Genomic DNA, 56337 nt, shown 5'->3' on the forward strand with positions numbered 1-56337 from the left:
CGCCGCGCCGCCAGCCGCCGAGCCCGTCGCCGTGACCCCGCCCGCGCCGGCTCCGCAACCGGCCCCCGAACAGGCTGCGCCGCGCGCCAGCGCCAAGCCCCAAGCCGCGCCGGCCGCCGCCGACAAGCCGGCCAGCGAGCCCGTCCGCGCGCAGCAGCCCGCCACGCCAAAGCCGCGTCGCGAGCGCAAGCCCAAACCCCAGGCCAGCCTGTGGAAGCCCGAAGACTTCGTGGTCGAGCCGCAAGAGGGCAAGACCCGCTTCCACGACTTCAAGCTCTCCAACGAGCTGATGCATGCCATCCACGACCTCGGGTTCCCGTATTGCACGCCGATCCAGGCCGGCGTGCTGGGCTACACCCTGCGTGGCCAGGACGCCATTGGCCGGGCCCAGACCGGCACCGGCAAGACCGCCGCGTTCCTGATCTCGATCATCTCGCAGCTGCAGCAGACCCCGCCGCCCAAGGAACGCTACATGGGCGAACCACGCGCGCTGATCATCGCCCCGACCCGCGAGCTGGTGGTGCAGATCGCCAAGGATGCCGTGGCCCTGACCAAGTACAGCGGCCTGAACGTGATGAGCTTCGTCGGCGGCATGGACTTCGACAAGCAGCTCAAGGCCCTCGAAGCCCGCCACTGCGACATCCTGGTGGCCACGCCGGGCCGCCTGCTGGACTTCCAGCAGCGCGGCGAGGTGCACCTGGACATGGTCGAGGTGATGGTCCTGGACGAAGCCGACCGCATGCTCGACATGGGCTTCATCCCCCAGGTGCGGCAGATCATCCGCCAGACCCCACCGAAGAGCGAGCGCCAGACCCTGCTGTTCTCCGCCACCTTCACCGACGACGTGATGAACCTGGCCAAGCAGTGGACCACCAACCCGGCCATCGTCGAGATCGAGCCGGAGAACGTCGCCAGCGAAACCGTCGAGCAGCACGTCTACGCCGTGGCCGGCAGCGACAAGTACAAGCTGCTGTACAACCTGGTAACGCAGAACAAGTGGGAACGGGTGATGGTGTTCGCCAACCGCAAGGACGAAGTGCGGCGCATCGAGGAAAAACTGGTGCGCGACGGCATCAACGCCGCCCAGCTTTCCGGCGATGTGCCGCAGCACAAGCGCATCCGCACCCTGGAAAACTTCCGCGAAGGGCGCATCACCGTGCTGGTGGCCACCGATGTGGCCGGCCGTGGCATCCACATCGACGGCATCAGCCATGTGATCAACTTCACCCTGCCGGAAGACCCGGACGACTACGTGCATCGCATTGGCCGTACCGGCCGCGCGGGTGCCGAGGGTGTGTCGATCAGCTTCGCTGGTGAGGACGACTCCTACCAGTTGCCGGCGATCGAGGAACTGCTGGGGCGCAAGATCAAGTGCGAGATGCCCCCGGACGAACTGCTCAAGCCGGTGCCGCGCAAAGGGCACTGAGGCACTGCCACACTTATTGGGGCTGTTCTGCAGCCCTTCGCGGGGCAAGCCCGCCCCCACAGGAATCACGCAATGCCGTACCTGTGGGAGCGGGCTTGCCCCGCGAAGGGCCGCAGGGCGGCCCCAATTGCTTTGCTTGACCTTGCCGTCTGTACCCGCGATATTGCTCCATAGAACAAAAAGTCCATAATGGACTAAAATGTTTATCTGGAGCCGTCCATGCCCACGCCCCTCGTCATCGATCAACAACACGCCCGCCACCTGCTCGGCAAGCTGGACGTGCCGCAGATCCTGCGCAAGCTGTTCCGCGACCTGGCCGCAGGCGAAGCGGTGCAGCCCCCTCAGCAACTGGTGGAGTTCCCCGCCGGGCGCGGCGACTTCATCAACTATGGCGGGGTGCTGGCCGAGGAACGCGTCTACGGAATCAAGACTTCGCCCTATATCGTCCGCGAACAGGGCCCACTGGTGACGGCCTGGACCCTGCTGATGTCGATGGACAGCGGCCAGCCGCTGCTGCTCTGCGACGCCGGCGAACTGACCACCGCGCGCACCGCCGCCACCACCGCCGTGGCCGTCGACGCCCTGGCCTCGCCCCAGGCCCGGCGCCTGACCGTGATCGGCAGCGGCGCCATTGCCCGTGCCCACCTGCACTATGTGCGTGGCCTGCGCCAATGGCAGGACATCCGCCTGTTCTCGCCGAGCCTCGTCCAGCAGAGCGCCGCGCAACGCCAGCAGCTGACCGACCTCGACCATCGCCTGCAACTGGCCGACAGCCTGGAGCAGGCGCTGATCGATGCCGACGTGATCATGCTGTGCACCTCCTCGGCAGGCCCGGTGATCGACCCCAGCCAACTGAGCAAGCCAGCCCTGATCACCTCGATCAGCACCAATGCCGTGCGCGCCCATGAAGTACCACCGGCCAGCCTGCAACACATGGATGTGTACTGCGATTACCGGGTAACCACCCCAGGCAGTGCCGGCGAAATGCTGATCGCCGCCGAGCAGACCGCCTGGCGGCCCGAGGCGATCATCGGCGACTTGGCGCAACTGCTCAGCGGCCAAGCGCCCGTGCCGAGCTACCAGCGCCACGCCTTCTTCCGCTCCATCGGCCTTGGCCTGGAAGACATCGCCTTGGCCAATGCCCTGTATCGCCTGCAGCAGGCCAGCTGAGGCCGGCCCGGATGACGCGCCGCCGTGATTGCGGCACACTCCCAGCGCCCTAGGCACAAGGGCGCTGATACCGCATGGAGCCTGCCACGATGCCTTCACCTTGCCCCGACCCGGCCCTGGACAACTACCGGGCCATCGCCGACGCGATCGCCACCCTGTTCTTCCCCCATGCCGAAGTGGTGCTGCACGACCTGCGCAGCCAGAAGGTCGACTACATCGCCAACAACCTGTCCAAACGCGAGATCGGCGACGATGCCGCCCTGGAAGACCTGCTTGAGCCCGGCACCGACGAAACCAACATCGGCCCCTACGAGAAGCTCAACTGGGACGGGCAGAAGATCCGTTCGCTGAGCACCGTGCTACGCGACGGTGCAGGCAAGCCCGTGGCGGTGCTGTGCATCAACCTGAACATCTCGCTGTTCGAAAACGCCCGGGCGGCGCTGGACCTGTTCCTCTCGCCGAGCCGGCTGATCCCCCAGCCCGATGCGCTGTTTCGCGACGACTGGCAGGAACGCATCAACACCTTCCTCAATGGCTGGCTGCGCGAGCACCAGCTGAGCCTGAGCGTGCTCAACCGCGACCACAAGCGCGAGCTGGTGCTGGCCCTGCATGCCGAGGGCGCGTTCAAAGGCAAGAGTGCGGCCAACTACGTGGCCAACGTGCTGGGGATGGGACGGGCGACGGTGTACAAGCACCTGAAGGAACTCAAGGCCTGAGCAGGCTCAGGCCTTGAGCGCGGGGCGGCTCAGTCGCCGTAGATGTCCGACTTGAAGTACTTGCCCTGGATCTTCTGGTATTCGCCACTGGCGCGCAGTGCGTCGATGGCGCCATTAAGCTGGCTGACCAACTCGCCGTTGCCCTTGCGCACGGCAATGCCGGCCCCTTCGCCGACGTATTTCGGGTCCTTCAGCTCCGGGCCGACGAAGGCGTAGTCGGCGCCGCGCGGCATTGACAGGAAGTCATCCAGCGGAATGGTGTCGGCGAAGATCGCATCCACACGCCCCGATGCCAGGTCCATGTAGATCTCTTCGTTGTTGCTGTAGCGCTTGACCTTGACGCCCTTGGGCTCGAGCACTTCGGTGGCGTAGCGGTCGGTGGTGGTGGCGCGCTGCACACCGATGGTCTTGCCGACCAGGCTCTGGTACTGGTCATCGACCGCCGCGCCCTTCTTCATCACCAGCCGTGACGAGGTGAAGTAGTACTTGTGGGTGAAATCCACGGACTTCTTGCGCTCGTCGGTGATGGTCATCGACGACAGGGCGGCGTCGATCTTCTTCACCTTCAGCGACGGGATCAACCCGTCGAACTCGACCTCGGTCCACACGCACTTGACCTTGAGCTGCGCGCACAAGGCATTGCCGATGTCATAGTCGAATCCGACGATTTCGCCCTTGTCGTTCTTCGAGGCAAACGGCGGGTAGGCCGCTTCGATGCCGATTCGCAGCTCGGAATTGGCGGCGAACAGGTTGCTGCTGGCCAACAGGCCCAGGGCCAGACCACTGATCAGGGTGATTTTCTTCATCGGAATCTCGCTCGCTCATTATTGGAGGTTGTGGTGCAAGACAGAGGTAAAGACAAAGGCCGCAAGGCCGTATGGAATCATTTTGTACTTATGATTCCATACTGGACTTTTGTGTCTTGAAACTCAACCACCTCCGAGACGAAATGCACGCCCCGAAAAAGCTGACTCACCAGCGCCGGGCAGCATCCTCATCGCTCTGCTTGCCCTCGACCCAGCGCGGGCCGTCGCCGGTCTGTTCTTTCTTCCAGAACGGCGCCCGGGTCTTGAGGTAATCCATGATGAAGTTGCAGGCGTCGAATGCCGCCTGGCGGTGTGCGCTGGCCACCCCGACGAACACGATAGGTTCGCCCGGCTCCAGGGCCCCGATGCGGTGCAACACCTCGACCTTGAGCAGCGGCCAGCGCCCCTCGGCCTCGACCACGATCTTGGCCAGGGCCTTCTCGGTCATGCCCGGGTAGTGTTCGAGGAACATCCCCGCCACGTCCTGGCCATCGTTGAAATCGCGCACGTAGCCGACAAAGCCGACCACCGCACCCACGCCGACGTTGGCGGCGTGCATGGCGTTGACCTCGAACCCCGGGTCGAACGCCGCCTCCTGCACACGTACGGCCATGCTCAGCCTCCGGTCACCGGCGGGAAGAACGCGACTTCGTCGCCCTCCTCCAGCGGCTCATCGAGCCTGCACAGTTCTTCGTTGCGCGCGCACATCAGGTTCTGTTCGGCCAGCACGGCGTACTGCCCACCCTTGGCCACCAAAGCCTGGCGCACATCGTCCAGCACCTTGAAGCTGCCCTCCACCCGCTCGGCATCGACGCCGAGCAATTCGCGATAGCGGGCGAAATACATGACCTTGACCTTCATCACCCCTCCACCTTGTAGTGGCCGCTCTTGCCGCCGAGCTTCTCCAGCAGGCGCACCTGCTCGATGACCATGCCTTTATCCACCGCCTTGCACATGTCGTAGATGGTCAGCGCGGCGACACTGGCCGCGGTCAGCGCTTCCATCTCGACCCCGGTCTGCCCGGCCAGCTTGCAGCGCGCGACGATGTGCACCACGTCCTCGCCCTCGGCGGCCAGCTCGACCTTGACGCTGGTGAGCATCAACGGGTGGCACAGCGGGATCAGGTCACTGGTCTTCTTCGCCGCCTGGATGCCGGCGATACGCGCCACGGCGAATACGTCACCCTTGGGGTGTTCGCCATCGACGATCATGCGCAAGGTGGCCGGCAACATGCGCACCCGCGCCTCGGCCAGCGCCTCGCGTGCGGTCACGGCTTTTTCAGTGACGTCGACCATGTTGGCGCGCCCCTGGGAATCAAGATGAGTCAGCACAGCTCTGCTCCTGTGAAGGGAAAGCAGAGTGTAAACCCGTGGGTCAGCTTTGAGCAGAGGGCATCGCGGGGCCGGCCCACTCCCACACATGAAAACCTGGGAGTGGGCCGGCCCCGCGAAGTGTTACAGATGCGACTCGGCGTACTCGGCCAGTACCGAGCGCGGCACACCTTGCAGGGTGATGTGCACGCCGTGGGGGAAGTCCTTGAAGCGTTCGGTCAGGTAGGTCAGCCCGGAACTGGTGGCCGACAGGTAGGGGGTGTCGATCTGCGCCAGGTTGCCCAGGCAGACCACCTTCGAACCTGCACCGGCACGGGTGATGATGGTTTTCATCTGGTGCGGGGTGAGGTTCTGGCACTCGTCGATCAGGATCAGGCTCTGCTGGAAGCTGCGCCCGCGGATGTAGTTCATCGACTTGAACTGCAGCGGGACCCTTTCGAGGATGTATTCGACGCTGCCGTGGGTGCTCTCGTCATCCATGTGCAAGGCTTCGAGGTTGTCGGTGATGGCGCCCAGCCACGGTTCCATCTTTTCCGCCTCGGTGCCCGGCAGGAAGCCGATCTCCTGGTCCAGCCCCTGCACGCTGCGGGTGGCGATGATGCGCCGGTAACGCTTGCTGACCATGGTCTGCTCGATGGCCGCGGCCAGTGCCAGGATGGTCTTGCCGGAGCCGGCGGCGCCGGTCAGGTTGACCAGGTGGATATCCGGGTCGAGCAAGGCGAACAGCGCCAGGCTCTGGTGGATGTCGCGCGGTTTCAGGCCCCAGGCCTCCTGGTGCAGCAGCGGCTCCTGGTGCAGGTCGAGCAGCAGCAGTTCGCTGTCGCGGATGCCCTTGACCCAACCGACGAAGCCCTGCTCATCGATGATGAACTCGTTGATGTGCACGGCCGGCAGGTTGTCGATCATCTGTACCCGATGCCAGGTGCGGCCACGCTCCTGACGGGTGTCGACCTTGCTGACCCGGTCCCAGAAGGAGCCGGTGACCGAGTGGTAGCCCTTGGACAGCAGGGACACGTCGTCGACCAACTGGTCGGTGCTGTAGTCCTCGGCGGCAATCCCGCAGGCGCGCGCCTTCAGGCGCATGTTGATGTCTTTGGTGACCAGCACCACGTCCAGGTCCGGGCGCTTGGCGCGCAGGTCCAGCAACTGGTTGATGATGATGTTGTCGGCAAGGTTTTCGGGGAGCAGGCGGTTCGGCTCGTTGCGCGTGCTCATGAGGATGGACAGGAAGCCCTTGGGCCCGCTCTTGCCGCGCTGGATCGGGACACCCTGCTCGACATCGCTGGGCGAGGCGTCGCCCAGGGTCTGGTCGATCAGGCGGATGGCCTGGCGACATTCGGCGGCGATGGTGTGTTTACCGGTCTTGAGCTTGTCGAGTTCCTCCAGCACCGTCATCGGCAGGGCGACGTGGTGCTCCTCGAAGTTGAGCAGGGCGTTAGGGTCGTGAATCAGGACGTTGGTATCGAGCACATACAGGATTGGCTGGTTGGAGGAAGGGTTGCGTCCTTGGTCATCCATACTCGGTCACCTTATGTGAAAGCCACACGGCGCATACGGCTGCGCCGCAAAGTGACTGCCGTTTTCCCCGTATCCGCGTTGTTACGGGCGGGGATTTCACCTGGCAAGGCTGGCGTGGATGACGCCACCTGTGCTGCAGGATTCGGCTGTCTGGTTCCTTGATACCGCAAAAACCATGACGGTAAAAAGTCTTTTTACGCACAGATGAAGTTTATTTTTCCGATTGACGAACAGGGCTTGGCGCGAGGGGTGGGTGGGACTACGCTCAGAGATCAGATGCGGTGTTTTTGCTGGTTTTTTGGTGATCAGTTCAGACATTGCAGCGCCCTACACATAGCCGCCAACACCCAATCAACAGCCAAACCTATTCCTTCACCCCATACTCCCGACACCCCTCCCAGCCAATCCCGCTCTGCGCCGTATGCTGCAACAACCACTCCAGCGCCGGCTGCGCCTTGGGCAGGTAGTCGCGGAACTGGATCACCCCCTTGCGCCACAACAGCATCAGGGTCATCACCCGCTGCGCCGAAGCCTCGGCGGTCAACGGCCCATCATCCTGTGCATCGATATCCCACAACGACACCCGCAACTGCTGGCCGGCCATGAACGCCTCGCCATCCCCGCGCCGCTGCCCGTAGGGCGGGCGGAACAATGGCACATATTGCGCTGGCAGGTCCGCCTGAACCCGCGCCTGGCTGCGCCGCAGCGAATCCTGCCAGCCCTGCCACTGGGCATGGGAGCGGTACTCCCAGCCCTGGATGCCCACGCACTGGCCTGCATACAGCCCGGCCAGCGCCCCGCTGTCACGACGCTGCTGCAGCCGATTGCCCAGCACGAAGAAGATGCCGTCGAGCTTCTGCCGACGCAGATAGTCGGCCAGGCCATCGGTGTTGCCGCCCACAGGGCCGGGGCCGCCGACGAAGCTCAGGAGGAACATGCGGTCGTTGAGTTCATCGCCGTTGCGCTCGCGCGCGGACAGCTTTTCCACCTCGCTGGAGGTCTGCGGGAACACCGCCGCCTTGCGCAGCAGCTCGTCCAGGTAGCGGGAGTGGAACTGGTGGCTGGGCTCGATCCAGGCAGCATAGAACTTGCCGACTTCTGCTGCGAACGTGGCCGACTTCATGCGCAAATCAGCCATCGACTCCAGCGGATAGCAAAACGACGCATCCTGCTCGCAACTCTGCTGCGCCTGCTGGTAATTGGTCCACAGCCGCTGCCACATGCGCGCCCGCAGCGCACGGATCACCGGCAAGTTGACCTGGCGCAGGCCCAGGCGCGCCGCCAGCGCCTGCTCATCGAGCATTTCGCTCTCGTGCAGTACCCGGGCAAACGAAAGAATCTCGGCGCGCGAGGCCACGTCGAACAACGCCGGGCTGTCGAGCTTTTCGGGCCACAGGCTGCGCTCGAAGCTGACGAAATCCGCAGGGGCAGCCTGTACGCCCAGGCTAAGCAGCCCGGCCAACAAGGCAAAAGCGATACGCACGATGAACGGTCTCCATGAAGGCATGCCGCGCACTATAGCGCGACGCCCGGCGAAACTCCGTGGCCATGTGCCCTGGCTATCGTCGCCATAGTTTGGCGTTGCCCCGTCGGCCCCGTAGAATCCGCCCATTGATTCCAGGAGCCGACCCGATGCTGACGGTGATTTCCCCCGCCAAGACCCTCGACTACGACACCCCGCCGGTAACCCAGCGCCACACCTTGCCCCAGTACCTGGACGACTCCCAGGAACTGATCGTGCAATTGCGCGAACTGTCGCCGGCACAGATCAGCGAACTGATGCACCTCTCCGACAAGCTCGCCGGCCTCAACGCCGCGCGCTTCGGCAGCTGGACCCCGGCCTTCAGCCCTGCCAACGCCAAGCAGGCGCTGCTGGCCTTCAAGGGTGACGTGTACACCGGCCTGGACGCCGAAAGCCTGACCGAAGACGACTTCAGCTATGCCCAGGACCACCTGCGCATGCTTTCCGGCCTGTACGGCCTGCTGCGCCCGCTGGACCTGATGCAGCCCTACCGCCTGGAAATGGGCACCAAGCTGGCCAATGCCCGCGGCAAGGACCTGTATGCCTTCTGGGGCACGCGCATCAGCGAGTGGCTGAACCAGGCCTTGGCCGAGCAGGGCGACGACGTGCTGCTCAACCTGGCCAGCAACGAGTACTTCAGCGCGGTGAAGAAGAGCGCCTTGAAGGCGCGGGTGATCAACGTCGACTTCAAGGACCTGAAGAACGGCCAGTACAAGATCATCAGCTTCTACGCCAAGAAGGCCCGCGGGATGATGAGCCGCTTCGTGATCGAGCAGCGCATCAACGACCCCGAGCAGCTCAAGCGCTTCGATGTGCAGGGCTACTACTACAGCGCCGAGCAGTCCAAGCCCGATCACCTGGTGTTCCTGCGCGATCACGCCGAAGGCTGATTGTTGTTCATCGCGGGGCAAGCCCGCTCCCACAAACCACGTGGGAGCGGGCTTGCCCCGCGATTGCATTGGCAGCCCTGCAACGGGGCACGCCCTGAAAAGCCATTTTTCAGACGCCAAAAAACCACCACTCCTACCTTTATCGCAAAACGCCATAAGACCGTTCGTAATTTTTTGACGAATTTTGAAAATATTTTTCGAATGCTGGCATATAACCATCCCGCTTCGTTTTCGCCCTTTATAACCGGGGGTGAAACTAGCGCGTGCCATCAAAGTGAAAGTATTTGCCACTGAAAAAATATTTAGAAATCTTTCATCCGCGCTGAACCCGGCCAGGAACTTCTACCGCGCCGCACGGCTCATAGCACCCGTAACAAGTTTCAAGCGCCGCAGCGTGAGAGATGACTTACAGATGACAAAGTGCCGCTATCGGGCACAACCAAACAAACTTCAAAGGCGGTACAGGAAGTGCCAAAAGCCATTATCCATGCAGGAGACAAGCGCCCCTAACATACGTCCTAGTGGTTGATTTCAAAGGATTTATCCACTTGAAAAAACAAGCACAGCAGTGCGCATACGGCGAACTGCAATAAAGACGGCTGCATTTCAGGGCACGCCTTATTAATACTGGCCTTAGCTTGCCAACGTTGAGTGCATAACTTTCTGCGCTCCGGATTTATTCATGCCTGCGCACGGTGAAGTGTCAATTCGCCAGGGAGCCGTGCGCCCGAAAACTGCTGGTCAATCAACCCGGCTGGCTCTTTCGAACAAGGGCCGGCGTGACAAACACACGAGGTGAATGCGATGCGTATCAGCATCTTTGGTTTGGGTTATGTGGGTGCAGTCTGTGCCGGTTGCCTGTCGGCACGCGGCCATGAAGTGATTGGTGTGGACGTGTCCAGCACCAAGATCGACCTGATCAACCGGGGCAAGTCGCCCATCGTCGAGCCGGGCCTGGAAGCACTGCTGCAACAGGGCGTGGCCAATGGCCGCCTGCGTGGCACCACCGATTTCGCCGAAGCCATCCGTGCCAGCGACGTGTCGATGATCTGCGTCGGTACCCCAAGCAAGAAAAACGGCGACCTGGGCCTGGAATACATCGAGTCGGTGTGCCGCGAAATCGGCTACGTACTGCGCGATACCAGCCGCCGCCACACCATCGTGGTACGCAGCACCGTGCTGCCGGGCACCGTCAAGAACGTGGTGATCCCGATCCTCGAAGACTGCTCGGGCAAGAAGGCCGGCGTCGACTTCGGCGTCGCGGTCAACCCCGAGTTCCTGCGTGAAAGCACCGCGATCAAGGACTACGACCAGCCACCGATGACCGTCATCGGCGAACTGGACAGCGCCAGCGGCGACGTGCTGCAGGCGCTGTACGAAGAACTCGACGCCCCGGTCATCCGCAAGCCGATCGAAGTGGCCGAGATGATCAAGTACACCTGCAACGTGTGGCACGCCACCAAGGTGACCTTCGCCAACGAGATCGGCAACATCGCCAAGGCCGTGGGCGTCGATGGCCGCGAGGTGATGGACGTGGTCTGCCAGGACAAGGTGCTCAACCTGTCCCAGTACTACATGCGTCCGGGCTTCGCCTTCGGCGGCTCGTGCCTGCCCAAGGACGTGCGCGCCCTCACCTACCGCGCCGCCAGCCTGGATGTGAAGGCACCGCTGCTCGACTCGCTGATGCGCAGCAACGAATCCCAGGTACAGAACGCCTTCGACATCATCGAAAGCCATGACAAGCGCAAGGTCGCCCTGCTCGGCCTGAGCTTCAAGGCCGGTACCGACGACCTGCGCGAAAGCCCGCTGGTGGAACTTGCCGAACGCCTGATCGGCAAGGGCTACCAGCTCGACATCTACGACCAGAACGTCGAGTACGCCCGGGTGCATGGCGCCAACAAGGAGTACATCGAGTCGAAGATCCCCCACGTTTCCTCGCTGCTCAACGCCAACTTCGAGCAGGTGGTCAACGACGCCGAGATCATCGTTTTGGGCAACCGTGACGAGCAGTTCCGCGCCCTCGCCCAGCAAGCGCCGGAAGGCAAGCAAGTGATCGACCTGGTCGGTTTCATGAGCAAGCCGACCTGCACCACCAGCCGTACCGAAGGTATCTGCTGGTAACCCCGGCCGGGCGGCGCGTCCCTCCCCAGCGCGCCGCCCGTCCACCCCCGAATTCTCGACGGATGCCGAACATGCAAAGGTTCCAGACAGTGCTGTTGCAGTGCGCCGGCTGGCTGCTCTACATGAGCCTGCTCATGCTGATCGCCCTGGCCCTGCCCAGCGATATCTTCGATTCGCAGTCGAAGCACTTCATCTTCCTGGTCGGTGCTGTCGGCATCTGGCGTTACTCCATGGGCGCCACCCATTTCATCCGCGGCATGATCTTCCTGTACATCGTCTACCCCTACCTGCGCCGCAAGGTGCAGAAGCTGGGCACGGCGGCCGACCCGTCGCACGTGTACCTGATGGTCACCAGCTTTCGCATCGACGCCCTGACCACCGCCCAGGTGTACAGCTCGGTGATCCGCGAGGCGATCGACTGCGGCTTCCCCACCACCGTGGTCTGCTCGCTGGTGGAAAAGTCCGACGAGCTGCTGGTGAAGAGCCTGTGGGCCAAGTACAACCCGCCCGACCACGTCACCCTGGACATCGTGCGCATCGCCGGTACCGGCAAGCGCGACGGCCTGGCCTACGGTTTTCGCGCCATCTCGCGGATGCTGCCCGACGACCACGCCGTGGTGGCGGTGATCGACGGCGACACCGTGCTCGGCGAGGGCGTGGTCCGCAAGACCGTGCCCTGGTTCAAGCTCTACCCCAACGTCGGCGGCCTGACCACCAACGAATTCTGTGAAGTGCGCGGCGGCTACATCATGAGCGAGTGGCACAAGCTGCGCTTCGCCCAGCGCCACATCAACATGTGCTCGATGGCCCTGAGCAAACGCGTGCTGACCATGACCGGGCGCATGTCGATGTTCCGCGCAAGCGTAGTGACCGACCCCGAGTTCATCGCCGATGTGGAAAGCGACTCGCTGATGCACTGGCGCCTGGGCCGCTTCAAGTTCCTCACCGGCGACGACAAGTCGAGCTGGTTCAGCCTGATGCGCCTGGGCTACGACACCTTCTACGTGCCGGACGCGGCGATCAACACGGTCGAACACCCGCCGGAGAAGAGCTTCGTCAAGGCCAGCCGCAAGCTGATGTACCGCTGGTACGGCAACAACCTGCGGCAGAACTCCCGCGCCCTGGGCCTGGGCCTCAAGCGCCTGGGGCTGTTCACCAGCATCGTGCTGTTCGACCAGCGCGTGTCGATGTGGACCAGCCTGCTGGGCCTGACCGTGGCGGTGATCGCCAGCTTCAAGTTCGGCCTGCAGTTCCTGCTGGTGTACCTGCTGTGGATCGGCATCACCCGCCTGATCCTCACCATCATGCTGCTGTGCTCGGGCCACAACGTCGGCCCCGCCTACCCGCTGATTCTCTATTACAACCAGATCGTCGGCGCGGTGATGAAGATCTACGTGTTCTTCCGCCTCGACAGGCAGTCCTGGACCCGCCAGCCCACTGCCCTCAAGCGCGACCTCGCCAGCTTTCAACAATGGTTCAACACCTGGTCCTCGCGGACCATGACCTTCTCGGCCGCGAGCATCTTCGTCGCCGTGCTGTTCATGGTCGTGTGAGCCCAACCCGGATCGGATAACAGGAACGAAATCGCCATGAATACCGCCGTGAACGTCAATGTCGTGCATGAGTCCGAAGCGCAGCGCCAGCACGCCCGGGTACGCATCCCCGCCAAGCTGCGCTACCTGGACGGCAACCGCGAGCCGCACGATGTGAAGGTGGACGATCTTTCCGCCGGGGGTCTGTCCTTCCACGCCAAGAAACCGCTCGCCGAAGGCGAAGTGCTGCGCGGGCGCCTGCAGTTCGTGGTCGACAACCTGGGGCTGTCGATGGACGTCGAGCTGCTGGTGCGCACCAGCAGCCGCGACACGGGCCGCACCGGCACCGAGTTCCAGAACCTGGAACCGCGCGACATCGCCACCCTGCGCCACATCATCACCAGCCACCTGTCCGGCGAGCTGATCAGCGTCGGCGACGTGCTCAGCACCCTGCAACGCGACAATTTCACCAAGGCGCGCAAGCAGAGTAACGCAGGCTCCGGCCTGTCCGCCTTCGGCCGCCTGAAGGCGGTCACCGTCACCGCCGGCGTGTTCGTGGTCGGCCTGGTGGCCTTCGGTTTCGTCGCCAAGTCGCTGTACGGCCTGTACTTCGTCAGCCATGCCGAAGCCGGCGTGGTCGCGGTGCCCACCACCACCGTCACCATGCCCCGTGACGGCAGCGTGCAGAGCCTGGTCGAAAACGGCACCCCGGTGGCCAAGGGCGCACCGCTGGCGACCTTCAACACCAGCATGCTCGATCTGCTCAAGGGCCACCTGGACGATTCGCAACTGGAGCCGGCCAAGGTCGAGGAGCTGTTCGGCAAGCAGCTTTCCGGCACCCTCACCAGCCCGTGCGACTGCGTGGTGTCGCGCCAGCTGGTGGATGACGGCCAGTACGCCAGCAAGGGCCAGCCGGTGTTCGCGCTGATCCCGCGGACCAGCAACCCGATGGTCGAAGCGCGCTTCAGCTACCGCCAGTTCGACGAAGTGAAGCCAGGCACCCGGGTCAACTTCCAGATCGCCGGCGAAGACGAGGTGCGCAGCGGCCGCATCGTCGGCAGCAGCAGCCTGGACACCGACAACCTGGCCTCCGATATCCGCGTGCAGATCAAGCCCGACGACGGCCTGCCGGCCGAGCTCGCCGGCCGCCCGGCCGCGGTCAACAGCGACCGTGGCCCGTCGCTGAACTGGCTGATCGACAAGGCCGTGGCCCGCGGGCTGTAAGAGGATCGGACGATGAAACCTTTGAATGGTTTTTCTCCTACAGGGACCGCGCCTCACCCCGTGGGAGCGGGCTTGCCCCGCGATCGAGCGCACAGCGCTCGCCCCTACACCTGGTGCACCCTGGCCCTGGCCATCACCCTGGCCGGCTGCGCCGGCCTGCCCGACCAGCGCCTGGCCAACGAAGCCCTCAAGCGCGGCGACACCGCCACCGCCGAGCGCAACTACAAGGCCCTGGCCGACCTCGGCTACAGCGACGCGCAAGTGGGCCTGGCCGATATCCAGGTGGCCACCCGCGAGCCGGCCAAGCTCAAGCAGGCCGAGGCCACCTACCGCGCCGCAGCCGCCACCTCGCCCCGCGCCCAGGCCCGCCTTGGCCGCCTGCTGGTAGCCAAGCCCGACAGCACCCAGGCCGAGCGCGAGGAGGCCGAGCGCCTGCTCAAGCAGGCCTCGCTGCAAGGCGAAGGCAACACCCTGATCCCGCTGGCGATGCTCTACCTGCAGTACCCGCAGAGCTTCCCCAAGGTCAACGCCCAGCAGCAGATCGACCAGTGGCGCGCCGCCGGCAACCCCGAAGCGGGCCTGGCCCAGGTGCTGCTGTACCGCACCCAGGGCAGCTACGACCAGCACCTGGGCGACGTGGAGAAAATCTGCAAGGCCGCGCTGACCAGCACCGACATCTGCTACGTCGAACTGGCCACCGTCTACCAGAAACGCGCCCAGCCCGACCAGCAGGCCGCCCTGCTCGACCAGCTCAAGGCCGCCTACGCCCGTGGCGCGGTGCCGGCCACCCGGGTCGACAGCGTCGCCCGCGTGCTGGCCGACCGCAGCCTGGGCCAGACCGACGAGAAGACCGCCAAGGCCCTGCTCGAGCAAGTCGCCCCGGCCAACCCGGCGTCCTGGGTGAGCCTGGCGCAACTGCTCTACGACTTCCCCGAACTGGGCGACACCGACCAACTGCTGGCCTACATCGACAAGGGCCGCGAAGCTGAACAGCCGCGCGCCGAACTGCTGCTGGGCCGCCTCTACTACGAAGGCAAGACCGTGCCGGCCGATGCCGCCAAGGCCGAGCAGCACCTGCAGGCCGCCGCCGACGCCGGTGAAGTCAGCGCCGACTACTACCTCGGCCAGCTCTACCGCCGTGGCTACCTGGGCACCGTCGAGCCGCAGAAAGCCGTCGACCACCTGCTCAGCGCCGCCCGTGGCGGGCAGAACAGCGCCGACTACGCCCTCGCCCAGCTGTTCAGCGAAGGCCATGGCATCCGCCCCGCGCCCACCAATGCCTGGGTGTTCGCCCAACTGTCGCAGGTCAACCCCACGCCGCAGTCGAGCGAGCTGTTGCAGCAGCTCGACCAGCAGCTCACGCCCGAACAGCGCAGCCAGGCCCAGCAACTGCTGGCGCAGGAAAAACAGGCGCGCAGCAGCCTGTTCCAGGGCGGTAACAGCACCCTGGCCATCGAGGCCCTGCAAGACGACGAAACAGCCGTAGACGCCGAGGATTCGCTATGACGCTCAACCCCTTCGTGAAAGCCGGCATCGGCCTGAGCTTCGCCCTGTTGTGGTCGATGCCGACCCTGGCCGCCGAAACCGCACAGAAGAACTTCGGCCTGGATGTGAAGATCACCGGCCAATCCGAGGACGACCGCGACCTGGGCACCCGCTCCGGCGGCGACGTCAACGGCCTGGGCCTTGACCTGCGCCCCTGGGTGTACGGCGAGCGTGGCAACTGGAGCGCCTTCGCCATGGGCCAGGCGGTCACCGCCACCGACATCATCGAAACCGACACCCTGCGCCAGAACGACGACGGCAGCACCACCGACAATGGCGATGACAGCCGCAAGCCGGACAAGAGCTACCTGGCCATGCGCGAATTCTGGGTCGGCTACAGCGGCCTCACCGCCTACCCCGGCGAGCAACTGCGCCTGGGCCGCCAGCGCCTGCGCAGCGACGACGGCATGTGGCGCGACACCAACATCGAAGCACTGAACTGGACCTTCGACACCACCCTGCTCAAAGCCGACCTGGGCGTGGCCCAGCGCTTCAGCGAATACCGCACCGACCTCACCGAGCTGGCCCCGCAAGACAAGGACCGCACGCACATCTTCGGCAACGTCGCCACCCAGTGGACGCCCGGCCATTGGGTCGGCGTGCGCGCCCACCACACCCACGACAGCGGCAGCCTGAAGAGCCCCGGCGAAAGCGTCGACGCCCTCGACAAGACCCGCACCGGCGATCTCACCTGGCTGGGCCTGGAAGCCAACAGCGACGCCTACAACTGGCGCAACGACCACACCGTCAACTACTGGGGCAGCGTCACCTGGCTGACCGGCGACCGCGACACCCTCAGCAGCCAGGCCGTGGGCAACGACCAGGTCGCCACCGGCAAGCAGAGCGGCGACGTCAACGCCTGGGCCACCGACCTTGGCATCCGCCTGCGCCTGGACCCCAACTGGCAGGTCGGCGCGGCCTACGCCCGAGGCAGCGGCGGTGGTGGCAGCGACGGTTCGAACAACTTCGAGCAGACCGGCCTTGAGAGCAACCGCTCCAACTTCACCGGCACCCGCTCGCGCGTGCACCGCTTCGGCGAAGCCTTCCGCGGCGAGCTGGGCAACCTGCAGGCGGCCACCCTGTTTACCTCCTGGCAGCTGCGCGACGACTACGACGCCAGCCTCATCTACCACAAGTTCTGGCGTGTCGACGGCAAGCAGAACATCGGCTCCAGCGGCATCAACGCGACAGTCGACGACGGCGGCGTGAACCGCCCGCTGGTCAACGGCGAGAAAGACCTCGGCCAGGAAATGGACGTGGTCGTGACCAAGTACTTCAAGCAAGGCCTGCTGCCGGCCTCGCTCAGCCAGTCGATCGACGAGCCTTCGGCGCTGGTGCGCCTGCGCGCCGGTGTGTTCAAGCCGGGCGACGCCTACGGCAAAGAGGCCGACTCGTACATGCACCGCGCCTTCGTCGACGTGATCTGGCGCTTCTGAGGCCGGGAGAGGATTTGACATGAACCTGCACCCGAACCTTCGCCATAGCCTGCTGGCCAGCGCCCTGCTGCTGGCCGCAGGCCTGGCCCAGGCCGCCGAGCCGGAAATGGCCAAGGGGCTGCAACAGGCCAAGACCTACACCGTCGCCAGCGCGCCGATCGAGCCGCTGCTGATGGACCCGCCCAAGCTGCCCGACCTGTCCGGCTACACCGCCGCCGCCGTGCAGAAGAAGATCGACCGCGCGCACAAGGGCAAGGTCAGCGTGCGCCGCATGCTCCAGGAAGACACCCTCAAGGAGTTCATCGGCGGCGACAACAAGGGCGCCGAATGGGTGCGCCGCCAGCACGGCATCCCCCAGGCGATCTTCGTCGACGACGGCCATGTCGACCTGGTGGAGCTGAGCAAGAAGGTACCCGACCAGTACCTGCGCGAAACCGCGCCTGGTGTGTACCTGGCGCGCCTGCCGATCGTGGTCGGGCGCAAGGGCGTGCTGGAGATCGACGGCAAGGTGAAGGAGCTGCGCCTGTCCGAAGAGGGCGGCGCGTTCATCGTCAATGACGGCAAGCTGTTCGTCAGCGACACCCGGGTGACCGGCTGGCGTGAACAGGCCAATGGCCCGGCAACCTTCCGCAAGCCCGATGAATTCCGCCCGTTCCTGCTCAGCTGGGGCGGCACCGAGACCTACATCGTCAACAGCAAGATGGCCAGCTTCGGCTACGCCAAGTCCAAGTCCTATGGTGTGAGCATCTCGCAGTACACGCCGAACATGGCCAAGCAGATGGGCCGCCCGGAACCCACCGGCTGGATCATCGGCTCCGAGTTCAGCGACATGTGGTACGGCTTCTACTGCTACGAGACCAGCGACTTCGTGGTCAAGGACAGCACCTACCGCGACAACATCGTCTACGGCATCGACCCTCACGACCGCTCGCACCGCCTGATCATCGCCGGCAACACGGTGTACGGCACCAAGAAGAAGCACGGGATCATCGTCTCCCGCGAGGTCAACGACAGCTGGATCATCAACAACAAGAGCTACGACAACAAGCTCTCGGGCGTGGTGATCGACCGTAACAGCGTCAACAACCTGATCGCCTACAACGAGATCTACCGCAACCACACCGACGGCATCACCTTGTACGAGAGCGGCGACAACCTGATCTGGGGCAACAAGCTGATCAACAACCGCCGCCACGGCATCCGCGTGCGCAACAGCGTGAACATCCGCCTGTACGAGAACGTCGCCATGGCCAATGGCCTGGTGGGCGTATACGGGCACATCAAGGACCTCTCCGACACCGACCGCGACATCGCCCTCGACCCGTTCGACACCAAGGTGTCACTGATCGTGGTCGGTGGCGAGCTGGCGGCCAATGGCTCCGGCCCCTTGTCGATCGACTCGCCGCTGTCGGTGGAGCTGTACAAGGTGTCGATGCTGATGCCGCGCAAGGCCAACGGCATCAGCTTCAACGGTGTGCTGGGCGAGCGCCAGGACGAAATCCTCGACCTGCTGGTGCGCCAGCAGAAGGCCGTGCTGATCGACCCGGTCGAACGCCAGACCGAAATGATCGATTAAGGAAGCCCAGACCATGACCCCACACCTGATCAAACTGCTCGGCCTGTCCGCCGCCCTCCTGGCCATCAGCCAGGGCGTGCGCGCCGAGGACGTCAAGGCGCCGACCTTCAGCGCCGAACCCTGCTGCCAGCTGTGCCCCGAGGCCCATGACGCCAGCCGCTACACCACGCGCTACCAGCAGAACTTCACCACCCTGGTGCAAGCCCAGGGCGACTGGCTGTTCCGTACCCGTGAAGACCTGCGCACCGAGTTCGACACCACCCCCGGCGGCTACAAGCGCCTGCAGCAAGTGCACGACGCATTCAAGAAGCGCGGCGTGGAGCTTGTGGTGGTGTACCAGCCCACCCGTGGCCTGGTGAACCGCAACATGCTCAAGCCCGAAGAGAAGGCCGCGTTCAATTACCAGAAGGCCCTGCACAACTACCAGGCCATGCTCGCCCGCTTCAGCAAGATGGGCTACAACGTGCCCGACCTGTCGCCGCTGACCAACGAACAACTGGCCGCCGCCGACCAGGGCAAGGACTTCTACTTCCGTGGCGACCAGCACTGGACGCCTTACGGTGCCGAGCGCGCCGCCAAGATCGTGGCCGACACCGTGCACCACATGCCGGCCTTCGAAGGCATCCCGCGCAAGGAGTTCGAGACCAAGAAGTCCGGGCGCATGGGCAAGACCGGCACCCTGCACAACGTCGCCGGCCAGCTCTGCGGCACCAGCTACGCGGTGCAGTACATGGACCAGTTCGCCACCGAGCCCAAGGGCGGCGCCAGCGGCGGCGACGACCTGTTCGGTGACTCGGGCAACGCGCAGATCACCCTGGTGGGCACCAGCCACAGCGGCAAGAACTACAACTTCTCGGGCTTCCTGGAGCAGTACATCGGCGCCGACGTGCTCAACGTCGCCTTCCCCGGCGGTGGCCTGGAAGGCTCGATGATCCAGTACCTGGGCAGCGAGGAATTCCAGAACCACCCACCGAAGATCCTGATCTGGGAATTCTCCCCGCTGTACCGCCTGGACCAGGAAACCATCTGGCGGCAGATCCTCGGCCTGCTCGACGACGGCTGCGACGGCCGCCCTGCGCAGATGAGCGCCAGCGCCACCCTCAAGCCCGGCAAGAACGAGCTGATGGTCAACGGCAAGAACGGCGTGATCAAGGACCTGGTCAACCGCAACCACCAGCTCGACATCAAGTTCGAGGACAGCTCGGTGAAAGTGCTGCAGGCCACCCTGTGGTACCTCAACGGCCGCCACGAGGACATCAAGATCGAGAAGCCCACGACCTCCGACACCGACGGCCGCTTCGTCTTCCAGATGCGCGAGGACGAAGACTGGGCGGGCCAGAACCTGCTGGCCCTGGAAGTCCAGGGGCCGGAAAGCGGCACCCAGAAAGTCGAAGCGAAACTGTGCAAACGCAACAACTTTGCCAGCCCCGCGCAGCACACCGCGCAAGCTGGCCAGTGAGGCGACCATGACATCCATCAGCCACAAGACTGCACCCGCCCTGCTCGCCCTCGCCCTGTTCGGCGGTGCGGCGCAGGCCGCGCTGGTACCGCCCCAGGGGTACTACGAGGGCATCGAGAAGCTCAAGACCGGCGACGGCAACTTCCGCTGCGAGGCGGCGCCCAGGCCCTACACCGGTTCGCTGCAGTTTCGCAGCAAGTACGAGGGCTCCGACAAGGCCCGCGCGACGCTCAATGTCGCCTCGGAGAAAGCCTTCCGTGACTCGACCAAGGACATCACCACCCTCGAGAAAGGCGTGAGCAAGATGATCGGCCAGTACATGCGCGACGGCCGCCCGGCCCAGCTCGACTGCGCCCTGGACTGGCTCGGCAGCTGGGCCCGCGCCGACGCATTGATGTCCACCGACTACAACCACACCGGCAAGTCCATGCGCAAATGGGCGCTGGGCAGCATGAGCGGTTCGTGGCTGCGCCTGAAGTTCTCCAACTCGCAGCCGCTGGCCGCGCACCAGGCCGAGGCCGAAGCCATCGAAAAATGGCTGGGCCGCCTGGCCTCGCAAACCGTGCGCGACTGGAGCGACCTGCCGCTGGAGAAGATCAACAACCACAGCTACTGGGCGGCCTGGTCGGTGATGGCCACCGCCGTGGCCACCGACCGGCGCGACCTGTTCGACTGGGCGGTGAAGGAATACCGGGTCGGCGCCAACCAGGTCGATGCCCAGGGCTTTTTGCCCAACGAGCTCAAGCGCAAGCAGCGCGCCCTGGCCTACCACAACTACGCCCTGCCGCCGCTGGCGATGATTGCCAGCTTCGCCCAGGCCAATGGCGTGGATGTGCGCGGCGAGAACGACAACGCCCTGCGCCGCCTCGGCGAGAAAGTGCTGAACGGCTCGAAAGACCCCAGCGCGTTCAAGGCCCGCAACGGCGAGAAGCAGGACATGGGCGACCTGAAGATCGACAGCAAGTACGCCTGGCTCGAACCCTGGTGCCAGCTGTACCGCTGCGACGCCGCCACCCTAAAGCGCAAGCACGGCATGCAGCCGTTCAACAGCTTCAGGCTGGGCGGTGATGTGACGCGGGTCTACGACCCGCAGGCCGAACAGAAAAAGTAAGTCGTTGTGGGAGCGGGCTTGCCCCGCGATGAGGCCCGAATGGGCAAAGGTGTTGGCCCTGCCGACGCCATCGCGGGGCAAGCCCGCTCCCACGCCATGGTGATCTCCCACTTTTTTCGTGGGGGGTTTGGGGGGCGCTGTGCCCCAGGTGCTGTGCATAACTAGGAGAACCGGGATGGTCTTCTCGTCCAACGTGTTCCTGTTCCTGTTCCTGCCGGTCTTCCTCGGCTTGTACTACGTGAGCGGGAACCGCTATCGCAACCTGCTGCTGCTGGTTGCCAGCTACATCTTCTACGCCTGGTGGCGGGTGGACTTCCTCGCCCTGTTCGCCGGCGTGACCCTGTGGAACTACTGGATCGGCCTCAAGGTGGGCGCCGCCGGCGTGCGCACCAAGCCCGCCCAGCGCTGGCTGCTGCTGGGCGTGGGCGTCGACCTGTGCATCCTCGGCTACTTCAAGTACGCCAACTTCGGGGTGGACAGCCTCAACGCGATCATGACCTCGATGGGCCTGGAGCCGTTCATCCTGACCCACGTGCTGCTGCCGATCGGCATCTCGTTCTACATCTTCGAGTCGATCAGCTACATCATCGACGTGTACCGCGGCGACACCCCGGCCACCCGCAACCTGATCGACTTCGCGGCGTTCGTGGCGATCTTCCCGCACCTGATCGCCGGCCCCGTACTGCGTTTCAAGGACCTGGTCGACCAGTTCAACAACCGCACCCACACCCTCGACAAGTTCTCCGAAGGCTGCACCCGCTTCATGCAGGGCTTCATCAAGAAAGTGTTCATCGCCGACACCCTGGCGGTGGTCGCCGACCACTGCTTCGCCCTGCAGAACCCCACCACCGGCGATGCCTGGCTCGGTGCGCTGGCCTACACCGCGCAGCTGTACTTCGACTTCAGCGGCTACAGCGACATGGCCATCGGCCTGGGCCTGATGATGGGCTTTCGCTTCATGGAGAACTTCAAGCAGCCGTACATCAGCCAGTCGATCACCGAGTTCTGGCGCCGTTGGCACATCAGCCTGTCGACCTGGCTGCGCGACTACCTGTACATCACCCTGGGCGGTAACCGCAAAGGCACTTTCAACACCTATCGCAACCTGTTCCTGACCATGCTGCTGGGCGGGCTGTGGCACGGCGCCAACTTCACCTACATCATCTGGGGCGCCTGGCACGGTATGTGGCTGGCCATCGAGCGTGCGCTGGGCCTGGACACCAACCCGCAGCGCTTCAACCCGGTGAAATGGGCCTTCACCTTCCTGCTGGTGGTGGTCGGCTGGGTGATCTTCCGCGCCGAAAACCTGCACGTGGCCGCACGCATGTACGGCGCCATGTTCAGCTTCGGCGACTGGCAGCTGTCGGAACTCAACCGCGCCAACCTCACCGGCCTGCAAGTCGCGACCCTAATCGTGGCCTACCTGAGCCTGGCGTTCTTCGGCCTGCGCGACTTCTACCGCAACGCCACTCCAGCACCGAAAGCGGCCGTGGTGCAGGTCAACGCCGATGGCTCGGTCGGCCTGGACTGGACGCGGATCATGACCCGCGCCCTGGTGCTGCTGCTGTTCATCGCCTCGGTGCTCAAGCTCTCGGCGCAGAGCTACTCACCCTTCCTGTACTTCCAGTTCTGAGGCCCGACACATGAACCGGACACTTCGCATCACCTACTCGCTGTCGTTCATGGGGCTGCTGGTCGGGCTGGGCGCCTGGTCGGTCGGTGGCCTGGACAGCTTCACCCGCACCGGGCAGATGAGCCTGCTCGACGGCAAGCTGGCCAAGGCCGCCGAAACCCACTACGACGAGCAGTTCCCGATCAAGCGCCTGGGCACCAACCTGTGGGCCGCGCTGGACTTCAAGCTGTTCAACGAAGGCCGCCCCGGCGTGGTGCTGGGCCGCGACCAATGGCTGTTCAGCGACGAAGAGTTCAAGCCCACCGTCGGCGCGCAACAGCAGATGCAGGACAACCTGGCGCTGGTGCGCGGCATCCGCGACAGCCTGCAGCGCCAGGGCGTGCAACTGGTGCTGGCGATCGTCCCGGCCAAGGCCCGCCTCTACTCCGAGTACCTCGGCAAAGAGGCGCCGGCCAGCCTGCACGAAGACCTGTTCAACCAGTTCCACGCCCAGGTGCGCCAGGCAAATGTATTCGCCCCCGACCTGCTGGCCCCGCTGGAGCAAGCCAAGGCCCGTGGCCAGGTGTTCCTGCGCACCGACACCCACTGGACGCCGCTGGGCGCCGAGGTGGTCGCGCAATCCTTGGCCGAAGCCGTCAACCGCCAGGGCCTGCTCACCGGCGAACCCCAGGCGTACATCACCGAGGCCGGCGCCAGCGCGCCGTACAAGGGCGACCTGACCAACTTCCTGCCGCTGGACCCGCTGTTCAGCAACCTGCTGCCCACCCCGGACACCCTGCAGCAACGCAAGACCCATCCGGTGCCGGCCGAAGGCGAAAGCGGCGACGACGCACTGTTCGACGACAGCCGCATCCCGGTGGCGCTGGTAGGCACCAGCTACAGCGCCAACCCGCACTGGAACTTCCTCGGCGCCCTGCAGCAGGCCCTGCGCAGCGACGTCGCCAACTACGCCGAAGACGGCCACGGCCCGCTGCTGCCGATGCTCAAGTACCTGCAAAGCGACGCCTTCAAGAACGCCCCGCCACAGGTTGTGGTGTGGGAATTCCCGGAACGATATCTGCCAATGAAGAACGACCTCAGCGCCTTCGATCCGCAGTGGATCGCGCAGCTGAAGAACTCCCGCAAATCCGAAGAAAACCTGGCCCTGTCGTCCAACCGGACGGACCACTGAAGATAGAGAGGAACACGCACATGACCACCAAGACTTCCATTGCCAAAGCCCTCACCCTCGCTGCCGGCCTGAGCCTGGCCTCGATGCAGGCCTTCGCCGGTGCCGACGCCGCCCTTTACGGCCCGAGCGCGCCGAAAGGCTCGACCTTCGTGCGCCTGTACAACGCTTCGAGCGCCCCCACTGCCGCGAGCGTGGGCAATACCCAGATCAAGCAGGTCGGCGCCCAGGCCAGCAGCGACTTCAGCTTCCTGCCCGGCGGTGACTACACCGCCCAGGTCGGCGGCAAGAACGTCCCGGTCAAGCTGGCCGCCGACAAGTACTACACCCTGGTCAACAACGCCGGCGGCAACCCGCAGCTGATCGAAGAGCCACCGTTCAAGAACAAGCAGAAAGCCCTGGTGCGCGTGCAGAACCTCAGCGACCAGCAACTGACCCTGAAGACCGCCGACGGCAAGACCGAAGTGGTCAAGCCGGTGGCGGCCAAGGGCCGTGGCGAGCGCGAGATCAACCCGGTGAAGGTCAACCTCGCGCTGTATGCAGGCGACAAGAAAGTCGGCGACGTCAAACCCGTCGCCCTGGAGCGCGGCGAAGCGGCCGTGCTGTACGTCACCGGCTCCGGCAGCAGCCTGTCGCCGGTCTGGGTCACCCGCCCAGTGTCCACTAACTGATCCCTGCCTCTTAACGACCTTATTGGAGAAACAACATGATCCCGGTAATTCTTTCTGGTGGTAGCGGTTCGCGTCTGTGGCCTTTGTCGCGCAAGCAGTTCCCCAAGCAGTTCCTGGCCCTGACCGGCGAGCACACGCTGTTCCAGCAGACCATCCAGCGCCTGGTGTTCGACGGCATGGACACCCCCATCGTGGTCTGCAACAAGGACCACAAGTTCATCGTCCAGGAGCAGCTGGGCGCGCTGAAACTGGAAACCCAGGCCATCCTGATGGAGCCGTTCGGGCGCAACACCGCGCCGGCCGTGGCGATGACCGCCATGAAGCTGGTCAACGAAGGCCGTGACGAATTGATGCTGGTGCTGCCGGCCGACCACGTGATCGAGGACCAGAAGGCCCTGCAACGCGCCCTGGCCCTGGCCACCGTGGCCGCCGAGCGCGGCGAGATGGTGCTGTTCGGCGTGCCGGCGACCAAGCCCGAGACCGGCTACGGCTACATCCGCTCCAGCCAGGATGCGCTGCTGCCCGAAGGCGTGGCCCGGGTGGCGCAGTTCGTCGAGAAGCCCGACGAGAAACGCGCCGGCGAGTTCGTCCGCGCCGGAGGCTACTTCTGGAACAGTGGCATGTTCCTGTTCCGCGCCAGCCGCTTCCTCGAAGAGCTGAAGAAACACGACCCGGACATCTACGACACCTGCCTCTTGGCCCTGGAGCGCAGTGACGAAGCGGACGATGTGCTGAGCATCGACGAAGCCACCTTCGCCTGCTGCCCGGACAACTCCATCGACTATGCGGTGATGGAAAAGACCCAGCGCGCCTGCGTGGTACCGCTGTCGGCCGGCTGGAGCGACGTGGGTTGCTGGTCGTCGCTGTGGGACGTGCACGAGAAGGACGACAACGGCAACGTCACCAAGGGCGACGTGGTGGTGCAGGACAGCCACAACTGCATGATCCACGGCAACGGCAAGCTGGTGTCGGTGATCGGCCTCGAGAACATCGTGGTGGTGGAAACCAAGGACGCCATGATGATCGCCCACAAGGACAAGGTTCAGGGGGTCAAGCAACTGGTCAACACCCTCGATGCCCAGGGCCGCACGGAGACCCAGAACCACCTGGAGGTCTACCGCCCGTGGGGCTCGTACGACTCGGTGGACATGGGCGGGCGCTTCCAGGTCAAGCACATCACCGTCAAGCCGGGCGCCGCGCTGTCGCTGCAGATGCACCACCACCGCGCCGAGCACTGGATCGTGGTGTCCGGCACCGCCGAGGTGACCTGCGACGAGAACGTGTTCCTGCTCACCGAGAACCAGTCCACCTACATCCCGATCGCCTCGGTGCACCGCCTGCGCAACCCGGGCAAGATCCCGCTGGAGATCATCGAAGTGCAGTCCGGGAGCTACCTGGGCGAGGATGATATCGAGCGCTTCGAGGATGTGTATGGGCGTACGTCCACGCCGGTGGAGCGTGGGGTTTCGGTGAAGACCATCGCGCAGTAAGGACAAAAGGCCATACCAACAGCAAGCTGGCCTCTACGCAACTCCTCATAGGAGCCAGCTTGCTGGTCATGACCAGCGTTGCACGTCGGCAAGTGTGTACACTTACGACATCGCAGAAATAACAACGCAGCGAACATCAGTTCGATTTTACTTTGTCAAATCAAGTTCAAAGCGTCCAGAAAATTCAACATCCTGGCCTTTATGATCTTTCAAGCTCGCAGTAAATGACTCACACTTGAGAGTAGTCGAATTATTTATCAACCCTTTGATTTTGCCTGACTGCCCCCTGGCAAAGGGAGTATCCCCCCCTTCGATTTCTGCATAGTTAACGGGAATGGATTCCGGTGTCTGAGGAGTATCCTTGAACTCCAAAATAATCATTGTTCCGTCTTGGACCGCCAGGATCCGCAGCCTTCCGTGATATCTCAAAAGGTCAACCTCAGAGAGGTTAAACTTGAATTCCGGAGCATCCTTATAAACTACAACACCTTTGAAAACACCACTCGCAGCGAGTAAAGACAATGAGCTTTTCATCATGCACCCTCTTCAAATTGATATGAACAGCATCATCATCCTAGGCTTAAGCTAACACCTCGCGAAACTAGCAAAATTAACAGGTACACTTGTACGAAATTTATACGACAAGCTTTCAGGACAATCTCCAAGCACATGTGAGACCGGCGTTGACGCCGCTGACATGTGAGTTTCGATGGAAACCATCGCTGTATTTCCTTGCCCGCTACACCTTTTGAGCCCTCACTCATTTCCCGCTACGATGATCGAACCCCCGCCATCAAGGCCTATTCAATGATCATCGGCGCCCTGCTCGTCCTCACCTGGCTGGTCCTGCTGCTGCGCTACCCGGCCAAGGCCCTGCCGATTTCCCTGGCGGCCGTGTGCGGACTGGGGCTGGTGGCACTGGGCGTGGTCTGGCAGGACAACCGCGAAGCGTCGCAACTGGCGCGCCTCGATCTGCGCCTGAGTTACGCCCCCGATCAATGCCCCGCCGACCGCGCCCTGCAGGTGCGCATGAAGAACGGCAACAAGGTCCCCTTGTCCGAACTGCGCTGGCGCGTGGGCGCCTATGCCCCGGGCGATACCGTGAACCTTGCCGAGAACACCTATGCAGCACCGCGCTATCGCGGCCCGGGCGAATTGCAGCCCGGCGCCGAGTGGAGCGACTGCCTGCCGTTGCCGCCGCTGCGTTCGGGGTATCGGCCGCAGACCCTTGAGTTTCGTGCCGAGCATCTGCAAGGTACATTCGCCAACTAATCTGTTGTCTTTACTGGCCTCTTCGCGGGGCAAGCCCGCTCCCACAGGTATTGCACAGGCCTTGAGAACGGTGCCGATCCTGTGGGAGCGGGTTTACCCGCGAAGAGGCCGGAACAGGCACTATCAAAACCTCCAGACCACAGGCCCCCTCCATGCCCACCGTCCTCATCACCGGTTGTTCCAGCGGCATCGGCCGCGCCCTGGCCGACGCCTTCCGCGATGCCGGCCACGAAGTCTGGGCCACCGCCCGCAAGCTCGACGATGTCGACACCCTGCTCGCCGCCGGCTTCGCCGCACGGCAACTGGATGTGAATGACAGCGAGGCGCTGACCCGCCTGGCCGACGAGCTGGAAGACCGCCACGGTGGCCTCGACATCCTCATCAACAACGCCGGCTACGGCGCCATGGGCCCACTGCTCGACGGCGGTGTCGAGGCCATGCGCCAACAGTTCGAAACCAACGTTTTCGCCCTGGTGGGCGTGACCCGCGCGCTGTTCCCGCTGCTGCGGCGTTCCCGTGGGCTGGTGGTGAACATCGGCAGTGTCTCGGGCGTGCTGGTCACGCCATTCGCCGGCGCCTACTGCGCCTCGAAGGCGGCGGTACACGGGCTGACCGATGCGCTGCGCCTGGAGCTGGCGCCGTTCGGCATCCAGGTGATGGAAGTGCAGCCGGGGGCGATTGCCTCGCAGTTCGCCAGCAATGCCCAGCAGCAGGCAGAACAGGTGCTGGCGAGCGACTCGCCGTGGTGGCCGTTGCGTGAGCAGGTGCAGGCCCGGGCGCGGGCCTCGCAGGATCGGCCGACTTCGGCGGCGGTGTTTGCCCAGCGCTTGCTGGCCGCTACGCGCAAGTCGCCAGTGCCGGCGCTGGTGCGTATCGGCAATGGCAGCACGGCGTTGCCGTTGATGGCGCGGGTGTTGCCGCAGAGGTTGCTGGATTGGGTGTTGCGCAAGCGTTTCGGGTTGTTGCGGCCGCTCTAACTCAATCGCGGGGCAAGTCGCCCCTCATCGAACTGCACGCATCCTGTGGGAGCGGCTTTAGCCGCGAACACCGGCAGAGCCGGTGCCATCCACCGCGCCGCCTGCTTCGCGGCTAAAGCCGCTCCCACAGGAACTGTGCGCTTGCGAACACAGTTCCTGGTCGAACGCCTGCCAGCCGCCACCCAGGGCCTTGTACAACCCCACCAACGCCTGCGACACCGCCGCAGAGCTGTCGATCCACTGCTCTTCGCTGGCCAGCAGCGCCCCCTGCACGCTCAGCACATTGAGAAAGTCCACCGCCCCTTCCACATACTGGCGCTGCGCCGTCTCCAGGGCGATGCGGTTCTGCCGCACCGCCTCGGCCAAGTGGTCGCGGCGCAGCTGGCTGGCGTTGTACAGGCGCAGCACGTCGTCGATCTCATGCCAGGCACCCAGCACCACCTTGCGGTAGTTCAGCGCCGCTTCCTGTTGCTGGGCTTCGCGCAGTTCCAGCGTGCCCTTGAGCCGCCCACCCTCGAAGATCGGCAGCGACAGCTGCGGCCCGAAGGCAAATCGTCGTGAATCCCAGGCGCCGAAATCGGACAACTGCATGGCCTGGAAACCGACACTGCCCGACAGCCGAATGCTCGGGTAGAAGTCAGCCTTGGCCACGCCGATGCTGGCGGTGGCCGCATGCAGGCGGGCTTCGGCCTGGCGGATGTCAGGGCGGCGCTCGGCCAGCTCCGACGGCAGGCCAATGGCAAAGCGCTGCTGCGGCTCGGGCAGCTCGCCGCCTTGCAACAGCTCGCTTTGCAGGCTGCGCGGCGGTTCGGCGGCGAGCAGGCTGAGGGCGTTGATCAGGTCGTCGCGGCGCGCCTCCAGGGTCGGCAGCCGGGCTTCGATCGACGCCACCTGGGCGCTGGCCTGGGCCACATCGAGCCGGGTGGCGACGCCTTGCGCCTGGCGGTCCTCGGACAGCTTCAGGCTGTGGCGGGCAACCTTGAGGTTGTCCTGGGTCACCTCGAGGGTGTGCTGCACGGCACGCAACTGGATGTAGTTGCCGGCGGTTTCCGAGAGCAGCGCCAGCAGCACGCCACGGCGGTCGTTCTCGGCCACTTCGACCGTAGCGTCGGCCGCCTCGACCTGGCGCCGCACGCGGCCCCACAGATCCAGTTCCCAGCCGGCGACCAGGTCGCCCTGCCAGAGGTTGTACGCCGCTTTGCCCGCGTTGCCGGAAGGGTCGTTCAGGCCTTCGGCGCTGTTGCGCGCACGACTGTAGCCGGCATTCACGTCCACCGACGGCGCTTCGTCCGCCGCCACGGTGCTGCGCAGGGCGCGGCTTTGCAGCAGGCGTGCGCTGGCCATCTGCAGGTCGAGGTTGCGCTCGGCGACCTTCTGGATCAGGGCACTCAGGCGTGGATCGTGGAAGCTGTCCCACCAGCGCAGTTCCAGCGGTTCGGCCATCGGTTGGCTGGCCGCAGCCTTACCTTGCAGGGCGGCCCACTCCTTTGGCGCTTCGCTGGTCGGGCGCTGGAAATCCGGGCCCAGGGTGCAGCCGGCCAGCAGCATGGCTAGCAGCACGGGGGCCGCTGCGCGCCCCTTTCGCGACACAAGGCCGCTCCTACAAGGGATCGCGGTCGCCTGTAGGAGCGGCCTTGTGTCGCGATAGGGCTGCGCAGCAGCCCCGGCGCTCTCAAGTCTTTCAACCCCATCGATCGGTTGCCCACTCATCGCGCAGTCACCTCTTTGCCATCGAGCCGGTCACCCTGGGTATCAATGGTCGCCTCCACCGACATGCCCACCCGCAGGCGTGCGAGCAGCGGCTGGCCGTCATCGAAGACGATCTTCACCGGGATGCGCTGCACCACCTTGGTGAAGTTGCCGGTGGCGTTGTCGGGTTTCACCGCGGCGAAGGTCACCCCGGTGGCCGGGGCAATGCTTTCAACATGGCCGTGCAGCTTTTCACCGGCGAAGGTATCGACGCTGATGCTCACCGGCTGGCCCGGTTGCACGTGGGTCAGTTGGGTTTCCTGGAAGTTGCCGACGATATAGGCACGCTCCAGCGGCACCACCGACAGCAACCGCGCCCCCGGATTCACGTAGGCACCCACGCGCAGGGCGCGCTCGCCGACCATGCCGTCCACCGGCGCGGTGATGCGGGTGTAGGACAGGTCCAGCTGAGCTTTCTCCAGCCCCGCTTCGGCACGTTTGAGCTGGCCATCGGCGCTGGCCACCTGGGCGCTGAGGATGTCCACCTGCTTGCGCGTGGCCACCAGGGCCGCCTGGGTATTGGCCAGCCGTGCGCGGGCCTGGTCGACGCGGCTCTGTGCCTGCTGGGCATTCTGCACGGTGCCGGCGCCTTGTTCGGCCAGGCGGCTGTAGCGGGTGACTTCGTGGTCGGCGAAAGCGGCTTCGGCCTGGGCCGCTTTCACCGCCGCCTCGGCCTGGGCAATCAAGGCCGCCTGGCGTTCCAGGGTGGCGCGGGCATCCAGGCTCTGGGCCTTGGCCACCAGCAGTTGGGCCTGGGCGGCATCGAGGGCCGCCTGGTAGTCACGCGGGTCGATGGTCGCCAACAACTGGCCGGCCGTGACTTGCTGGTTGTCCTCCACCAGCACCTCCTTGATGAAGCCCGACACCTTGGGCGCGACCACGGTGTAGTCGGCGGTGATGTAGGCATCGTTGGTGCTCTGGCGATGGTCGCTGCCGAGCATCCAGGGCCCGACGATGGCGGCCAGCACGGCCACGGCCAGTACAGAGCCGATGAACAGCGTTTTGCGGTTGTTGGTCATTTCAATGTCTCGAATTCATCCACAGGTTCAGGCCACCGCACGCGGTGGGTAGACCCGGGTAGGCACGAAGGGAATCAGGCAGATCAAAGCGACGGCGATGCACGCCATCACCAGGTAAAGGTCGGCGGAGGTCAGCACCAGCGCTTGGTCGTGGATGCGCTTGGCCAGGCCGGCGGCGTTGTCGTCCACCAGCGGCGCGTTGCCCAGGCTGTCGACCAGGTGGTTGGAATGGAAATGCCGGCGCACGGTGCCCAGGGCATCGAGCAGGCCACCGGCGATCACCGCCGACAGGCCCTTGACCGTGTTGAACCAGCTGGAGGCAAACGGGCCTTCCTGCGGGGTCATGCCGTTGGTCGAGAGCATCAGCAGCGGCAGCACCGCCATCGGCTGGCCGAACACCTGCAGCAGGTAGAAGGGGTAGAAGTCGCCGCGGATCCACTGCGAAGTGAGCAGGCTGCTGCCCACGCACGATGCCGCCAGCATGGCCAGCCCGAGCGCCAGCACCCAGCGGCAGTCCACCGCGCGGATGTTGCACAGCGCCGCCGTAAGCGGCAGTGCGATCAGTTGCGGCATGGCCACCAGCATCATCAGCGGGCTGGTCTGCGCCGGCCGATAGCCCTGGATTTGCGCCAGGTAAGCAGAGGGAATGCTGCCCACGCCGGAGAGCACGATCAGTACCCCAGCCAGCGTCAGCAGCGCGAAGCTCAGGTTGCGCCGCGACAGCATGCGCAGCTGGAAGAACGGCAGTGGTTCGGACCATTCGTTGTACAGGAACAGCACCAGCAACAGCAGGCCACCGCCGAGCAGCCAGCAGATCAGCGGCGAGTCAAACCAGCCCCAACGATCGCCCAGCGACAGGCCCAGGACGATGCTGCTGATCGCCGGCAGGCCGAGCAACACGCCGCGCCAGTCGAACTGCTTGAAACGCTCCAGGCGCAGCGGGTCCTGGGGCAGGCCCCAGCCCACGCAGGCCATGGCCAGCAAGGACGGCAGGATGATCTGCCAGAACGCCCACTGCCAGCCAACGTATTCGGTCCACAGGCCCGCCAGGGGTGTGCCCAGGTTGGGCCCGAAGGTGGCGGTCAGGGCGTAGCAGGCCAGGCCGTAGACCTTGATGCCCGGCGGCAGGAAGCGCAGGGCCACGCTCATCAGCATCGGCGGCAGGGCACCAGAGGCGAAGCCTTGCACAATGCGCAGCAGCATCAGGCTGTGCAGATTGGGCGCGAAGGGTTGGAGCAGGCCAAGCACGGCGAACAGGCCGACGGCGGACATCGTGAAGCGGCGCAGCGAAAAGGTGGTGGCCAGCCACGGGGCGAAGGCCATGGCCGACACCGAGGCGGCGCTGTACACCGCCAGCAGCCAGGCCCCTTCGTCGGCACCGATGCCCATGGCGCCACGGATGTCGCTCAGGGAAATCTTGGTCACCACCTCGTTGAGCCCGGCGCACAACACCGCCAGCAATACGCCGAACAGCCCCACCACCACCCGTAGGCCGAACGCCGCCTGCACGGGGGCGGCCGGCGCGGGGGCGGCGGCCAGCGCGGCAGAGGGCGCGGTCAGGGAACTCATGGAATGACATCTCCAGCAACAAATTCAGGGCTGGGAGAAGTCTAAGAAGGTCGAATGCTGACGAAAACTGACTTGTTGGCAGGTTTATGTTGCGTCATACGCAATCCAGCTCTGAAATCGGCGGCGTCTGCTTCGCGGGTAAACCCGCTCCCACAGGTACAGCGCAGGCTTAAGATCTTGCGCAATCCTGTGGGAGCGGGTTTACCCGCGAAGCAGGCGACTCGGTTTTACGGCTCACCCGCGCAGCAGGCGCGCATGGTCCGGCGCAACCAACGGTGCGCCGGGTCGTTGTCGAAGCGTGGATGCCAGGCCTGCATCACCCGCACCTTCTCCAGCGGCACCGGGATATCGAACGAACGCAACGGCAGGCCGAACTTGGTCACGCTGCCGAGGATGTTCGCCGGCATCGGCAGGATCAGGTCCGACTCCGGCAACGAGAACATCGCCGAATGAAAGCTCGGCGTGATCAGCGCTACCCTGCGCTGCACGCCATGGGCGCCCAGCTCTACATCGATCGGCCCGTTGGCCCGCCCGCGTCGCGACACGCTGATCTGCGGGTAGCGGGCAAAGCGCTGCGGGGTGATCTCGGCGTCGAAGATCGGGTGGTCGGCCCGCGCCAGCCCGACGAACCAGGTGTCGAACAGGCTCTGTACCTTGATCTCCGGCCCCATGTCGATGCTCGAACTGACCACCAGGTCGATCTGCCCATGGCGCAGCACCAGGTCGTCATCGCCCTGGTGCTCGGGGACGAAGCGCAGCACGGTGTTCGGCGCCTCGGCCAGCATCATGTGCAGCAGACGGGCGCCGTACAGGGCGATGAACAGGTCGTTGGTGCGGATATTGAAGGCCCGGTCGAGGTTCGCCAGGTCGACCTCGTCGCCACTGCGAAACACCAACCCGGCCTGCTCCACCAGTGCCCGCACCTGGTCGCGCAGGGCCAGCGCCCGGGGCGTCGGCACCAGCCCGCGGCCGGCGCGCACCAGGATCGGATCGCCCATGGCCTCGCGGATGCGCCCCAGCGTGCGGCTCATGGCTGCCGGGCTCAGGTTCATGCGCTGGGCGGCGCCGACCACGCTGCCTTCGTCGAGCAGGGCGTCGAGGGCGACGAGCAGGTTCATGTCCGGGAGTTGCATGGCCGTTTTCCGTGACAGCTGTGGGAAACGCGATGGTATCAGGTTGGTGGATTGCGTCAGACGCAATGGCACCGTGCGTGGGGGGCCATTTATCCCGGCCGGTCGATGCGTCAGCCTGTACCGGCCCAATCGCGGGGCAAGCCCGCTCCCACGAGCAATCTATAGATGGCGTGGGAGCGGGCTTGCCCCGCGATTGGGCCGCCACTGCCAACAAGGAATTCCCATGCCACACCCAGTGCTGATCGCCATCGACGCCTCCCCCACAGCCGCCAGCCTGCTCACCCTCGCCCGCCGCTACTGCCGCCCCGGCGAGCACACCTTGCACGTGCTGTTGGCCATCGACGCGACCTTCGCCGTGCACGGGCAGCACACGACCTACACCGCGCAAGAGCTGCAGGAATACCCCGCCGCCTGCGACGAGCAGAAGCTGGCTGAACATGCCGTGAGCAACGCCGTGAAGACCCTGCGCGAAGCCGGCTTCGACAGCCTCGGCTGCCTGGTTGCCGCTCAGCCGGTGGACGCCATCGTCGCCAAGGCCCGGGAGCTTGAATGCGAGCTGATCATCGTGGGGCACCGCCACCTGTCGCGGCTCGGAAGGCTGCTGGATCCGTCGATCAGTGCCAAGGTGATCGATCGGGTAGAGGTGCCGGTGTTGGTGGGGGCGGCCTCTGAAAGCTAATAGATGTTTGGTCTGACTGTCCTTGCAGGCCTTGTGCAATTGCCGCTGATCGTCTTCGAAGTTGAGTTGAAAGGTTTTAACTTCTAGGAACATTGGTGCAAGCCTGCGAACTCGATACCCCTTTCAGTCAAGGAACCGAGCAAGGGCGAGCGGGAACTGGGCTGGGTTCGACTCACGCCTGCCGCTACCCGTCAGTCAGAAATGATGGGGATCTCTAACGAACTTGGTACCCTCAGCCAACTTTTCGAAATGCATCTTGGCCGACCAAAGCCTATTAGCCCGCATCCTGTAGTGGCCGGTTACGTTATCAATGACAACTTTATTTCCTTCCATTTTCAACCATCCTGCGGCAACAACTGAAGGACTGGTCTGAAAGTCACGCGCTGCAATCGCGGCCATGCTTGCATGGGAAGCTTTATGACGATTAAGGACTGGGTCAAGATAGGCCATGACTATCACCTCACCTTTATCGGTAAGCACCCATTTTTTTTGCGTTTTCGATAGATTGATAGCGGTCATCAACGACGTTTTATCGGCTACAACCCTTACCTCCAATGACTTAGATTCCATCTTGGAAGTGGTGTATGAAATCTCATCGTCGAGCTTTAGCGTTTCCCAGTTTTTAAGGGGTTTCCTCGCCGTAATCTCTTTCGACCACCCCTTCATCCCTTGGATTAGACGACGCACGCCAAACGAAAACTGGCCAGTAGGATCAGTCATGTTGACAGGATCACCCGAACAGTAAGCGTAGGCATTAAGACCCCCACGTCCAAATGGGCTCAGCCTGTCCGGGCACTGAAATCGCATCAGCCCGACGTTGTAGATCCTGTGCCCATTCCCAAGCGCGTAATTGCCAGTTAATGCATCAGCTTGAACACCATTGAATCCGAGCAGCCCCGCAGCATCGCTCAGGCCGCCAGAATAGCCATAGGGCCCATAGGCGCGCCAACAGCGTGGTTTGGATTCACCTGCGTTCATCCATGTGCCCTCCATCAACCGCCCGACGAAACAGTCTCTGCCACTATTCTCTGATTCTCCCCCTTGCATAACTGGCAAAATTATCAGTTCTCCTGATGGCCCGGCTTCACCACCACCGTACAAGTCGTCCCCGCCGCCAGCAGATACCCCTCCGGCACCTCATCGATATGAATCCGCACCGGCACCCGCTGCGCCAGCCTTACCCAGTTGAAGGTGGGATTCACATCGGCGATCAGCTCGCGGCTCTGCGGGTTGTCGCGGTCGTAAATACCCCGGGCAATGCTCTCCACATGCCCGCCCAGGCGCTCGCCGCTCATCATCTGCAACTCGGCCACATCGCCCACCTTCACATGGGGCAACTTGGTCTCCTCGAAGAAGCCGTACACCCAGAACGAGTTTTCATCCACAACCGCCATCACCGCCTCGCCGGTGCGGGCGTAGTCGCCCTTGTGGATGTTCAGGTTGGTCACGTAGCCATCCACGGTGGCGACGATCTGTGTACGCTTGAGGTTGAGCTCGGCCGCAGCCAGCTGGGCCTGGGCCTGCTGGTAGTCGGCCAGCGCCGAGTTGGCGATGTTGCTGGCGTCGTCGCGGTTCTCCTTGGAGATCACCAGGTTGTCCATGTCGGCACGGCGCTTGGCGTTGACCTTGCGCATTTCCCAGGTGGCCTTGCGCGAGGCGACCAGCGCCTTGGCCTGATCCACCGCCAGCTGGTAGTGCTCGGGGTCGATGCGGATCAGCACATCGCCCTTCTTCACCCGCTGGTTGTCCTTGACTGGTACGTCCACCACATAGCCCGGCGCGTCGGCGGCGACGTTGATGATGTCGGCGCGCACCCGGCCGTCGCGGGTCCAGGGCGTGGTCATGTAGTGCAGCCACAACTGGCGGCCGATCACCACGGCAGCGGTCAGCACCAGCAGGGTGGCGATCAGGCTGAAGAACTTTTTCATCGAAGGTTTCTCACCAGTAGAGCGACAGCGCCAGGGCGCCGAACAGGCAGACGAACAGGGAAAGGCGCAGCAGCGCCGGGTGCCAGAAGAAGCGGTAGCCGTCATGGCTGGCGATGAACCGGTCCAAGCCCCAGGCCAGGCCCAGGGCGAACAGGAACATCAAGGTCATGGTGGGCATGTACACGCCATGGAAGGCGATCTCACGGGGCATCGTGCAGTCCTTTCGCCGGAGCCAAGGGCGACTGTGGGTCGAGCAGGGAGGTTCGGATGAAGTGCAAGTAGCTCTGCGCCCGGCGCAGCACCGAGGTGTCGAAATGCCGGGCGAAGGGTTCGTCGGTGGCCTGCACCCGGCTGATGGCATGATCGACGGCCACCAGGGCGCGCTCGTGGTTGCTGGCGCTGGGTTGCAGGAACAGGCGCGCCAACGCCCGGCCCATCACGCGGATGGCCTGGCGCCAGGGCTGCGACTCGGCATAGGCCGGGTGCACCGGCGCGCGGGCCTGCTCCTTGCGCAGTTCGATGACGGCGTGGCCGATCTCCAGCACCGTGAACATCCAGCCCATCAGTTGGCTTTGCACCTGCGGCTTGCCGGCGGCCAGGCCATAGGCCTGGTGCAGCAGGTCGCGGGTGCGGCTTTCGAAGGCCGAGCCCAGGCCGCGCAGGCGACCGCCGATGGCGAACAGCACCTGCTCGCGCAGTTCCTGCTCCAGGCGGCTCCACAGCCAGCGGCTGTTGGGCGGCAGGATGATCGCCCCGGCCGCGGCGCAGACGAACATGCCGATGACCATGCCGATGTAGTCGTTGATGAAGGTGTAAGGGTTGTAGACGGTGAGGTTGTTGGGCACCGAGCCGATGGCGAAGAACACCAGCAGGCCCAGGCCATAGCCGGCGTAGGCCGGGCGTGAGGCGAGGAACGCACCGAGCACGAACACCGGCGCCAGCACCATGCACAGCAAGGGAAAGCCGTCGATCCAGGGGAACACGAAGAAGGTTTCGAAGAAGCCGATGAAGGCGCCGATCGCCGTGCCGCAGGCCATCTGGAACGACATGCGCTTGGGGTTCGGCGAGGCCGCCGACAGGCCCACGGTGACGGTGGCGATCAGGGTCATCATGGCACCACTGGGCCAGTCGCTGAGCAGCCAATAGCTGCCCAGCAGCAACAGCACCGCCGACGCGCGCACGCCAGCGGCCAGCGACACCAGCCAGCTGGTCTGGGCCACGTAAGGCTCGTCCCATTGCTCGCGCTCGTGGGTATGGGCGGCCAGCGAGGCGTGGGTCTCGGCGTAGCTGTACATCTCGTCGACGAAGCGGTAGAGCAGCTCGAAGGCGGTGTGGAAATCAAGCAGATCGGACTCGCTGGGGCAGGTTTGCAGGTAGTCCGCCCGCAGCCCACGGACCTGGGCTTGCAGGCCTTCCTTATAAGTACCCAGTTCGAGCGCCAGGCGCAGCGCATCGGCATCGGTCAGCGCCCGGCCTACATAGGGTTGCAACAGCTCGGCCAGCGTCTCAAGGCCCGGCTCGATGGCGCCGACGATCTGCAGCGGGCCACGGGCGCGCAGGCGCTCCAGCAGCCGGTGCAGGGCGTTGAAGCGGGTGGTGATGGCCATGAACTCGCTGTTCATGCGTACCAGCCGGCCAGAGCGGCGACGCATGTGCGGGTCTTCGAAGGCGGTGACGTTGCGCAGGCTCTCGAGCCCTACCGCTTCGGCGACGAAGCGTACGTTGCTGGTCTCGTAGCGGTCGCGCTGGCTGTCGCCGCGCAGCGCTTCGACCACCACCCCGGCGAAGGTGCCGAAGCGCTGGTACAGGGCGTTGCGCATGGCGGCGCTGGCCGACTGCGGCAGGATCGCGGCGCTGACGAAGGTCGACACCAGGATCCCCAGGGCAATTTCCAGCACTCGCCACACCGCGGCCATGAACGCCTGGTCGGGGTGCTCCAGCACCGGCAGACCGATCATCGCCGCAGTGTAACCGGCCAGCACAAAACCGTAGGCGCGGAAGGTGCGGTAGCGCATGGCACCGGCCGAGCACAGGCCCACCCACAAGGCCAGGCTGGGCAGGAACAGCTCGGTGTTCTGCGGGAAGATCGCGATCAGCGCAACCATCATCGCCGAACCGGCCAGGGTGCCGAGCACCCGGTAGAAGCTCTTGGCGAACACGTGGCCGCTTTGCGGCTGCATGACGATGAACACGGTGATCATCGCCGTGCGCGGCTGCGGCAGCTCCAGGCGCATGGCCAGCCACAGGGTAATGAAGGCGGCGGCCAGGACTTTGAAGATGTACACCCAGGTGACGCCGTCGGTGCGCGCCCAGGCGAAGAACCCCCGGCGCCATTCCAGGCTCTGCAGCCAACGCAGGGGCAAGCTCAGTGCGCTCATTGGGCGTGGTCCGCGTGGTCGAGGAGTTTGTCGACCAGCGTCAGGGCGGCCGGGGTCTGCGGCGCGGCCTGACGCTGTTCATCCGGCACGACGTTGCCGGCTTCCAGGCCGCCGCCCAGGGCGGTGACCAGTTCGGCATGGGCGATCAGGCGCGCGGCCTGCACTTGCTGTTGCACCTGTTGCTGGCGGAACAGTAGGGTCTGGGCGTTGAGCACGTTGAGGTAGTCGGTGAGCCCGCGCTGGAAGGCCACCGTGGCGATGTCGTAGGTCTTCTGCGCGGCGGCCACGGACTCGGCGGCGAAGTGCGCCTGCTCCTTCATCGACTCGCGGCGGATCAACTGGTCGGAGATGTTCTTCAGCGCACCGATCACCGTCTGGTTGTAGCGCGCCACGGCCACGTCATAGCCGGCCGAGGCCACGCCCAGCTGCGAACGCAGGCGGCCACCATCGAAGATCGGCAGGGTGATCGCCGGCCCGACGTTGTAGTTGAACTTGCGCCCGGTGAGGAACTCCAGCGGGCCGCCGCCGGTGGCCATGAAGCCAAGGCTGCCCACCAGGTCGACATTGGGGAAGAAACCGGCATGGGCCACATCGATGCCGCGCGCCTGGGCGGCGACCTGCCAGCGGCTGGCGACCACATCGGGGCGCTGGCCGACCAGTTCGGCGGGCAGGTTCGACGGCAGCTTGAGCGGCGCGCCCAGGGTCAGGCTTGGGCGCTGCAGCTTGCCGCCCTCCCCCGGTCCCTTGCCGGCCAGGGCCGCCAGCTGGTTGCGGGTCAGGGCGATTTCTTCGTTGAGGCTGTCGATCTGGCGGTGGGTTTCGGGCAGCGGCGCTTCGGCCTGGCTGACCTCGAAATGGGTGCCGATGCCACCGTCGAGGCGGCGCTTGGCCAGGGCGACGATCTGCTCCTGCTGGGCCAACTCGGCCTGGACGATATCGCGCCGGGCAAACTGCAGGCTGAGCTGGATGTAGCTGCGCACCACGTTGTTTTCCAGCTCCAGCTGGGCCTGACGCGCCTCGGCCACGCTCATGTGGGCCTGATCCACGGCCTGTTCGCTGGCATTGCGTTCGCGGCCCCACAGGTCCAGCGCGTAGCTGAAGCCGATGGCGGCGTTGTTGTCCCAGGTGTTGGCGCCGGCCAGCGCGCCGGGGCCGTAGAACTGATCCTCGGGCCAGTTATGGCGCTTGAGCGAAGCCTGGCCGTTGGCCTGCAACTGCTCGGCCGACTCGACCACACCGGCCATGGCCTTGGCTTCACGCACCCGCGCGGCGGCCATGGCCATGCTCGGGCTGCCCTCAAGGGCCAGCGCCACCCAGGCGTTCAATTGCGGGTCGCCATAGGCGCGCCACCACTGCTGGGCCGGCCAATGGGCATCCCGCGCCGCCTCGCGAATGGCGGCGTCGGTGGTCAGTTGGTTGGCTTGGATTGTCTTGCTTTGCGGGGCAATGCCCCAGGTTCCGATACAGCCGCTCAAGGACAAGCTAAGGGCACAGGCACTGAGCGCTCGGAGCGCTCCGATGTGGCGACGCGGCACAGCTGCGATTTCCCGAGGAAGAGGTGGAGGGGCTGGGCCATTCTAGGGGTGGGTTTGATTGGCGATAAGCGCATATTCCTGCGAATCTTTGTTACCAAAACAGCGATAATCCGGCTTTGGTCGAACGTGAATTCGCGTTACTTCATGTCACAATTTTGTCCTCTAACCCGAGAGTGACCCATGGACACCCTGCAAAACATGCGTGCTTTCAGTTGTGTGGCCCAGCTCGGCAGTTTCACTGCCGCCGCCGTGCAACTGGATACGACCACCGCGAACGTCTCGCGCGCGGTCTCCAACCTGGAAGCCCATCTGCAAACCCGCCTGCTCAACCGCACCACCCGGCGCATCGCGCTGACCGAAGCAGGCAAGCGCTACCTGATGCGCTGCGAACAGATCCTCAGTTACGTCGAGGAGGCCGAAGCCGAAGCCAGCGATGCCCATGCCCGCCCAGCCGGGCAGCTGAAGGTGCATTCGATGACCGGTGTGGGCCAGCATTTCGTGGTCGATGCCATCGCCCGTTACCGCGAATCGCACCCGGACGTGACCTTCGACCTGACCATGGCCAACCGCGTGCCCGATCTGCTCGACGAGGGCTATGACGTGTCCATCGTGCTGGCCAGCGAGCTGCCGGACTCGGGCTTCGTCTCGCAGCGCCTGGGCATCACCTACAGCATCGTCTGCGCCTCGCCCGAATACGTGGCGCGCCACGGCACCGCGCACAAGCCGGCCGACCTGCTCAAGCATTCGTGCCTGCGCATGGTCAGCCCGGTGATCCCGCTGGAGAAGTGGCTGTTCGACGGCCCCGAAGGCCAGGAGCTGGTCAACATCACCACCTCGCCGTTCCAGGTGAACTCGGCCGATGCGATGAAGACCGCGATCCGCAGCAGCATGGGGGTTGGCGTGCTGCCGATCTATTCGGCCATCGATGCCCTGCGTGACGGCAGCATCGTGCGGATCATGCCCGACTACCGCCTGCAGGAGCTCAACCTGTACGCGATCTACCCGTCGCGCCAGTACCTGGATGCCAAGATCAAGACCTGGGTCGAGTACCTGCGTAATTCGTTGCCGGAGATTCTGGCGGCCCATGAGGCGGACCTGAAGACCCACCAGGTGCAGATCGCCAACTGAAAAAGCTGCTGCATTGCGGGTGGGGACAATGGTAGGTTGCTAAGCAATGACACCGCCATTCGCGGGGCAAGTCGCATCGGCGCACCGCCGCTCCCACGCCTGTTTTTCGAATTGGCGTGGGAGCGGGCTTGCCCCGCGATGAGGCCCTACCCACCTTGCAGAGAAGCCCGATGAAAAAGACCGTCCTGGCCTTCAGCCGCATCACCCCCGCCATGGCCGAGCGCCTGCAACAAGACTTCAACGTGATCCTGCCCAACCCGAAACTGGGCGACATCGCCGCCCAGTTCAACGAAGCCCTGCCCGAGGCCCATGGCCTGATCGGCGTGGGCCGCAAGCTCGGCCGCGCGCAGCTCGAAGGCGCTGGCAAGCTCGAGGTGGTGTCGAGCGTCTCGGTCGGCTACGACAACTACGACCTGGCCTACCTCAACGAGCGCGGCATCGCCCTGACCAACACCCCCGACGTGCTCACCGAAAGCACCGCCGACCTGGGCTTCGCCCTGGTCATGGGCTGCGCCCGCCGTACCGCCGAGCTCGATGCCTGGACCAAGGCCGGCCAGTGGCAGGCCACCGTGGGCCCGGCGCACTTCGGCACCGACGTGCACGGCAAGACCCTGGGGATCGTCGGCATGGGCAACATCGGCGCGGCCATCGCCCGCCGTGGCCGCTTCGGTTTCAACATGCAGGTGCTGTACGCCGGCAACAGCCGCAAGGCGGCGCTGGAGCAGGAGCTCGGCGCACAGTTCAGGAGCCTGGATGAGCTGCTGGCCGAGGCCGATTTCGTCTGTATCGTGGTGCCGCTGTCCGAGGCCACCCGCAAGCTGATCGGCGCACGGGAATTGCAGCTGATGAAGCCCAGCGCGTTCCTGATCAACATTGCCCGCGGCCCGGTGGTGGACGAGGCGGCGCTGGTCGAGGCGCTGCAGAACGGCACCATTCGTGGTGCCGGGCTGGATGTGTACGAGAAAGAGCCGCTGGCCGACTCGCCGCTGTTCAAGCTGCCCAACGCCCTGACCCTACCCCACGTCGGCTCGGCCACCGCCGAAACCCGCGAGGCCATGGCCAACCGGGCGATCGACAACCTGCGCGCGGCGCTGCTGGGTGAGCGGCCGCGGGATCTGGTGAACCCGCAGGTGTGGAAAGGCTGATAGTCGCTTGCTGACTGGACGGGCCCTATCGCCGGCAAGCCGGCTCCCACAAGGTTTCAATGATCGCTGTGGGAGCTGGCTTGCCAGCGATAGGGCCAACCCTCACTTCACTGCCAGTACGCCTTCGACCGGCTTCGCTTTGGGCTTGCGAAACACCAGCACATTCCCCGCCATCACCACCACCAACCCCAGCAGCGCCGGCGGCGTCCATTGGTAGCCTTCGGCGAACGCCGACACATTCAGCGCCACCAGCGGGAACAGTACCGTGCAGTAGGCCGCGCGCTCCGGCCCCATGCGCCCGACCAGGGTGAGGTAGGCGGTGAAGCCGATCACCGAGCCCGGGATCACCAGGTACAGCAGCGAACCGATATAGCGCGTGTTCCACTCCATCTGGAACGGGATGCCGCTGACCAGGCAATACACAGCCAGCATCGACGCGCCGTAGAGCATGCCCCAGGCATTGGTGGTCATGGGCTTGAGCCCGGCCCGTTGCTGCACGCTGGAGAGCATGTTGCCGGCCGAGAAACACAAGGTGCCGAGCAGCGCCAGGCCCAGGCCGTAGAGGGTTTCGCGGCTGGCGGCGTGGTGCGAAAGCTCCGGCCAGAACAGCAGCCCCAGCCCGAGCAGGCCCATGGCACCGCCGCCGAGCACGTTGGCGGCAACCTTCTGGCCGAAGAAGATCCGCGCATTGAGGGCATTCCACAGGGTGGCGGTGGAAAACACCACGGCGATCAGGCCGCTGGCGATCCACTGGCTGGCGGTGAGGAAGCACATGAAGTTGACGCAGAACAGGCAGAAACCCTGGGCCAGGCACACCAGATGGCCGCGCCTGTCCATCGGTTGCAGGCGCCGGGTAAGCAGCAGGATGGCGAACAGGATCAACCCGGCCAGGGCGAAGCGGTAGACGATCGACACCGGGATGGCGACCACGCCCAGTTGCAGTTTCAGGGCGATCCAGGTGGTGCCCCAGATCAGGACGGTGAGCAGGTAGAGCGACAGGTTCATGGTGAACTCCCAGGGCAACCGGCCCATCGCGGGGCAAGCCCGCTCCCACTCACAAGACAGGCGTGGGAGCGGGCTTGCCCCGCGATGGACATCACAGGAATCCAGTCTCAGGCCTGGGTCCCCCGCCCCGCTTGCACAAACTTGCGCTTTTGCTCATCAGGTAGCTGCCAGCCCCTCGCCATCGCAGTACGATGGCCACCAGAGGACCCGCCCATGCCCGCACTCGATCACCTGCAAGTCTTCAACGCCATGCACGCCTCCCCCCACGCCCGCCTGGAGCTGAGCGCACAGCTGGGCGACGGGCTGGCGGCGGCGTTGTGGAGCAACCGTGACGACGCCCGCGACTACCAGGCTCCCGACCACCACACCCTGTCCTGCTACATCGCCGATGGCACCGGCACATTCCGCCGCCAGCGTCCGTCGGCCAAGGGTTCGCCGGGCAAGCTGTGCATCATGCCCGCCGGCCACGAGTCGAACTGGGTGGTCAACGGCTCGATCCGCCTGGCCCACCTGTACATCAGCGAAGCGCAGTTCGCCCTGGGCTGCACCCGCCTGCTCGACCGTGAGCCACGGGAGATGCAACTGCGCGAGGCGACCTTCCTTGAAGACCCTTTGCAGGCCGCGCGCTTTCGCCAGCTGATCCAGCTGGACTGGGCCGAGCCCGGCGAACGGCTGCTGGCCAGCAGCCTGGGGCACGCCATCATCGACCATGCCGTGCTGCACCAGGCGGGGCTGCGCCAAGGGCTGAAACTCAAGGGCGGGCTGGCGCCGCACCAGCGCCGGCAGTTGGTCGAGTACATCGAGGCCAACCTCGACCAGCCGCTGACGCTGGGTGAGCTGGCGCTGCGCTGCAACCTGTCCGAATACCACTTTGCGCGGATGTTCCGGGCCAGCTTCGGTCTGCCGCCGCATCAGTACCTGCTGGCCCGGCGCCTGCACCGGGCCGGTGAGCTGTTGCGCCTGGGGCAACTGCCGCTGGGGCAGGTGGCGTTGCTGTGCGGGTTTGCCAGTGCCAGCCATTTCAGCAATCGGTTCAGGCAGGCACTTGGGGCGACGCCAGGTGCCTATCGCCAGGCCTTGCGCGGGTGAGCACCATCAGCTGAGTACAGCGTCCCACAGTGCCTTGCGATCGAAGTAGGTAACCGCTCGCCTGATCTTGTTACCCTTCATCTCGAGAAGGTCGACCCCAGGCACCGCGATCTTCTTGTTTTCCGAACCGGCAATGACCCCGCTACCCGTCACGTGCATCACCCATTCCCAGGTGAAACGTTGACCGTCACCGTAGATACCCAGCGTATCGAACGTCATGTCGGGAAAGTTTCGCCAGGACACATTGCGCAGGAACCCGGGCAGTGACTTGCGATCGAGGGTTGGGTGGGGCGAGTCGACATAGATACCCTTGCGCGTAAAAGTGCTTGCCAGGAGCTCGGCATCGCGCCGCGTCCAGCCCTTCACATAACGACTGATCGCCTTGGGGTATGGGCTTTGGTTTGTCATGCAGTTGGCCTCCTGGGCATCCGTGAGTGCCATCTTCGAATCGGCCCAGGCAGCCGTCTACTGGTAAAAATGACAGTCCTGCGACGTTCAGAACTCGAACGTACTCGACAGGCTCACCTGCCGCGCATCTCCCACCGCGACGAAGTAACGGTTCACCGCCGAGGTGTAATACACCTTGTCGAACAGGTTCTTCACGTTCAGTTGCAGCAGAACCTTGTGCTCGTCGAGCTTGGTCTCGTAGCTGGCAAAGGCATCGGCCACGGTATACGCCGGCAGGTCGAAGTCATTGGTCGCATTGCCGGCGCGTTCCCCCACATAGCGGGCGCCCGCCCCAACACGCAAGCGGTCGCCGCCGAACAGGCTGCCGTAGTCATACACCGCCGACAGCGAACCACTGTGGCGGGCGACGTTCTGCAGGCGATTGCCCTTGAGGTCCGGGTCCTTGGTCACTTCGGCATCGGTGAAGGCGTAGGCGCCGATCAGGCTCCAGCGCTCGCTGAGCTGGCCGGTCAGGTCCAGTTCGACGCCGCGTGAACGCACTTCACCGGCATTGCTGTAGATGATCGTGCCGGGCTGGGTATCGCCGTCAGCCACCAGCACATTGCGCTTGTTGATATTGAACAGCGCCAGGGTACCGGTCACCCGGCCCGGGATATCCAGCTTGGCGCCCAGCTCCCACGACTTGCCTTGCTCCGGCTCGATGCCTGAGTCGAGGGTGAGGGTCTGGCCACCGCCGATGCTCAGCGGCGCGATGGTCGAGTTGGGCTTGAACGACTCGCTGTAGCTGCCATAGAACGACAGTTGCTCGTCGAGCTTGTACACCAGGCCCGCATGGGGCACCCAGGTCTGGCCGCTGTTGTCGGTGTTGACGTTGAACGGGCGGCCACGGCCGGCGTACTGGTCGAACTGCTGGAAGCGCCCGCCGGCGACCAGGATCCAGTGATCGTCCAGGTGCCAGGCATCCTGCAGAAACAGCGAGTCGCTGCGCAGTTCGTCGGTCTGGTCGCTGTCGCTGGCGCGCACGGTGGTGCCTTCTACCTCGCGGCCGTAGACCGGGTTGAGGTAGCTGAAAGTCGAACGGCTGTTCTGGCGGATCAGGTCGGCGCGGTAGATCTTGCGGTCCTCGTGATCGACACCGACCAGCAGGTCGTGACGCTGGCCGGCCAGCTCGATGTTGCCGTTAAGGCTGAAGGTCGCGAACTGGTCACGACTCATGGCGCCCTGGGTGCCGTCGATGCTGCGGGTCAGCGTGCCTTTTGCCTCGTTCACTCCGGTCACGCGGACCTGGCTGGCGTCGTAGGTCTCGCGGTTGAAGCTGTAGCCGAAGTGGGCTTTCCAGGCGTCGCTCAACGCATGATCGACCTCCAGGCGATACAGGTCGGAGCGGCCTTCCATGTCGTTGAACGGCTCGTCCAAGCGGCGGCTGGCGGGGATGTTCAGCGGGTGCCCGTCACTGCCGAAGGCGGTGCCGCGGTCGAACGGGTAGCTGAACTCACGGTGCTCGTAGGCCAGCACCACCTGGGTGTCCTCGCCCAGCCAGGCGAACGACGGCGCCACCAGCGACTCACGGTGCACGCCGAAATTGCGCCAGTAGTCTTCGTCTTCATGGTCGACGATCAGCCGATAGGCAAAGTTGCTGTCGCCCAGCGCGCCGGTGCTGTCCAGGCCGCCGCCGCTGCCGTTCTTGCCGCTGCCGTAGCTTGAGCCGCGCAGGGTCACGGCGTTGTACTGCGCAAGCTGCGGGCGCTTGCTGACCACGTTGATCACCCCGCCCGGGTCCTGGATGCCGTACAGCAGCGAAGCGGGGCCCTTGAGCACCTCGACCCGCTCGGTGCTGGCGTTGAGGGCGCGGCCCTGCACGATGGGCATGCCGTCGCGCATGATCGAGCCGTCGCGGTTGTCGCCGAAGCCGCGCTTCATCACGGTGTCGGCGGTGCCACCGAAGTTGTTGCCCTGGGTGATGCCGCTGACGTTGTACAGCGCATCGTCGAGGTTGCGCGGCGCCTGGTCGCGGATCACTTGCGCGGGCACCACGTTGATCGCCTGGGGGATGTCCTGGGTCGGGCCCTGGCCGCGCATGATCGAGGCGCTGGCCGGGGGCTGGTAGCTGTAGTCGTCGGCCTGGGATGTGACGGTGGTGGCTTGAAGGTTCACGGCCCCTGAAGTGTCGGCCTGTTCGAGGGTCAGCGTGCGGCCATCGACGCGGCGCCAGGCCAGGCCGGAGCTGCCCAGCAGCTGCTGCAGGGCCTGCTCGGCGCTGAACGTGCCGTTCAAGGCGGGCGCCTGCAGGTCGGGCAGCGCCAGGGTGTAGACCACGCTCTGCCCGGTGGTGCGGCTGAAGGCGTTAAGTGCCTGGGCCAGCGGCTGACTCGGCTGGGCGAAGGCATAGGCCTGGCTCTGCTGCTCGGCCATAGCCTGAGGGACCATGGCCAGCACCGACAAGGTGCTGAGGCCGAACCAGAGCGGGACGCAACGCGGGGTGAACTTCATGGACGCTGACCTGTGAGAGGGATGATTGCTTGCGAATGAATCGCACTTCCACTCACTACACGGATGCCGTCGAGAAGTACCTCACCCTCTTGATGAAAAATTTCTTCGCTTCAAACCCTATCGCGGGGCAAGCCCGCTCCCACGCGACCCGATTCGCAACCTGGGCGACGGCGTGGGAGCGGGCTTGCCCCGCGATTGTCTGTCAGCGCAACACCGTCAAGCGCCCCAACAGCGTCTGCCGCGAGAACCCCAGCACCTTGCCCAGCGAGTCCAGCGCCTGCAGCGGCTCGGCCACAGGGAAGCTGCCACTGACCTTGCGCTGCGCCAGCTCGCCGTCGAGCAGCACGATCCGCCCGGGGTAGTAACGCCCCAGGTCCTCGACCACCCGCCCCAGCGGCACCTGGTAATAATTCAGCCAGCCCTGGCGCCAGGCCAGGCGGCTGTCGCTGTCCACTGCCTCGACCGCGCCTGCCGTGCCGGTGGCGTAGGCCACCTGCTGGTTGGCGGTCAACTCGCGCGCTGGCTGGCCCTGGGCAGGCGTCACCGCCACCCGGCCGCTGCGCACCGTGACCTGGGCCCCCTCGCCCTGCTCACGCACTTCGAACTGGGTGCCGAGCACGCGCACCTGCCCGCCGTTGGCGTCGACCAGGAACGGCGCGCCGGTGTGGGTCACTTCGAAGAACGCGGCGCCGCGCAGCAGGCGCACGCGGCGCTCGCCGTGATCGAAATCGACGCCAATCGCCGTGTCGGCGTCCAGTGTCAGTTGGGAGCCATCGGCCAAGGTCACTTGGCGCACCTGCTCGGCGCTGGTGTAGTCGGCGCGCAGGTCCTGCAACCAGTGCTGCGGCTGCCAGCCGGCCACCGCGCCCAGCGCCAGCACCAGGCAGGCAGCCACGGCGAAACGCTGCCAATGGGGCTTGCGGGCAGGCCGGCGCATGGCGTCGAGGTACTGCTGCAGGCTGGCCTGTTCTTCGGCGGCCAGGCGCGCGGCCGGGGCTTCGGTCTGGCGCCACAATGCCTGGGCCTCGGCATAGGCTTGGCGATGGGCCGGGGCCTGCAGCAGCCAGCGCTTGAACGCGGCGCTTTCGGCCTGCTCCGGCTGCTGGTTGATGCGCATCAACCAGCCCAGTGCGGCCTGGGACTGCTCGGCAGTGATTGGCGATTCGAGGCTCATCGACGGGCGCTCCCTGGCCGGCGCGGTGGAGGGGCGGCTTCGGCGACACTCGCCTTGCACGCTTCGAGGGCGCGCATCATATGCTTTTCCACGGCGCTCTGGGACAGCTGCATGGCCTTGGCGATCTCACCATAGGTACAGCCGTGGATGCGGTTGAGCAGGAAGATCTGCCGGGTGCGCTCGGGCAAGGCGCGCAGCGCCGCCTCGATGCGCTGCAGGTCATGGTCGACCTCCAGGGCCTGTTCGGGCGCCTGGGCGAAGGGTTCGTCGTCGGTGTGCTGCAGGCCTTCGGCCACGCGGTCGCGGCTGCCTTCGCTGCGCAAGTAGTCGATGGCCAGGTTGCTGGCGCTGCGCAGCAGGTAAGTATCGAGGGCTTCGACCTTGACCTCGGGGCGGCGCCAGAAGCGCAGGAACAGCTCCTGCACCAGGTCGGCGGCGGTGGCGCGGCAGCCGATGCGCCGGTTGACCAGCGCCTCCATGCGCGCACGCTGGGCGAGGAACACCTGGACGAAACGCGCCCGGCCACGGTTGGCCTCGGCGTCGGCGTCGATCACCTCCCCCGGCTCGCGCAACGCCTTACACCGCCAGCACGGCCAGCAACGGCCCAAGCACTACGCTGGCCGCTGCCAGGCCCAGCAGCAACCGCGGCTGGTACGGCAGGCCGAACACCCACAGCGTCACCCCGGCCATCAGCACGGCGATCCACTCCACCAGGCCCAGGGCCAGGCCCTGCAGGTGCACGGCCAGCACCAGCGACAGCAGCAACAGCGACCAGCCGCCGATGCGCAGGGCCTTGAGCTGATTGGCCGTGGGCTTGCGCCCGAGCAGGTCGCTGAAGTGCTTTTCCATGGCCAGGCACAGGCCGGCGAAACCGGCGAAGCCGAGCAACGCAACGCTCAACATCAGCTCACCTCCACGGCTTTGCCAGCCTTGGGCGCGCGCTTGGTCACAACCTTGGGCGCACGCAGCATCTTGCCGGCAGCCCAGGCGAGGAACAGCCCGGTGCCCAGTGCGGTCAGATCGAACCCGGCCATGGCCCAGTCACCGACGGCAATGGAATGGTTCAAGCCCTGGCCGGTGGTCAGAGCGTTGAGCAGCGGCAACAGGGCGAAGGCCAGCGCGCCCAACGCCAGTTGTTCGCCCCAGGCCCGGCGCCCGGGGCGCAGCACGGCATGGGCCAGCGCCAACGCCCAGGCCAGGAAGAAGGCATTGATCTCCCAGTCGGCACGCCCCTGCAGCGCCACCGGCAGCAGGCGGTTGGCCCAGAAGAACGCCGCCACGCCGAGCAGCAGGCCGCTCATGCTGGCGATGTTGAGCACCTCGACCAGGCGCAGCTCGACCGGCATGTGCCCGCTCTTGGCATGCTTGAGCTGGCGTTTGCCCAGCCACATCACAAGGCCCGTGCCGATCACCGCCGTGCCGGCCACGCCGAAGGCGAAATACAGCCAGCGCAGCCACGGCCCGGCGAAATTGCCCATGTGCAGGCCGACGAAGGTAAACGAGGTCATCATCGCCGCGCTCTCCGGCGCGCCCTGGGTAAGCAGGGCGCCGCTGACGCCATCGAAGGTCCAGTTGGCGCTGCGCTTGTAGGCCACGCTGTCGGCCGAGGCGCGGCTGAAGGTGACCCGGGCATTGGCGTCGCCTGGGTTCTGTACCTGGATGAAGCCCATGCGCGCGCCCGGCGCCTGCTCCTGCACCTTGGCGTACAACTCTGGCAACGGCGCCAGCGGTGCCGCTACGCCGGCCAGCGCCGGTGTTTCGTCGCGCCCGAACAGGTCGTTGAAATAGTCGCCGCTGTCGCCATAGCTGGCCATGATGCTGGCCGGCATCACCATGTACATGAAGATCACCAGGCTGCTGTAGCTGATCATCAGGTGGAACGGCAGCACCAGCACACCGATGGCGTTATGGCCGTCAAGCCAGGAGCGCTGGCCCTTGCCGGGGCGGAAGGTGAAGAACTCCTTGAAGATCTTCTTGTGGGTGATGATCCCGGTCACCAGGCCCAGCAGCATGATGAAGGCGCAGAAGGTCGCCAGCCAGCGCCCCCACGGATAGGGCATCTCCAACTCGAAGTGGAAGCGGTAGAAGAACTCGCCGCCACGGCTGTCGCGGCCCACCACTTCCTGGCCGCTGACGGCGTCCAGGTCTTTCCTGACCATGCCGCGCCGCCCACCTGCATTCGGGTCGCGCCAACTGACGCTGAGCGCCGGCTCGCGCTCGCTGGGCAGGCGGATGAACCAGCTGTTGGCGTGGCCGGCGTTGCTTTGCAGATAGCGTTGCGCCAGCGCCAGGCTGGCCACAGGATCCAACGGGTGGCTCTGGACTTCTGGCGTGCTCCAGTGGTTGATCTCGTCCTTGAAGTACGACAGCGTCCCGGTGAGGAAAATGGCGAACAGCAGCCAGCCGAAGATCAGCCCGGTCCAGGTGTGCAACCAGGCCATGGCCTGGCGAAAGCCCTCTTTCATCCGTTTTTCATCCAGTAGGCAAGCCCGGCGACCAGCCCCAGCACCAGGCTGGGCAGCAGCACGCCCAGCCAGGCGCGCCAGGCGCTGCGGCAGGCGAAGCACCCGATGAAGGCCAGCAGGTAGACCACGAACGACAGCATCATGCCGGTGAGCGCGGCATCGACCTGGGCCATGGGCGTGAGCAAGGTGATGCACACGCTGGCCAGGGACGCCAGCAGGTAGCCGCCCAGCAGCGCCGCCAGGCTGCGTGAGGCCACGGCCAGGCGATAGCTCAAGGGGAGTCCGGCGGCTTTGCTCTTCATCGCGGTGGTCCGGGGAAATGGGGGTGCAATAGTAATGATTTCAATTCTCATAAGCAAAGTATCGGGGATGAACTGCGCTCCCTATCACCGATTGCCGAAAGGCCAAGGCCTGAATACAATGCGAACAATTCTTACTTCCAGTTGCGCCATTGAGCGCCGGAGTCGCATCGGTGCCCAGCGCCCTCTCCTCCACCGTCGAAGGCCTCTACCTCAACCACCACAGCTGGCTTACCGGCTGGTTGCGGCGGCGCCTGGGTTGCCCGCAGAGCGCCGCCGACCTGGCCCAGGACACCTACGTGCGCCTGCTCCAGGCCCGTGAGGCGCCGCAACTGGTAGAGCCTCGCGCCTTCCTCACCACCGTGGCCAAGCGGGTGCTATGCAATCACTTCCGCCGCCAGGAACTGGAGCGCGCCTACCTCGAGGCGCTGGCCCAGGTGCCCGAGCAAGTGGCGCCGAGTGAAGAAGAAAAGGCGATCATCTTCGACACCCTGCTGGAGCTCGACCGCCTCCTCGATGGCCTGCCACCGCTGGTCAAGCGCGCGTTCCTGCTGGCCCAGGTCGATGGCCTGGGCCAGGGCGAGATCGCCCGGGAGCTGGGCATCTCGCTGGCGACGGTCAAGCGCTACCTGCACAAGGCAGCCCTGCGCTGCTACTTCGCCCAATGAACACCACGTTCGAAGCACGGATCGCCGAGCAGGCCGTGCATTGGCTGATCGAATCCCAGGCCGAGGGCTTCGACCAGCACCTGGCACTGGAACGCTGGTTGGCAGCCGACCATGAGCACCAGCGCGCCTGGGCGCACATCCAGCAGGTCAACCAGCGCCTGCGCGGCGTGGCCTCGCCGGTGGTGCACGCGACCCTGCAGGCGCCGCCCTCCCCGGCCCGGCGCCGGGCGCTCAAGGCCCTGTTGCTGGTGGGGGTGGCCAGTGCCACCGGGCTTGGCCTGCAGCAGCACAACCCGCTGCCAGGGCTGATGGCTGACTATCGCAGCCCGGTCGGCCAGCGTCGGCGCCTGACCCTCGACGATGGCAGCCAGTTGCACCTGAACACCCGTAGCGCCGCCGATGTGCGCTTCGATGGCCAGCAGCGGCTGGTGCGCCTGCAGGAGGGCGAGCTGTTGCTGGAAGCGGCCAACGATGCGCGGCCACTGCGGCTGCGCACCGGCGAAGGCGACCTGCTGCTGGATCGCGGGCGCTTCAATGTGCGCCAGTTCGACGGTTACAGCCTGGTCACGGTATTCAGCGGCAGCGCCAGCGTGGCCGGGCAAAGCCTGCTGGCCGGGCACCAGGCGCGTTTCGCCGGGGGCGGTTGGCAGGCGATCGCGCCGCTCGACCCGAACCGCGCAGCCTGGGTGGACGGCATGCTGGTGGTGTCGCAGATGCGCCTGCGCGACTTTGTTGCCGAGCTTTCGCGCTACCGGCTCGGGCAATTGGGTTGCAGCGAACGGGTGGCCGACTTGCGGATTTCCGGGTCGTATCCGCTGGAAGACAGCGAGCGGATCCTGGCCATGCTGGAGGTGGCGTTGCCGGTGAAGGTGCGACGGTTTACCCGGTACTGGGTGTCGGTTGAGGCGGCTACAGGGTGAGCCTGTGCCGGCCCTATCGCCGGCAAGCCGGCTCCCACAGAGGCAGGTGGGAACTGGCTTGCCAGCGATAGGGCCGGTGAAACCTCAAAAAAATTTGAACCAACCTGAGCCATTTCCCCGACCTCGCGTGACAGAGAAGGCAGACCCCCCTTCTCACAGGACCACCGCCCCATGCTTCTGCGCCCCAGCCCCCTCGCCCACGCCCTGCTGCTCGCCATCAGCCTGGGCGCCGCCATGCCCGCCGCCCAGGCCGCCGAAACCCGCAGCTACCACATCGCCTCCGGCAGCCTGGAGGACGCGCTCAACCAGTTCGGACGCGAAAGCGGTGCACTGATCTCGTTCGGCTCTACCGTGACCCAAGGGCTGACCAGCCCTGGCCTGGACGGTCAGTACGAGGTCGGCGAGGGCCTGGATGCCTTGCTGCGCGGCAGCGGCCTGCAGGCCCGCCAGGAAGCCGACAACGCCTACAGCCTGCAACCGGTAGCGGCGGGTAACAGCGGTGCGGCCGTGGAGCTGGGCGCCTCGACCGTGGTCGGCGACTGGCTGGCCGATGCGCGCCAGGACAACGTCTTCGAACACCCCGGGGCCCGTGACGTGATACGCCGCGAGGAGTTCGAACGCAGCGGCGCCAGCAGCGCCCGCGAGGTACTCAACCGCATCCCCGGGGTGAATGCGCCGGAGAACAACGGCACCGGCAGCCACGACCTGGCGCTGAACTTCGGCATCCGTGGCCTCAACCCACGCCTGGCGTCGCGCTCCACCGTACTGATGGACGGCATCCCGGTGCCCTTTGCCCCCTACGGCCAGCCGCAGCTGTCGCTGGCGCCGATCAGCCTGGGCAACATGGACGCGGTGGACGTGGTGCGCGGCGGCGGCGCGGTGCGCTACGGGCCGCAGAACGTCGGTGGCATCGTCAACTTCGTCACCCGTGCCATCCCCGAAGAGGCGACGTTCAAGGCGGCGATGCAGAACCAGATCAGCCCGTCGTCCAGCCAGGATGGCTTGAAGAACAACGCCAACCTGTTGATCGGCGGCACCAACGCCAACGGTCTGGGTGGTGCCCTGCTGTACTCCGGTACCCGCGGCAGCGACTGGCGCGAACACAGCGACACGCAGATCGACGACCTGATGCTCAAGGGCAAGCTGCAGCTCGACGAAGCCAACAGCCTGCATGCCATGGCCCAGTACTACGAGGGCGAGGCCGAGATGCCGGGCGGGCTGAGTGCCGCGGCGTTCGACGACGATCCCTACCAGTCGACCCGCCTCAAGGACAAGTTCTGGGGCCGCCGCACGCTGTTCAACTTCGGCTACGACTACAAGCAGGACGACCGCCAGTTCAGCGTCAACAGCTTCTTCACCAAGACCCTGCGCAGCGGTTATCTGGACCAGGGCAGCTTCGTCTCGCTGTCGCCGCGCGAATACTGGGTGCGCGGTATCGAGACGCGCTTCTCCCAGGGCGTGGCGCTGGGTGACAGCTGGCACGAACTGGGCATCGGCTACCGCTACATCAACGAGGCCGGCCACGAACTGCGCTACCGCGAGCCGACCCGCAGCAACCTGCTGCCAACCACCGACAGCCGCAACGACCGCGACACCCGAGGCAGCACCGAGGCCCATGCGATCTACCTGGACGACCGCATCGACATCGGCCGCTGGACCATCACCCCGGGCGTGCGCTACGAGATGATCGACTCGGAGCAGAGCAACAAGCTCAACGGCCAGCGCTACCAGGGCAGCTACAACACCGCCCTGCCGGCACTCAACGTGATGTACCACCTTACCGATACCTGGAACCTGTACGCCAACACCGAAGGATCATTCGGCAGCGTGCAGTACAGCCAGATGCCCAACCGGGTCAGCAGCGGCGAGGTAAAACCGGAGAAAGCACGCACCTGGGAAGTCGGTACCCGTTACGACAATGGCGACTTGCAAGCGGAGATCGGTGCATTTCTTATCAATTTCGACAACCAGTACGAAAGCAACCAGACCAACGATTCGGTGATCGCCCGCGGCGAAACCCGCCACCTGGGCATCGAGACCAGCGTGCGCTACGCCCTCGATGGCCTGAGCCCGGCACTGGCCGGTTTCGACGTGCATGCCGGCTACGCCTTCGTCGATGCCACCATCCGTGAGGACGGGCCGAACAAGGGCAACCAGGTGCCGTTCTCGTCGCGCCACAAAGGCAGCCTGGGCATTGGTTACACCGAGGGCCCGTGGCAGTTGAACCTGGACAGCAGCTTCCAGAGCAGCCAGTACGCCGACAACGCCAACACCGGCAGCGAGAGCGCCGACGGCAGCACCGGGCGTATCCCCGGCTACATGCTGGTGAGCACCCGTGCCGGCTATGACTTCGGCCCTGCGCTTTCGAACCTGAAGGTGGCGGTGGGGGTGAAGAACCTGTTCAACCGCGAGTACTACACCCGCTCGTTCGACGATAACAACAAGGGCAAGTACGTGGGCGAACCCCGTACTCTATACCTGCAAACCTCGGTTGAGTTCTGACCGACGACAACAAAATCCCGGCGACCGCCGGGATTTTTGCAACAGGAAATTTTTCTTGCGCAAGGGGTTGAATTCGTCGCGCGGATGCCTGACCTTAGAGTCAAGAGGCGCAAAAAGACCAACGCCCTCAGTGGCTTGAAAGTGCCTCCCGCGAGCAAGCTGAATAAGGATTGAAGTCATGCAAATCCAGGTCAACAGCAGCAACCATTTCGAAGGCAACAACCGTCTCGACGAGTGGGTCCGCGCCACGCTGCACAGCAGCCTCGAGCGCTACGAAGAAGACCTCACCCGCATCGAAGTCCATTTGCGCGACGAGAACGGCGCCAAGCCCGGACCGCACGACAAACGCTGCCAGATGGAGGCTCGCCCCAAAGGCCACCAACCGATTTCCGTGACCCATACCGCCACTTCGCTGGACCAGGCGGTCGATGGCGCCGCCAACAAGCTCAACCACGCACTG

The 56337-nt window shown here is 64.9% G+C and carries 50 protein-coding genes and 1 pseudogene (1 of these 51 only partly in view); 26 read left to right on the forward strand and 25 right to left on the reverse strand.

The features are described 5' to 3' along the window. From rhlB to F6X61_RS00105, 3 genes are all read left to right on the forward strand, one after another. Window positions 1-1426: ATP-dependent RNA helicase RhlB (gene rhlB / locus F6X61_RS00095; RefSeq protein WP_153784841.1), on the forward strand; the 1426-nt coding region annotated here is incomplete at its 5' end. Between the two features lie 219 nt (window positions 1427-1645). Then, complete coding sequence (locus F6X61_RS00100; RefSeq protein WP_153784842.1) at window positions 1646-2596, forward strand: ornithine cyclodeaminase family protein; 951 nt, start codon at window positions 1646-1648, stop codon at window positions 2594-2596. Window positions 2597-2685: 89 nt separating this feature from the next. Beyond that, on the forward strand, window positions 2686-3312 hold the full coding sequence (locus F6X61_RS00105; RefSeq protein ID WP_153784843.1) for a transcriptional regulator: 627 nt from the start codon (window positions 2686-2688) through the stop codon (window positions 3310-3312). Between the two features lie 29 nt (window positions 3313-3341). Here the strand turns inward: F6X61_RS00105 and F6X61_RS00110 are convergent, their stop codons facing one another. From F6X61_RS00110 to F6X61_RS00140, 7 genes are all read right to left on the reverse strand, one after another. Further along, complete coding sequence (locus tag F6X61_RS00110; protein ID WP_153784844.1) at window positions 3342-4118, reverse strand: ABC transporter substrate-binding protein; 777 nt, start codon at window positions 4116-4118, stop codon at window positions 3342-3344. A 166-nt stretch (window positions 4119-4284) separates the two neighbouring features. Then, window positions 4285-4731, reverse strand: coding sequence for a molybdopterin synthase catalytic subunit MoaE (gene moaE, locus F6X61_RS00115; protein ID WP_153784845.1), 447 nt, complete (start codon window positions 4729-4731; stop codon window positions 4285-4287). 2 nt (window positions 4732-4733) lie between these two features. Beyond that, entirely contained in the window at window positions 4734-4979 is a 246-nt protein-coding gene (gene moaD / locus F6X61_RS00120; protein ID WP_153784846.1) for a molybdopterin converting factor subunit 1, read from the reverse strand. After that, window positions 4979-5449 carry a cyclic pyranopterin monophosphate synthase MoaC gene (moaC, locus tag F6X61_RS00125; protein WP_153784847.1) on the reverse strand — a complete coding sequence of 157 codons (471 nt, stop codon included), beginning with the start codon at window positions 5447-5449 and terminating at the stop codon, window positions 4979-4981. The genes moaD and moaC overlap by 1 nt, the downstream gene beginning before the upstream one ends. A gap of 123 nt (window positions 5450-5572) precedes the next feature. Then, complete coding sequence (locus tag F6X61_RS00130) at window positions 5573-6967, reverse strand: PhoH family protein (protein WP_153784848.1); 1395 nt, start codon at window positions 6965-6967, stop codon at window positions 5573-5575. A 96-nt stretch (window positions 6968-7063) separates the two neighbouring features. Continuing rightward, on the reverse strand, window positions 7064-7285 hold the full coding sequence (locus F6X61_RS00135) for a hypothetical protein (RefSeq protein ID WP_153784849.1): 222 nt from the start codon (window positions 7283-7285) through the stop codon (window positions 7064-7066). A gap of 46 nt (window positions 7286-7331) precedes the next feature. Then, entirely contained in the window at window positions 7332-8450 is a 1119-nt protein-coding gene (locus tag F6X61_RS00140; protein WP_153784913.1) for a polysaccharide deacetylase family protein, read from the reverse strand. Window positions 8451-8599: 149 nt separating this feature from the next. Between F6X61_RS00140 and yaaA the strand changes: the two genes are divergently transcribed. From yaaA to F6X61_RS00205, 13 genes are all read left to right on the forward strand, one after another. Beyond that, entirely contained in the window at window positions 8600-9379 is a 780-nt protein-coding gene (yaaA, locus tag F6X61_RS00145; protein WP_153784850.1) for a peroxide stress protein YaaA, read from the forward strand. A gap of 804 nt (window positions 9380-10183) precedes the next feature. Then, the gene (locus F6X61_RS00150) at window positions 10184-11500 is read left to right on the forward strand and encodes a nucleotide sugar dehydrogenase (protein ID WP_153784851.1); all 1317 of its coding nucleotides are present in this window, start codon (window positions 10184-10186) and stop codon (window positions 11498-11500) included. Between the two features lie 71 nt (window positions 11501-11571). Then, a complete protein-coding gene (locus F6X61_RS00155) occupies window positions 11572-13053 on the forward strand; it encodes a glycosyltransferase family 2 protein (protein ID WP_178125726.1) in 1482 nt (493 codons plus the stop codon). Window positions 13054-13089: 36 nt separating this feature from the next. After that, complete coding sequence (locus tag F6X61_RS00160) at window positions 13090-14256, forward strand: alginate biosynthesis protein Alg44 (RefSeq protein WP_153784853.1); 1167 nt, start codon at window positions 13090-13092, stop codon at window positions 14254-14256. A 12-nt stretch (window positions 14257-14268) separates the two neighbouring features. Then, complete coding sequence (gene algK / locus F6X61_RS00165; RefSeq protein ID WP_256671255.1) at window positions 14269-15762, forward strand: alginate biosynthesis TPR repeat lipoprotein AlgK; 1494 nt, start codon at window positions 14269-14271, stop codon at window positions 15760-15762. Further along, window positions 15759-17237, forward strand: a complete 1479-nt coding sequence (locus F6X61_RS00170) for an alginate export family protein (RefSeq protein WP_153784855.1) — start codon at window positions 15759-15761, stop codon at window positions 17235-17237. Before algK ends, F6X61_RS00170 begins: the two co-directional genes overlap by 4 nt. Before the next feature lie 19 nt (window positions 17238-17256). Next, window positions 17257-18813, forward strand: coding sequence for a mannuronan 5-epimerase AlgG (algG, locus tag F6X61_RS00175; RefSeq protein ID WP_153784856.1), 1557 nt, complete (start codon window positions 17257-17259; stop codon window positions 18811-18813). A gap of 13 nt (window positions 18814-18826) precedes the next feature. After that, window positions 18827-20272, forward strand: a complete 1446-nt coding sequence (locus F6X61_RS00180; RefSeq protein WP_153784857.1) for an alginate O-acetyltransferase — start codon at window positions 18827-18829, stop codon at window positions 20270-20272. A gap of 7 nt (window positions 20273-20279) precedes the next feature. After that, window positions 20280-21383: a mannuronate-specific alginate lyase gene (locus tag F6X61_RS00185; RefSeq protein ID WP_153784858.1), complete on the forward strand. Its 1104-nt coding sequence runs from the start codon at window positions 20280-20282 to the stop codon at window positions 21381-21383. A gap of 175 nt (window positions 21384-21558) precedes the next feature. Next, a complete protein-coding gene (locus F6X61_RS00190) occupies window positions 21559-23016 on the forward strand; it encodes an MBOAT family protein (protein WP_153784859.1) in 1458 nt (485 codons plus the stop codon). A gap of 10 nt (window positions 23017-23026) precedes the next feature. Next, window positions 23027-24187 (forward strand): alginate O-acetyltransferase, encoded by a 1161-nt coding sequence (locus F6X61_RS00195; RefSeq protein ID WP_153784860.1) that lies wholly within the window; start codon window positions 23027-23029, stop codon window positions 24185-24187. A 20-nt stretch (window positions 24188-24207) separates the two neighbouring features. Further along, the gene (locus F6X61_RS00200; RefSeq protein WP_153784861.1) at window positions 24208-24855 is read left to right on the forward strand and encodes an alginate O-acetyltransferase AlgF; all 648 of its coding nucleotides are present in this window, start codon (window positions 24208-24210) and stop codon (window positions 24853-24855) included. Between the two features lie 35 nt (window positions 24856-24890). Beyond that, the gene (locus F6X61_RS00205) at window positions 24891-26345 is read left to right on the forward strand and encodes a mannose-1-phosphate guanylyltransferase/mannose-6-phosphate isomerase (RefSeq protein ID WP_153784862.1); all 1455 of its coding nucleotides are present in this window, start codon (window positions 24891-24893) and stop codon (window positions 26343-26345) included. Between the two features lie 147 nt (window positions 26346-26492). Here the strand turns inward: F6X61_RS00205 and F6X61_RS00210 are convergent, their stop codons facing one another. After that, window positions 26493-26882, reverse strand: coding sequence for a hypothetical protein (locus tag F6X61_RS00210; protein WP_153784863.1), 390 nt, complete (start codon window positions 26880-26882; stop codon window positions 26493-26495). 270 nt (window positions 26883-27152) lie between these two features. Between F6X61_RS00210 and F6X61_RS00215 the strand changes: the two genes are divergently transcribed. Both F6X61_RS00215 and F6X61_RS00220 read left to right on the forward strand, forming a co-directional pair. Beyond that, a complete protein-coding gene (locus tag F6X61_RS00215; RefSeq protein WP_153784864.1) occupies window positions 27153-27617 on the forward strand; it encodes a multidrug transporter in 465 nt (154 codons plus the stop codon). 152 nt (window positions 27618-27769) lie between these two features. Further along, entirely contained in the window at window positions 27770-28594 is an 825-nt protein-coding gene (locus F6X61_RS00220) for an SDR family oxidoreductase (protein WP_153784865.1), read from the forward strand. A gap of 138 nt (window positions 28595-28732) precedes the next feature. On the opposite strand, the pseudogene F6X61_RS00225 reads toward F6X61_RS00220, so the two are convergent. From F6X61_RS00225 to F6X61_RS00240, 4 genes and pseudogenes are all read right to left on the reverse strand, one after another. Continuing rightward, window positions 28733-30142 (reverse strand): annotated as a pseudogene (locus F6X61_RS00225) (efflux transporter outer membrane subunit); the annotation flags it as partial. Window positions 30143-30300: 158 nt separating this feature from the next. After that, window positions 30301-31362, reverse strand: coding sequence for an HlyD family secretion protein (locus F6X61_RS00230; protein ID WP_153784866.1), 1062 nt, complete (start codon window positions 31360-31362; stop codon window positions 30301-30303). 27 nt (window positions 31363-31389) lie between these two features. After that, on the reverse strand, window positions 31390-32931 hold the full coding sequence (locus F6X61_RS00235) for an MFS transporter (protein WP_153784867.1): 1542 nt from the start codon (window positions 32929-32931) through the stop codon (window positions 31390-31392). 227 nt (window positions 32932-33158) lie between these two features. Further along, a complete protein-coding gene (locus F6X61_RS00240) occupies window positions 33159-34064 on the reverse strand; it encodes a LysR family transcriptional regulator (protein WP_153784868.1) in 906 nt (301 codons plus the stop codon). Between the two features lie 223 nt (window positions 34065-34287). Between F6X61_RS00240 and F6X61_RS00245 the strand changes: the two genes are divergently transcribed. Next, entirely contained in the window at window positions 34288-34743 is a 456-nt protein-coding gene (locus tag F6X61_RS00245) for a universal stress protein (RefSeq protein WP_153784869.1), read from the forward strand. A 195-nt stretch (window positions 34744-34938) separates the two neighbouring features. Here F6X61_RS00245 and F6X61_RS27445 read toward each other — a convergent pair whose 3' ends face one another. The 5 genes from F6X61_RS27445 to F6X61_RS00270 form a co-directional block, all read right to left on the reverse strand. After that, on the reverse strand, window positions 34939-35721 hold the full coding sequence (locus F6X61_RS27445) for an RHS repeat-associated core domain-containing protein (RefSeq protein WP_371923643.1): 783 nt from the start codon (window positions 35719-35721) through the stop codon (window positions 34939-34941). Between the two features lie 83 nt (window positions 35722-35804). Next, the gene (locus F6X61_RS00255) at window positions 35805-36671 is read right to left on the reverse strand and encodes an HlyD family secretion protein (protein WP_153784870.1); all 867 of its coding nucleotides are present in this window, start codon (window positions 36669-36671) and stop codon (window positions 35805-35807) included. A 10-nt stretch (window positions 36672-36681) separates the two neighbouring features. Beyond that, window positions 36682-36882 (reverse strand): DUF1656 domain-containing protein, encoded by a 201-nt coding sequence (locus F6X61_RS00260; protein WP_008097766.1) that lies wholly within the window; start codon window positions 36880-36882, stop codon window positions 36682-36684. Then, window positions 36872-39049 (reverse strand): FUSC family protein, encoded by a 2178-nt coding sequence (locus tag F6X61_RS00265; RefSeq protein ID WP_153784871.1) that lies wholly within the window; start codon window positions 39047-39049, stop codon window positions 36872-36874. The genes F6X61_RS00260 and F6X61_RS00265 overlap by 11 nt, the downstream gene beginning before the upstream one ends. Further along, the gene (locus F6X61_RS00270) at window positions 39046-40584 is read right to left on the reverse strand and encodes an efflux transporter outer membrane subunit (protein ID WP_153784872.1); all 1539 of its coding nucleotides are present in this window, start codon (window positions 40582-40584) and stop codon (window positions 39046-39048) included. The genes F6X61_RS00265 and F6X61_RS00270 overlap by 4 nt, the downstream gene beginning before the upstream one ends. A gap of 180 nt (window positions 40585-40764) precedes the next feature. On the opposite strand from F6X61_RS00270, the gene F6X61_RS00275 reads away from it, so the two are divergent. Then, window positions 40765-41712 (forward strand): LysR family transcriptional regulator, encoded by a 948-nt coding sequence (locus tag F6X61_RS00275; protein ID WP_153784873.1) that lies wholly within the window; start codon window positions 40765-40767, stop codon window positions 41710-41712. Between the two features lie 170 nt (window positions 41713-41882). Continuing rightward, window positions 41883-42857 (forward strand): D-glycerate dehydrogenase, encoded by a 975-nt coding sequence (locus F6X61_RS00280; protein WP_153784874.1) that lies wholly within the window; start codon window positions 41883-41885, stop codon window positions 42855-42857. A 102-nt stretch (window positions 42858-42959) separates the two neighbouring features. Here the strand turns inward: F6X61_RS00280 and F6X61_RS00285 are convergent, their stop codons facing one another. Continuing rightward, window positions 42960-43862 carry a DMT family transporter gene (locus F6X61_RS00285; protein ID WP_153784875.1) on the reverse strand — a complete coding sequence of 301 codons (903 nt, stop codon included), beginning with the start codon at window positions 43860-43862 and terminating at the stop codon, window positions 42960-42962. Between the two features lie 213 nt (window positions 43863-44075). Here F6X61_RS00285 and F6X61_RS00290 point away from each other — a divergent pair, with 213 nt between their 5' ends. Further along, the gene (locus tag F6X61_RS00290; protein ID WP_153784876.1) at window positions 44076-44951 is read left to right on the forward strand and encodes a helix-turn-helix domain-containing protein; all 876 of its coding nucleotides are present in this window, start codon (window positions 44076-44078) and stop codon (window positions 44949-44951) included. 6 nt (window positions 44952-44957) lie between these two features. Here F6X61_RS00290 and F6X61_RS00295 read toward each other — a convergent pair whose 3' ends face one another. From F6X61_RS00295 to F6X61_RS00325, 7 genes are all read right to left on the reverse strand, one after another. Beyond that, on the reverse strand, window positions 44958-45359 hold the full coding sequence (locus tag F6X61_RS00295; RefSeq protein ID WP_178125727.1) for a nuclear transport factor 2 family protein: 402 nt from the start codon (window positions 45357-45359) through the stop codon (window positions 44958-44960). 87 nt (window positions 45360-45446) lie between these two features. After that, window positions 45447-47849, reverse strand: coding sequence for a TonB-dependent siderophore receptor (locus F6X61_RS00300; protein WP_153784878.1), 2403 nt, complete (start codon window positions 47847-47849; stop codon window positions 45447-45449). Between the two features lie 202 nt (window positions 47850-48051). Continuing rightward, entirely contained in the window at window positions 48052-49023 is a 972-nt protein-coding gene (locus tag F6X61_RS00305) for a FecR family protein (RefSeq protein WP_153784879.1), read from the reverse strand. Beyond that, window positions 49020-49577: an RNA polymerase sigma factor gene (locus F6X61_RS00310; RefSeq protein ID WP_371923644.1), complete on the reverse strand. Its 558-nt coding sequence runs from the start codon at window positions 49575-49577 to the stop codon at window positions 49020-49022. Before F6X61_RS00310 ends, F6X61_RS00305 begins: the two co-directional genes overlap by 4 nt. Before the next feature lie 22 nt (window positions 49578-49599). Then, the gene (locus F6X61_RS00315; RefSeq protein WP_153784881.1) at window positions 49600-49926 is read right to left on the reverse strand and encodes a DUF3325 domain-containing protein; all 327 of its coding nucleotides are present in this window, start codon (window positions 49924-49926) and stop codon (window positions 49600-49602) included. Then, window positions 49926-51488 carry a PepSY domain-containing protein gene (locus F6X61_RS00320; RefSeq protein ID WP_153784882.1) on the reverse strand — a complete coding sequence of 521 codons (1563 nt, stop codon included), beginning with the start codon at window positions 51486-51488 and terminating at the stop codon, window positions 49926-49928. Before F6X61_RS00320 ends, F6X61_RS00315 begins: the two co-directional genes overlap by 1 nt. Further along, a complete protein-coding gene (locus F6X61_RS00325) occupies window positions 51485-51790 on the reverse strand; it encodes a DUF3649 domain-containing protein (protein ID WP_153784883.1) in 306 nt (101 codons plus the stop codon). Before F6X61_RS00325 ends, F6X61_RS00320 begins: the two co-directional genes overlap by 4 nt. A gap of 170 nt (window positions 51791-51960) precedes the next feature. Here F6X61_RS00325 and F6X61_RS00330 point away from each other — a divergent pair, with 170 nt between their 5' ends. From F6X61_RS00330 to F6X61_RS00345, 4 genes are all read left to right on the forward strand, one after another. Continuing rightward, window positions 51961-52455, forward strand: coding sequence for a sigma-70 family RNA polymerase sigma factor (locus F6X61_RS00330; protein WP_153784884.1), 495 nt, complete (start codon window positions 51961-51963; stop codon window positions 52453-52455). Further along, entirely contained in the window at window positions 52452-53375 is a 924-nt protein-coding gene (locus tag F6X61_RS00335) for a FecR domain-containing protein (protein ID WP_153784885.1), read from the forward strand. Before F6X61_RS00330 ends, F6X61_RS00335 begins: the two co-directional genes overlap by 4 nt. Window positions 53376-53546: 171 nt before the next feature. Further along, on the forward strand, window positions 53547-55877 hold the full coding sequence (gene fecA, locus F6X61_RS00340) for a TonB-dependent Fe(3+) dicitrate receptor FecA (RefSeq protein WP_153784886.1): 2331 nt from the start codon (window positions 53547-53549) through the stop codon (window positions 55875-55877). Between the two features lie 178 nt (window positions 55878-56055). After that, window positions 56056-56337, forward strand: the 5' portion of a protein-coding gene (locus tag F6X61_RS00345; protein WP_110991697.1) for an HPF/RaiA family ribosome-associated protein. It continues 66 nt past the right edge of the window; the window shows 282 of its 348 coding nt (coding positions 1-282); the start codon lies at window positions 56056-56058; its stop codon lies beyond the right edge, outside the window.

The sequence above is a fragment of the Pseudomonas sp. EMN2 genome, assembly GCF_009650555.1.
GTDB lineage: Bacteria > Pseudomonadota > Gammaproteobacteria > Pseudomonadales > Pseudomonadaceae > Aquipseudomonas > Aquipseudomonas sichuanensis.

Excerpts from the sequence above, each read along its gene's own strand:
- moaD (WP_153784846.1), bottom strand. The coding sequence starts at position 4,979 with ATGAAGGTCAAGGTCATGTATTTCGCCCGCTATCGCGAATTGCTCGGC.
- F6X61_RS00170 (WP_153784855.1), top strand. The coding sequence starts at position 15,759 with ATGACGCTCAACCCCTTCGTGAAAGCCGGCATCGGCCTGAGCTTCGCC.
- F6X61_RS27445 (WP_371923643.1), bottom strand. The coding sequence starts at position 35,721 with ATGAACGCAGGTGAATCCAAACCACGCTGTTGGCGCGCCTATGGGCCC.
- F6X61_RS00320 (WP_153784882.1), bottom strand. The coding sequence starts at position 51,488 with ATGAAAGAGGGCTTTCGCCAGGCCATGGCCTGGTTGCACACCTGGACC.
- F6X61_RS00155 (WP_178125726.1), top strand. The coding sequence starts at position 11,572 with ATGCAAAGGTTCCAGACAGTGCTGTTGCAGTGCGCCGGCTGGCTGCTC.
- F6X61_RS00220 (WP_153784865.1), top strand. The coding sequence starts at position 27,770 with ATGCCCACCGTCCTCATCACCGGTTGTTCCAGCGGCATCGGCCGCGCC.
- F6X61_RS00255 (WP_153784870.1), bottom strand. The coding sequence starts at position 36,671 with ATGAAAAAGTTCTTCAGCCTGATCGCCACCCTGCTGGTGCTGACCGCT.
- F6X61_RS00105 (WP_153784843.1), top strand. The coding sequence starts at position 2,686 with ATGCCTTCACCTTGCCCCGACCCGGCCCTGGACAACTACCGGGCCATC.
- F6X61_RS00240 (WP_153784868.1), bottom strand. The coding sequence starts at position 34,064 with ATGCAACTCCCGGACATGAACCTGCTCGTCGCCCTCGACGCCCTGCTC.
- F6X61_RS00285 (WP_153784875.1), bottom strand. The coding sequence starts at position 43,862 with ATGAACCTGTCGCTCTACCTGCTCACCGTCCTGATCTGGGGCACCACC.
- F6X61_RS00130 (WP_153784848.1), bottom strand. The coding sequence starts at position 6,967 with ATGGATGACCAAGGACGCAACCCTTCCTCCAACCAGCCAATCCTGTAT.
- F6X61_RS00305 (WP_153784879.1), bottom strand. The coding sequence starts at position 49,023 with ATGAGCCTCGAATCGCCAATCACTGCCGAGCAGTCCCAGGCCGCACTG.
- F6X61_RS00235 (WP_153784867.1), bottom strand. The coding sequence starts at position 32,931 with ATGAGTTCCCTGACCGCGCCCTCTGCCGCGCTGGCCGCCGCCCCCGCG.
- algG (WP_153784856.1), top strand. The coding sequence starts at position 17,257 with ATGAACCTGCACCCGAACCTTCGCCATAGCCTGCTGGCCAGCGCCCTG.
- algK (WP_256671255.1), top strand. The coding sequence starts at position 14,269 with ATGAAACCTTTGAATGGTTTTTCTCCTACAGGGACCGCGCCTCACCCC.
- F6X61_RS00245 (WP_153784869.1), top strand. The coding sequence starts at position 34,288 with ATGCCACACCCAGTGCTGATCGCCATCGACGCCTCCCCCACAGCCGCC.
- F6X61_RS00295 (WP_178125727.1), bottom strand. The coding sequence starts at position 45,359 with ATGACAAACCAAAGCCCATACCCCAAGGCGATCAGTCGTTATGTGAAG.
- F6X61_RS00265 (WP_153784871.1), bottom strand. The coding sequence starts at position 39,049 with ATGAGCGCACTGAGCTTGCCCCTGCGTTGGCTGCAGAGCCTGGAATGG.
- moaE (WP_153784845.1), bottom strand. The coding sequence starts at position 4,731 with ATGGCCGTACGTGTGCAGGAGGCGGCGTTCGACCCGGGGTTCGAGGTC.
- F6X61_RS00100 (WP_153784842.1), top strand. The coding sequence starts at position 1,646 with ATGCCCACGCCCCTCGTCATCGATCAACAACACGCCCGCCACCTGCTC.
- F6X61_RS00275 (WP_153784873.1), top strand. The coding sequence starts at position 40,765 with ATGGACACCCTGCAAAACATGCGTGCTTTCAGTTGTGTGGCCCAGCTC.
- F6X61_RS00200 (WP_153784861.1), top strand. The coding sequence starts at position 24,208 with ATGACCACCAAGACTTCCATTGCCAAAGCCCTCACCCTCGCTGCCGGC.
- F6X61_RS00210 (WP_153784863.1), bottom strand. The coding sequence starts at position 26,882 with ATGATGAAAAGCTCATTGTCTTTACTCGCTGCGAGTGGTGTTTTCAAA.
- F6X61_RS00300 (WP_153784878.1), bottom strand. The coding sequence starts at position 47,849 with ATGAAGTTCACCCCGCGTTGCGTCCCGCTCTGGTTCGGCCTCAGCACC.
- F6X61_RS00110 (WP_153784844.1), bottom strand. The coding sequence starts at position 4,118 with ATGAAGAAAATCACCCTGATCAGTGGTCTGGCCCTGGGCCTGTTGGCC.
- F6X61_RS00280 (WP_153784874.1), top strand. The coding sequence starts at position 41,883 with ATGAAAAAGACCGTCCTGGCCTTCAGCCGCATCACCCCCGCCATGGCC.
- F6X61_RS00290 (WP_153784876.1), top strand. The coding sequence starts at position 44,076 with ATGCCCGCACTCGATCACCTGCAAGTCTTCAACGCCATGCACGCCTCC.
- F6X61_RS00335 (WP_153784885.1), top strand. The coding sequence starts at position 52,452 with ATGAACACCACGTTCGAAGCACGGATCGCCGAGCAGGCCGTGCATTGG.
- F6X61_RS00260 (WP_008097766.1), bottom strand. The coding sequence starts at position 36,882 with ATGCCCCGTGAGATCGCCTTCCATGGCGTGTACATGCCCACCATGACC.
- F6X61_RS00185 (WP_153784858.1), top strand. The coding sequence starts at position 20,280 with ATGACATCCATCAGCCACAAGACTGCACCCGCCCTGCTCGCCCTCGCC.
- F6X61_RS00160 (WP_153784853.1), top strand. The coding sequence starts at position 13,090 with ATGAATACCGCCGTGAACGTCAATGTCGTGCATGAGTCCGAAGCGCAG.
- F6X61_RS00315 (WP_153784881.1), bottom strand. The coding sequence starts at position 49,926 with ATGTTGAGCGTTGCGTTGCTCGGCTTCGCCGGTTTCGCCGGCCTGTGC.
- F6X61_RS00195 (WP_153784860.1), top strand. The coding sequence starts at position 23,027 with ATGAACCGGACACTTCGCATCACCTACTCGCTGTCGTTCATGGGGCTG.
- F6X61_RS00150 (WP_153784851.1), top strand. The coding sequence starts at position 10,184 with ATGCGTATCAGCATCTTTGGTTTGGGTTATGTGGGTGCAGTCTGTGCC.
- F6X61_RS00135 (WP_153784849.1), bottom strand. The coding sequence starts at position 7,285 with ATGTCTGAACTGATCACCAAAAAACCAGCAAAAACACCGCATCTGATC.
- yaaA (WP_153784850.1), top strand. The coding sequence starts at position 8,600 with ATGCTGACGGTGATTTCCCCCGCCAAGACCCTCGACTACGACACCCCG.
- F6X61_RS00325 (WP_153784883.1), bottom strand. The coding sequence starts at position 51,790 with ATGAAGAGCAAAGCCGCCGGACTCCCCTTGAGCTATCGCCTGGCCGTG.
- F6X61_RS00215 (WP_153784864.1), top strand. The coding sequence starts at position 27,153 with ATGATCATCGGCGCCCTGCTCGTCCTCACCTGGCTGGTCCTGCTGCTG.
- F6X61_RS00205 (WP_153784862.1), top strand. The coding sequence starts at position 24,891 with ATGATCCCGGTAATTCTTTCTGGTGGTAGCGGTTCGCGTCTGTGGCCT.
- F6X61_RS00190 (WP_153784859.1), top strand. The coding sequence starts at position 21,559 with ATGGTCTTCTCGTCCAACGTGTTCCTGTTCCTGTTCCTGCCGGTCTTC.
- F6X61_RS00230 (WP_153784866.1), bottom strand. The coding sequence starts at position 31,362 with ATGACCAACAACCGCAAAACGCTGTTCATCGGCTCTGTACTGGCCGTG.
- fecA (WP_153784886.1), top strand. The coding sequence starts at position 53,547 with ATGCTTCTGCGCCCCAGCCCCCTCGCCCACGCCCTGCTGCTCGCCATC.
- F6X61_RS00180 (WP_153784857.1), top strand. The coding sequence starts at position 18,827 with ATGACCCCACACCTGATCAAACTGCTCGGCCTGTCCGCCGCCCTCCTG.